Origin of the sequence: Tenacibaculum aestuarii (genome assembly GCF_964510395.1) — a bacterium.
GTDB classification, from domain to species: Bacteria; Bacteroidota; Bacteroidia; order Flavobacteriales; family Flavobacteriaceae; genus Polaribacter; species Polaribacter aestuarii.
This window is the reverse complement of the sequence record NZ_CAZEFY010000004.1, coordinates 1-57671: the sequence shown is the minus strand read 5'-3', so window position 1 is coordinate 57671 and position 57671 is coordinate 1. Positions and strand designations below refer to the sequence as shown.

Annotated in this window: 44 protein-coding genes and 1 pseudogene (1 of these 45 running past the window's edge); 23 read left to right on the top strand and 22 right to left on the bottom strand. The window is 32.8% G+C overall.

What is annotated here, in order from left to right:
* From sov to ACKTSU_RS13300, 6 genes are all read left to right on the top strand, one after another.
* Positions 1 to 6163 carry the 3' portion of a T9SS outer membrane translocon Sov/SprA gene (sov, locus tag ACKTSU_RS13325; protein ID WP_408036997.1) on the top strand. 959 nt of this gene lie to the left of the window's left edge, so 6163 of the gene's 7122 nt are visible here — the last part of the coding sequence; its start codon lies off the left edge, out of view; it ends in the stop codon at positions 6161 to 6163.
* A gap of 26 nt (positions 6164 to 6189) precedes the next feature.
* Complete coding sequence (gene gcvH / locus ACKTSU_RS13320) at positions 6190 to 6570, top strand: glycine cleavage system protein GcvH (protein ID WP_028891755.1); 381 nt, start codon at positions 6190 to 6192, stop codon at positions 6568 to 6570.
* Positions 6536 to 6913 carry a VanZ family protein gene (locus tag ACKTSU_RS13315; RefSeq protein ID WP_408036996.1) on the top strand — a complete coding sequence of 126 codons (378 nt, stop codon included), beginning with the start codon at positions 6536 to 6538 and terminating at the stop codon, positions 6911 to 6913. The genes gcvH and ACKTSU_RS13315 overlap by 35 nt, the downstream gene beginning before the upstream one ends.
* Positions 6914 to 6976: 63 nt before the next feature.
* Positions 6977 to 7699 carry an energy transducer TonB gene (locus tag ACKTSU_RS13310; RefSeq protein WP_408036995.1) on the top strand — a complete coding sequence of 241 codons (723 nt, stop codon included), beginning with the start codon at positions 6977 to 6979 and terminating at the stop codon, positions 7697 to 7699.
* A gap of 103 nt (positions 7700 to 7802) precedes the next feature.
* A complete protein-coding gene (locus ACKTSU_RS13305) occupies positions 7803 to 8546 on the top strand; it encodes an energy transducer TonB (protein ID WP_408036994.1) in 744 nt (247 codons plus the stop codon).
* A gap of 48 nt (positions 8547 to 8594) precedes the next feature.
* The gene (locus ACKTSU_RS13300) at positions 8595 to 9176 is read left to right on the top strand and encodes an acyltransferase (protein ID WP_408036992.1); all 582 of its coding nucleotides are present in this window, start codon (positions 8595 to 8597) and stop codon (positions 9174 to 9176) included.
* A gap of 135 nt (positions 9177 to 9311) precedes the next feature.
* Here the strand turns inward: ACKTSU_RS13300 and ACKTSU_RS13295 are convergent, their stop codons facing one another.
* The 5 genes from ACKTSU_RS13295 to ACKTSU_RS13275 are packed head-to-tail and all read right to left on the bottom strand — an operon-like array spanning position 9312 to position 15860.
* Positions 9312 to 10661: a mannosyltransferase gene (locus ACKTSU_RS13295; RefSeq protein WP_408036990.1), complete on the bottom strand. Its 1350-nt coding sequence runs from the start codon at positions 10659 to 10661 to the stop codon at positions 9312 to 9314.
* A complete protein-coding gene (locus tag ACKTSU_RS13290; RefSeq protein WP_408036989.1) occupies positions 10662 to 12152 on the bottom strand; it encodes a cellulose synthase family protein in 1491 nt (496 codons plus the stop codon). It abuts the gene before it with no gap.
* Entirely contained in the window at positions 12152 to 12844 is a 693-nt protein-coding gene (locus ACKTSU_RS13285) for a glycosyltransferase family 2 protein (RefSeq protein WP_408036987.1), read from the bottom strand. The genes ACKTSU_RS13290 and ACKTSU_RS13285 overlap by 1 nt, the downstream gene beginning before the upstream one ends.
* A 50-nt stretch (positions 12845 to 12894) precedes the next feature.
* The gene (locus ACKTSU_RS13280) at positions 12895 to 14475 is read right to left on the bottom strand and encodes a 4Fe-4S binding protein (RefSeq protein ID WP_408036985.1); all 1581 of its coding nucleotides are present in this window, start codon (positions 14473 to 14475) and stop codon (positions 12895 to 12897) included.
* Between the two features lie 44 nt (positions 14476 to 14519).
* Positions 14520 to 15860, bottom strand: coding sequence for an NAD(P)/FAD-dependent oxidoreductase (locus ACKTSU_RS13275; protein WP_408036984.1), 1341 nt, complete (start codon positions 15858 to 15860; stop codon positions 14520 to 14522).
* A gap of 253 nt (positions 15861 to 16113) precedes the next feature.
* On the opposite strand from ACKTSU_RS13275, the gene ACKTSU_RS13270 reads away from it, so the two are divergent.
* The gene (locus ACKTSU_RS13270) at positions 16114 to 16575 is read left to right on the top strand and encodes a VapA/VapB family virulence-associated protein (protein WP_408036983.1); all 462 of its coding nucleotides are present in this window, start codon (positions 16114 to 16116) and stop codon (positions 16573 to 16575) included.
* A gap of 103 nt (positions 16576 to 16678) precedes the next feature.
* Here ACKTSU_RS13270 and ACKTSU_RS13265 read toward each other — a convergent pair whose 3' ends face one another.
* From ACKTSU_RS13265 to ACKTSU_RS13250, 4 genes are all read right to left on the bottom strand, one after another.
* On the bottom strand, positions 16679 to 18772 hold the full coding sequence (locus ACKTSU_RS13265; protein ID WP_408036981.1) for a S46 family peptidase: 2094 nt from the start codon (positions 18770 to 18772) through the stop codon (positions 16679 to 16681).
* 140 nt (positions 18773 to 18912) lie between these two features.
* Positions 18913 to 19797, bottom strand: coding sequence for a sterol desaturase family protein (locus ACKTSU_RS13260; RefSeq protein ID WP_408036979.1), 885 nt, complete (start codon positions 19795 to 19797; stop codon positions 18913 to 18915).
* Between the two features lie 141 nt (positions 19798 to 19938).
* A complete protein-coding gene (locus ACKTSU_RS13255; RefSeq protein ID WP_028891767.1) occupies positions 19939 to 20685 on the bottom strand; it encodes a uroporphyrinogen-III synthase in 747 nt (248 codons plus the stop codon).
* A 14-nt stretch (positions 20686 to 20699) separates the two neighbouring features.
* Positions 20700 to 21338 (bottom strand): DUF4271 domain-containing protein, encoded by a 639-nt coding sequence (locus tag ACKTSU_RS13250; RefSeq protein WP_408036977.1) that lies wholly within the window; start codon positions 21336 to 21338, stop codon positions 20700 to 20702.
* 76 nt (positions 21339 to 21414) lie between these two features.
* On the opposite strand from ACKTSU_RS13250, the gene ACKTSU_RS13245 reads away from it, so the two are divergent.
* Genes ACKTSU_RS13245 through ACKTSU_RS13235 form a run of 3 tightly spaced genes read left to right on the top strand, consistent with a single transcriptional unit; the run spans position 21415 to position 23944 of the window.
* Positions 21415 to 22137: a polyprenol monophosphomannose synthase gene (locus ACKTSU_RS13245; protein WP_408036976.1), complete on the top strand. Its 723-nt coding sequence runs from the start codon at positions 21415 to 21417 to the stop codon at positions 22135 to 22137.
* A gap of 4 nt (positions 22138 to 22141) precedes the next feature.
* On the top strand, positions 22142 to 23479 hold the full coding sequence (locus ACKTSU_RS13240) for a dihydroorotase (protein ID WP_408036974.1): 1338 nt from the start codon (positions 22142 to 22144) through the stop codon (positions 23477 to 23479).
* A complete protein-coding gene (locus ACKTSU_RS13235) occupies positions 23480 to 23944 on the top strand; it encodes a DUF4296 domain-containing protein (RefSeq protein WP_408036972.1) in 465 nt (154 codons plus the stop codon).
* Between the two features lie 9 nt (positions 23945 to 23953).
* Here the strand turns inward: ACKTSU_RS13235 and ACKTSU_RS13230 are convergent, their stop codons facing one another.
* Positions 23954 to 24955 carry an NAD-dependent epimerase/dehydratase family protein gene (locus ACKTSU_RS13230; protein WP_408036970.1) on the bottom strand — a complete coding sequence of 334 codons (1002 nt, stop codon included), beginning with the start codon at positions 24953 to 24955 and terminating at the stop codon, positions 23954 to 23956.
* A gap of 62 nt (positions 24956 to 25017) precedes the next feature.
* Here ACKTSU_RS13230 and tyrS point away from each other — a divergent pair, with 62 nt between their 5' ends.
* The 5 genes from tyrS (at position 25018) to ACKTSU_RS13205 (ending at position 30605) form a co-directional block, all read left to right on the top strand.
* The gene (gene tyrS / locus ACKTSU_RS13225; RefSeq protein WP_408036968.1) at positions 25018 to 26322 is read left to right on the top strand and encodes a tyrosine--tRNA ligase; all 1305 of its coding nucleotides are present in this window, start codon (positions 25018 to 25020) and stop codon (positions 26320 to 26322) included.
* Between the two features lie 466 nt (positions 26323 to 26788).
* Positions 26789 to 27106, top strand: a complete 318-nt coding sequence (locus ACKTSU_RS13220; protein ID WP_408036967.1) for a hypothetical protein — start codon at positions 26789 to 26791, stop codon at positions 27104 to 27106.
* Positions 27107 to 27205: 99 nt separating this feature from the next.
* On the top strand, positions 27206 to 29293 hold the full coding sequence (locus tag ACKTSU_RS13215) for a TonB-dependent receptor domain-containing protein (RefSeq protein ID WP_408036966.1): 2088 nt from the start codon (positions 27206 to 27208) through the stop codon (positions 29291 to 29293).
* Positions 29294 to 29356: 63 nt separating this feature from the next.
* The gene (locus tag ACKTSU_RS13210; protein ID WP_408036964.1) at positions 29357 to 29899 is read left to right on the top strand and encodes a DUF2911 domain-containing protein; all 543 of its coding nucleotides are present in this window, start codon (positions 29357 to 29359) and stop codon (positions 29897 to 29899) included.
* A 163-nt stretch (positions 29900 to 30062) separates the two neighbouring features.
* Complete coding sequence (locus ACKTSU_RS13205) at positions 30063 to 30605, top strand: porin family protein (protein ID WP_408036963.1); 543 nt, start codon at positions 30063 to 30065, stop codon at positions 30603 to 30605.
* A gap of 47 nt (positions 30606 to 30652) precedes the next feature.
* Here the strand turns inward: ACKTSU_RS13205 and ACKTSU_RS13200 are convergent, their stop codons facing one another.
* Complete coding sequence (locus tag ACKTSU_RS13200; protein ID WP_408036962.1) at positions 30653 to 31654, bottom strand: phytanoyl-CoA dioxygenase; 1002 nt, start codon at positions 31652 to 31654, stop codon at positions 30653 to 30655.
* A 185-nt stretch (positions 31655 to 31839) separates the two neighbouring features.
* Here ACKTSU_RS13200 and ACKTSU_RS13195 point away from each other — a divergent pair, with 185 nt between their 5' ends.
* From ACKTSU_RS13195 to ACKTSU_RS13185, 3 genes are all read left to right on the top strand, one after another.
* Positions 31840 to 34950, top strand: coding sequence for a leucine--tRNA ligase (locus ACKTSU_RS13195; RefSeq protein ID WP_408036960.1), 3111 nt, complete (start codon positions 31840 to 31842; stop codon positions 34948 to 34950).
* A gap of 111 nt (positions 34951 to 35061) precedes the next feature.
* Positions 35062 to 36018: a hypothetical protein gene (locus ACKTSU_RS13190; RefSeq protein WP_408036958.1), complete on the top strand. Its 957-nt coding sequence runs from the start codon at positions 35062 to 35064 to the stop codon at positions 36016 to 36018.
* Between the two features lie 211 nt (positions 36019 to 36229).
* On the top strand, positions 36230 to 37099 hold the full coding sequence (locus ACKTSU_RS13185) for an acyl-CoA thioesterase (RefSeq protein WP_408036956.1): 870 nt from the start codon (positions 36230 to 36232) through the stop codon (positions 37097 to 37099).
* Between the two features lie 58 nt (positions 37100 to 37157).
* Here ACKTSU_RS13185 and ACKTSU_RS13180 read toward each other — a convergent pair whose 3' ends face one another.
* The 5 genes from ACKTSU_RS13180 to ACKTSU_RS13160 form a co-directional block, all read right to left on the bottom strand.
* Complete coding sequence (locus tag ACKTSU_RS13180) at positions 37158 to 39419, bottom strand: inorganic phosphate transporter (RefSeq protein ID WP_408036955.1); 2262 nt, start codon at positions 39417 to 39419, stop codon at positions 37158 to 37160.
* Between the two features lie 72 nt (positions 39420 to 39491).
* Positions 39492 to 40694, bottom strand: coding sequence for a porin (locus tag ACKTSU_RS13175; protein WP_408036953.1), 1203 nt, complete (start codon positions 40692 to 40694; stop codon positions 39492 to 39494).
* Positions 40695 to 40962: 268 nt separating this feature from the next.
* A complete protein-coding gene (locus tag ACKTSU_RS13170; RefSeq protein WP_408036951.1) occupies positions 40963 to 41850 on the bottom strand; it encodes a metallophosphoesterase in 888 nt (295 codons plus the stop codon).
* An 82-nt stretch (positions 41851 to 41932) separates the two neighbouring features.
* Positions 41933 to 43912 (bottom strand): DUF5689 domain-containing protein, encoded by a 1980-nt coding sequence (locus ACKTSU_RS13165; RefSeq protein WP_408036949.1) that lies wholly within the window; start codon positions 43910 to 43912, stop codon positions 41933 to 41935.
* A 12-nt stretch (positions 43913 to 43924) separates the two neighbouring features.
* Entirely contained in the window at positions 43925 to 46681 is a 2757-nt protein-coding gene (locus tag ACKTSU_RS13160; RefSeq protein ID WP_408036947.1) for a carboxypeptidase-like regulatory domain-containing protein, read from the bottom strand.
* Positions 46682 to 46867: 186 nt separating this feature from the next.
* On the opposite strand from ACKTSU_RS13160, the gene ACKTSU_RS13155 reads away from it, so the two are divergent.
* The gene (locus ACKTSU_RS13155) at positions 46868 to 47923 is read left to right on the top strand and encodes an endonuclease/exonuclease/phosphatase family protein (RefSeq protein ID WP_408036945.1); all 1056 of its coding nucleotides are present in this window, start codon (positions 46868 to 46870) and stop codon (positions 47921 to 47923) included.
* Positions 47924 to 47951: 28 nt separating this feature from the next.
* On the opposite strand, the gene ACKTSU_RS13150 is transcribed toward ACKTSU_RS13155, so the two are convergent.
* The 3 genes from ACKTSU_RS13150 to ACKTSU_RS13140 all read right to left on the bottom strand — a co-directional run bounded on the left by ACKTSU_RS13150 (position 47952) and on the right by ACKTSU_RS13140 (position 50502).
* Complete coding sequence (locus ACKTSU_RS13150; RefSeq protein WP_408036943.1) at positions 47952 to 48296, bottom strand: hypothetical protein; 345 nt, start codon at positions 48294 to 48296, stop codon at positions 47952 to 47954.
* 73 nt (positions 48297 to 48369) lie between these two features.
* Entirely contained in the window at positions 48370 to 50055 is a 1686-nt protein-coding gene (gene recJ / locus ACKTSU_RS13145; RefSeq protein ID WP_408036941.1) for a single-stranded-DNA-specific exonuclease RecJ, read from the bottom strand.
* Positions 50056 to 50076: 21 nt separating this feature from the next.
* Positions 50077 to 50502, bottom strand: a complete 426-nt coding sequence (locus ACKTSU_RS13140; RefSeq protein ID WP_120186037.1) for an OsmC family protein — start codon at positions 50500 to 50502, stop codon at positions 50077 to 50079.
* 119 nt (positions 50503 to 50621) lie between these two features.
* On the opposite strand from ACKTSU_RS13140, the gene ACKTSU_RS13135 reads away from it, so the two are divergent.
* Positions 50622 to 51212, top strand: a complete 591-nt coding sequence (locus tag ACKTSU_RS13135; RefSeq protein ID WP_408036939.1) for a carboxymuconolactone decarboxylase family protein — start codon at positions 50622 to 50624, stop codon at positions 51210 to 51212.
* 50 nt (positions 51213 to 51262) lie between these two features.
* Here the strand turns inward: ACKTSU_RS13135 and mscL are convergent, their stop codons facing one another.
* From mscL to ACKTSU_RS13120, 3 genes are read right to left on the bottom strand one after another with little or no spacing between them, the layout of a single operon-like run.
* A complete protein-coding gene (gene mscL, locus ACKTSU_RS13130) occupies positions 51263 to 51664 on the bottom strand; it encodes a large-conductance mechanosensitive channel protein MscL (RefSeq protein WP_408037162.1) in 402 nt (133 codons plus the stop codon).
* Positions 51665 to 51714: 50 nt separating this feature from the next.
* Positions 51715 to 52818, bottom strand: a complete 1104-nt coding sequence (gene alr, locus ACKTSU_RS13125) for an alanine racemase (protein ID WP_408036937.1) — start codon at positions 52816 to 52818, stop codon at positions 51715 to 51717.
* Positions 52811 to 53428, bottom strand: coding sequence for a thymidine kinase (locus tag ACKTSU_RS13120; protein WP_408036935.1), 618 nt, complete (start codon positions 53426 to 53428; stop codon positions 52811 to 52813). Before ACKTSU_RS13120 ends, alr begins: the two co-directional genes overlap by 8 nt.
* 101 nt (positions 53429 to 53529) lie before the next feature.
* On the opposite strand from ACKTSU_RS13120, the gene ACKTSU_RS13115 reads away from it, so the two are divergent.
* The 3 genes and pseudogenes from ACKTSU_RS13115 to ACKTSU_RS13105 all read left to right on the top strand — a co-directional run.
* Complete coding sequence (locus ACKTSU_RS13115) at positions 53530 to 54432, top strand: hypothetical protein (protein WP_408036933.1); 903 nt, start codon at positions 53530 to 53532, stop codon at positions 54430 to 54432.
* Between the two features lie 18 nt (positions 54433 to 54450).
* Positions 54451 to 55179 (top strand): glycosyltransferase, encoded by a 729-nt coding sequence (locus ACKTSU_RS13110; RefSeq protein ID WP_408036931.1) that lies wholly within the window; start codon positions 54451 to 54453, stop codon positions 55177 to 55179.
* A 598-nt stretch (positions 55180 to 55777) separates the two neighbouring features.
* A pseudogene (locus tag ACKTSU_RS13105) lies at positions 55778 to 57671 on the top strand (hypothetical protein); the annotation flags it as partial.

Genomic DNA, 57671 nt, shown 5'->3' with positions numbered 1-57671 from the left:
AATTAATAGCCCGATAAACATTACTCGTATAGAAGTTTGGGTAACGAACAGAAATCAAAATGTAAGCGATTATCGTAGCATTGTTGCTTTTGCCGATTTAGGAGAGTCAGATGATGACAATGAGGTGAATCCGTCAGAAATTATCACTACACCAGGAGCAGTATCTGCTAATTCTGCGATTTTACCTTATAACGGAGTAAACAATTTAAGTTCTTTATTAACTGTAACTAGTGGAGGAATTAGAGATGTTGCAACAGTAGATAATGCCATAAACGGTATTGGTATTCCTGCCCGACAAGGGTTTAACTATACGTATTTACAAAATGCTCGTAGGTTACAACCTAATGAGTTTAAATTACATCCACAATTAGGATTTATTTCCTTAAACAGACGATTAAACGACGGAGAAGTTTTAGCAGTAGCTTTTGAGTATACTGTTGTTGGTGCATCCAATAACGAAACAGTTTTTAGAGTAGGTGAATTTTCAAACGACGGAATTGTAGCGCCATCAAACATTGCCGTAAAATTATTACGTAGTGAAATTTTAAACACAGTACGTCCAGGAACATCAACACCAACGAATCCTGGTGAGCCTTTTCCTACATGGCGTTTAATGATGAAAAACGTGTACGCTTTAGGAGCATTTCCGTTACAACGTGATGGTTTCCGTTTCGAGTTATTGTATCGTGATGACGAAACAGGAACACTACAAAACACCTTACAAAACGCGACAACTACAGCGCTGAAGAATGAGCCTTTATTAAGGTTAATGAATTTAGATAAGCTAGATCAAAGTGAGTATGCAGTTACGAATGGAGATGGTTTTTTCGATTATGTAGAAGGGATTACGGTAAATTCTGAAAGAGGATACATTTTGTTTCCTGAACCAGAACCATTTGGAGAAGACTTATTGCTAAAGTTAACGAATCCGTTAGATCAAGAAAAATATGGTTTCGAAGAATTGTATTTAACTACTAAGATTCAAGCAAAAAACGAATATCAAAATCTAGATAAATTCTTTTTAAAAGGATATTTTAAATCAGAAACAAGTAGAGGAATTTCTTTAGGAGCATTCAATGTTCCAAGAGGTTCAGTACGTGTTACTGCAGGAGGAAGACAGCTAGTTGAAGGAGTTGATTACGTGGTAGATTATCAATTAGGTCGTGTACAGATTTTAGATCCAGGTTTAGAGGCATCCGGAATTCCAATCAATGCTTCCGTAGAAAACAATACCTTCTTTAACCAACAAAGAAAAACGTTTATTGGAGTAGATATAGAGCATCGTTTTTCAGAAGATTTTATTTTAGGAGGAACCTTTTTAAATGTTAGTGAAAAACCTATCACACCTAAAGTAAATTTTGGAGGAGAACCTATCGATAATATCATGTTAGGGCTAAATTTAGATTATTCTTCTGAAGTACCTTATTTAACTAAACTAGCAAATAAACTACCTTTTGTAGAAACTGAAGTACCTTCGAACGTTTCGGTTAGAGCAGATATGGCTTATTTATTGCCAGGTGCTCCAAGCGGAATCAATGTAGACGGTACAGCAACTTCATATTTAGATGATTTTGAAGCTTCTCAAATTCCTATTAATTTAAGTTCGCCACAACAATGGTTTTTAGCAAGTACACCAGAATCACAAGGATTTGATGGTGGTGCTTTTGGTTTAGAATACAATTATAAAAGAGGAAAATTAGCATGGTATAATGTTGATCAGTTATTCTACGGAAGCGGAAACAGACCAAGTAATATTGATGAAAATGAGTTGTCGAGAGATGAAGTTCGTCAAATACGTTACAATGAGTTATTTCCTGAAACAGATTTAGACATTACGCAGCAAAATTTAGTTCGTACATTAGATTTAGCCTATTATCCTGCAGAAAGAGGTCCGTATAACTATAATGAAAATGCTAACACTGTGTTGCCAGAAGAGCGTTGGGGAGGTATTATGCGAGCATTAACCACCAATAATTTTGAGCAAGCAAACGTAGAGTACATTCAGTTTTGGTTGATGGATCCGTATGATAATTATTCAATTACCGCGGAAGAAGGATTGCCAGCAGGAGTTAATCCAGATGACCCAACTAACAGAGTAGGAAAGCTGTTTATTAACTTAGGAAATGTTTCTGAAGATATTTTAAAAGACGGAAGAAAACAGTACGAAAATGGACTTCCTGAAGATGGACAAAAAGTAGATGGAGGAAATGTTGAAACGTCTATTTGGGGAACCACACCTATCAATCCATCAATCATATATGCTTTTGATTCTAGTAACGATGCAAGAACAAACCAAGATGTTGGTTTAGACGGATTGAGCGACGAAGAAGAAAGAGCGAAGTTTCCTGCGTTTGCAGGATTAGATGATCCGGCAGGAGATAATTTCCAATTTTTTAGAGGAGGAGCAATAGAAAGTACTGATCCTTCAGTTTTAGCACGTTATAAAAACTATAACGGTACAGAGGGGAATTCGCCAACAGCAAGTCAATCAGGAGAATCGTATCCAACATCATCAACTACATATCCAGACACAGAAGATATTAACAAGGATCAAACAATGAATCCTGTGAATAGTTATTTTGAATATGAAGTTTCATTAAATAAAACAGATTTACCTCAAGACAATAATGATTTAGCAGGAAGAACAAATAAAAATCACATTATAGATGTTAAAAATGAAAGAGTAACATTACTTAATGGAGCTGAGAGAGAGGTTAGATGGTATCAATTTAGAATTCCAGTAAGAAATGTAGAAGACTTTCAACGTATTAATGGTATTTCCGATTTTAACAGTATTCGTTTTATACGAATGTTTCTTGCAGGATTTAAAATGCCAGTAGTTTTACGTTTCGGAGAGTTCGAATTGGTTAGAGGAGATTGGCGTAGATATACCAAAACTTTACCAGAGTCAGGTACACCAGTTCCTTTACAAACAGTAGATTTAAATAAGTTTGAAGTAGGAGTTGTAAGTATTGAACAAAACCCAGAACGTTACGCGTTACCTCCAGGAATTGAACGAGAAGAATTACAAGGAACGAATAGAATTCAACGTCAGAATGAGCAATCTGTAACCTTAAGAGTTACCGATTTAGAAGCTGATCAGGCGCGAACGATTTATAAAAATATAAGCATTGATATGCGTAGGTATAAAAACTTACGTATGTTTTTACATGCCGAAAGTCCGAGTACCCCAGAAGGAGCAGGGAATGACGATATGGTTGCAATTATTCGTTTAGGTACTGACTTAAATGATAATTATTATCAAATAGAGAAACCATTAAAAATATCAGCATCAAATGCTTCTATCGATACAGATATTTGGCCAGCTGAAAACAACTTAGATATTTTGCTAGAAGAGCTAGCAAACCTTAAAATTCAACGACCAACAGGAGATCCTATTTCTAATATTTTTGCTGGTGTAAGTTCTAATGGATTGGATATTTCTGTTAAAGGAAATCCGACATTGGCGCAAATAAGAACCATAATGTTGGGAGTTAAAAACACAACTGCTTCTCCAAAATCAGTAGAAGTTTGGTTTAACGAATTGCGTGCTGTAGGTTTTGATAATAAAGGCGGTTGGGCAGCTGTGGTAAATGCTGATGCAAATATGGCTGATGTGTTAGATGTTTCTTTAGCAGGAAGAATGTCTACCGTTGGTTTTGGTAATGTTGAAGATAGAGTTCAGCAACGAAGTATTGAAGAGGTTAAACAATATAGTGTGGCAACCAATGTTCAGTTAGGTAAAATGATGCCTAAAAAATGGAACATGCAAGTACCTATGAGTTATACGTATGGTGAAGAATTTAGAGATCCAAAATACGATCCGCAGTTTCAAGATGTAAAATTAGAAGATGCGATTGATAAAAATCCAAACAGTAAAAATGCGCAAGATTATACCAGAAGAAAGAGTATTAGTTTTATCAATGTAAAGAAAAACAGAAATCCAGAGAGCAAGAAAAAGCCTAAGTTTTACGATGTAGAAAATTTCTCTGCTTCTTACGCACACAGCGAAGAGTTTCATAAAGATTACAATATTGAAAAGTTCGAGAATAAAAATGTAATGGCAGGAGCTAGCTACAACTTCAATTTTGTACCTTTTTCTATTGAACCATTTAAAAATTCAGAAGGATTTAAGAGTAGGTATTTACAATTTATAAAAGATTTAAACTTTAATCCAGTACCTAAAACTTTAGCGATAAACTCAAGAATTAATAGAAATTACAATAGCCAACAATCACGAAATTTAATTCAAGATATTGGGTTAACACCGCAACCAGAACTTATACAGCGAAGATTTTTATTTAATTGGGATTATACAATCGGTTTTGATTTAACAAAATCGTTACAGTTAAATTTCAACGCAACGAACAATTATATATATGATAGTTTTGGTGAAGATGAACAACTAGAAGTTTACGATCAATTTTTTAGTATTGGTAGACCAGATAATTATCATCAAAAACTAAACGCAACATATAAATTGCCATTAGATAAGTTTCCTTTTTTAAACTTCATAAATGCTGATTATGGTTATACAGCTGACTTTGATTGGAAAGCGGGATCACAAAGTTATATTGAAGAAGTTGGAAACATGATTCAAAATGCGAATACCCATAATTTAAATACCAATATAGATTTTGGACGTTTTTATAAAATTATAGGGGTAGATAAGCTATTGTTAAAAGGAGCAAAAAAACAACCAGCTCAACAAGGTACTGCAACTTTAGGAGAAAATCAAGTTGTGCAAAAAGCAAAGCTTAAAAAGAAAGCTACTTTTGGACAAAAACTAGGAAAAGGTGTTTATGATGTGTTAACATCAGTAAAAAGAGCTAAAATTAGCTATGCTCAAAATAACGGAACACTGTTACAAGGTTACAAACCTTCAGTAGGGTTCTTAGGAAGAAATAGTTATGATGGAGGTTTAGCACCAACTTTAGGGTTTGTTTTTGGTAGTCAAACAGATATTTTAAATAGGGCAATTGAAAACGGATGGTTAATTACCCGTAACACTGGTGAAGAATACTATAGTAAAAACTACGCTAAAACAAGATATAAAAAGCTAGATTATACTGTATCGGTAAAACCGTTTAGAGACTTAACAATTGATTTACGAGGAAATAGAATTGAAACAAGTAACTTAACACAGCAGTTAGATATTGTTTCTAATGGAAGTGGAGGTTTTGAGCAAGACCCTAACATCAAACCTTTTGAAACAGGTAATTATAGCATCAGTCACTTTATGTTAGGAACTGTTTTTACAGATAATGAAACCTTGTATCAAAACTTTTTAGATTACAGGCAAGAAATTTCAGGAAGACTAGCCAATGAGCAAGGTATAACTGCTAACGATTCCAATCCGGCTAACAGCGATCCAGGATTTAAAACAAACGGACAACAGGCAATGTTGCCAGCATTTATTGCAGCATATTCAGGTAACAGTCCTAATTCAATAAGTACAGGAATCTTTAAAAATATTCCGATTCCTAATTGGACTTTGCGTTATAACGGATTTATGAAGTACAAATGGTTTAAGAAAAACTTTAGCTCATTTACTTTATCTCACGGATATAATTCTCTTTATACTATAGGTAATTATACCAATAATTTACAGTATGATGCGAATAGTACAACAAATACAAATACTTCTGGTAATTATCAACCAGAACTCTTAATTTCGTCGGCAACTTTAATTGATGAATTTTCTCCATTAATAAAAGTAGATTTTAGAATGAAAAATTCTATTTCGTTTAAAGGAGAAGTAAGAAAAGATAGAACATTAACTTTAAACTTTAACAATAATACGTTAACAGATATTAAAGGAACAGAATATGTTTTAGGATTTGGATATAAGATTAGAGATGTTAAATTTGTCACCAGATTTACAGGAAAGAAAGAAACCTTAAAAGGAGACATAAATTTAAGAGCAGACGTTTCGTTAAGAGATAACTTAACGTTGATAAGAAGTGTAGATAAAGAGAATAGTCAGATAACAGGAGGAGAAAAATTATTCGGATTAAAATTTATCGCCGATTATAATTTAACAAGTAATTTAACAGCTTCTTTTTATTATAATCATCAAACGTTTGAGTATGCGGTTTCTACTACTTTTCCAAGACAATCAATTAATGCAGGAATTAATATAGTATATAATCTAGGAAATTAAAACAAACACAATAAAAAATAATTACAATGAACATTCCATCAGAATTAAAGTATACCAAAGATCACGAGTGGGTTAAGGTAGAAGGTGATGTAGCAACTATTGGTATTACTGATTTTGCACAAGGTGAGTTAGGAGACATCGTATATGTAGATGTTGATACTTTAGATGAAACATTAGATGCAGAAGAGGTTTTCGGATCGGTAGAGGCAGTAAAAACAGTTTCAGATCTATTCATGCCTTTATCAGGTGAGGTAGTAGAGTTTAATGAGGCTTTAGAAGACGAACCAGAGCTGGTAAACTCTGATCCTTACGGAGAAGGATGGATGATAAAAGTAAAATTATCAGACGATTCACAAGTAGCAGATTTATTAAGTGCTGAACAATATCAAGAGCTTATTAAAGGATAAACTAACAACAATAGCAATACTTATTACTTTAGGTATTGCTATTCTTAGTTTAATAAAGCTAGGAAAATCACCTGTACAAATAAATCATTTTGATAAAATTAAGCATGCTTTTGCTTATTTTGTCCTGAGCTTTGTATGGCTGATTGCTTTAAGAGCAACAAAAATTAATAAGTATTTAATAGGTTTTTGTTGTTTTTTTTACGGCATAATTATTGAGGTTCTACAAGTTACAATCACATCACATCGATCAGGGGAGATTTTAGATGTAATCGCAAATACGACGGGTATTTTAATAGCTTATATTGTTTATAATTCTTTTTTTAAGAAAAATGAAGCTATTTAAAGATTATGCTTGTATAAGTTGAAATAAATTAATTAAATTAGCGAACTATTAAAAACATTTAGGATGGAAATCAAGAAAAATCCAAAATCAAACTTAGAAAACTACAGTAAGCTATTTATGCAAATAGGTTTGGTTTTTGCTTTATTTGTAACGTATGTTGCTATTGAAAATAAAACATATGATAAAGAATATGCTGACTTAGGTATGGCTGATATGGCTTCTGAAATCGAAGAAGAAACTATCGAGCTTCAAGTTGAGCCACCAAAACCAAAGCCAAATACGCCTCCACCACCAGCTCCTGAAAAAATTGAAGTAGTAGAAGACGAGAAAGAAGTTGAAGAAACTGTTATTGAATCTACTGAGACAGATGAGTCTGAAGAAATTGTTGTTGAAGATATCGAAGAGGTAGAAGAAGTAGAAGAAGTAGTAGAAGATGTACCTTTCGCTATTATTGAAGAAGTTCCTGTATTTCCTGGATGTACTGGTACAAAACAACAAAAGAAAGACTGTTTAAATAAGCAGTTACAAAAACACGTTCAACGTAACTTTAATGCTGAATTAGCTAACGAGTTAGGTTTATCACCAGGTAAAAAGAGAATCTATGTTCAATTTAAGATTGACAAAGATGGTTCTATTACTAGCGTAACAGCAAGAGCTCCACACCCAAGGTTAAAGCAAGAGGCTGAAAGAGTAGCAAGAAAAATTCCTAAAATGCAACCAGGTAGACAAAGAGGTAGACCAGTAAGAGTTGGTTACACATTACCTATTACATTTAACGTAGAGTAGTAAAATTACTTAACAATAATAAAAAAAGCAATCCTAAAAGGATTGCTTTTTTTATTGGCATGTTTCTTGTTTTATATAGGTAGTAATTTAAAATAAATGCACTATGAAAACAACAAAAAAGAATGCTAGAAAGCAGTTAGAAAAATTCTCAACAATTTTTACTCAGTTAGGTTTAGTACTCACTTTATTTATAGTTTTTTTAGCTTTAGAGCACGAAACAGAAAAGGAAGTAGCAGTTTTAAAACCATCAAGTAGTGAGTTGTACGAACCTGTTTACACTTTTAAACGGCCTGTTATTTTAAAAAGAGTTGAACAGGTAACGGAAGAACCAAAGAAAAAAACGGTACTTAAAGAAATTCTAAAACCAAAAGTAGTAGATAACGATACAGATATTACTACAGTAATTGAAATGCCTGTTGAAGAACCCACTGTTGATATAGATAAGATAGAAGAAGTGAAAGAAATTGAAAATATAAATAAAGGTGACGACCCAATTTCAATTAATAACGTACAAAACACTCCAGTTTTTAAAGGGTGTGAAGGGTTGTCAGAAGTTGAAAATAGAAAGTGTTTTGAACGAAAAATTCAACAACATGTACAACGTAATTTTAATTCAGTACTTGCACAAGACGTAGGATTAAGTTCTGGGAAATATAAAATATTAACACAGTTTGTTATTGATAAATCAGGAAACGTTATGGATATTAAAATTAGAGCACCACATGCTAAATTAGAAAAGGAAACGGATAGAGTGGTGAATAAAATCCCGCAGTTTCAACCAGGAAAACAGAATAACAAAGAAGTAAAAGTAAAATATACCTTACCAATTATTTTTAAAGTTGAATAATAATTAAAAGCTCAACCATTTAGGTTGAGTTTTTTTATTTTTGTTTATATGGATACAAATAAAACGTTTTTTGCACACGAAACAGCTGTTATAGATGACGGATGTACTATTGGAGAAGGAACAAAAATTTGGCATTTTAGTCATATAATGCCTAATTGTACAATAGGGAATAATTGTAATATAGGTCAAAATGTAGTGGTATCATCACAAGTTGTTTTGGGTAGTAATGTAAAAGTTCAAAACAATGTTTCTATTTATACAGGGGTTATTTGTGAAGATGATGTTTTTTTAGGCCCGTCTATGGTGTTTACGAACGTTATTAATCCGCGTAGCGCTATTAAAAGACAAGATCAATACTTAGAAACCGTTGTAAAAAAAGGCGCGAGTATAGGTGCCAATGCAACGATTGTTTGCGGTAACAATATAGGAGAATATGCTTTTATTGGTGCTGGAGCAGTAGTTACAAAAGAAGTTGCTCCCTATGCATTAGTTGTAGGGAATCCTTCTAAGCAAATAGGTTGGATAAGTGAATATGGTCATCGCTTGGATTTTGATGAAAAAGGATATGCTGTTTGTTCAGAAAGTGGAGAAAAATACCAACTTAAAGATAACAAAGTTATTAAGTGTTAATCAAAGGTTTATAGAAAGTAAAAAAAAGATTAAAAAAAAAATAAAAAAATATTTGAGAAAAAGAAAAACTTATTTATCTTTGAGACGTGGTTGAAAAACCACTTTCTTTTTCTTTTTCATAGCAATTTTTCCCACTCAATTATGAGTGGGTTTTTTTATACCCAATTCCCAAATCAAGAAAGAGTATAAAACCACATATTCTAAGGTAATTAACCAAAAATTTTCCTTCCAAGGAGTGTTAGCGTAAGCCTGATAACTTAATATAATGACAAAGCTCCAAATTACAGGGAAACGATATTTGGTAAATACCGATAAAATTAAAAGAGAACCAATATACCAAGGGTGCATTGTTGTACTTACAAAATAATAGAACGATAAACTAAATAACATTGCTGTTATCAATTGCATCATAGAAGTATTTCTTCGGAAAAAAGTAAGAACTAACAAAAAGCTAACAGTAAGAAGAGGGATTATCTTACCTATAATAGCAATCTCATTATATCCTCTAAATAAATAACCTATTTCCCTTGCAATATAGTAGAAGCTCGCATTAAACTCGAAATTTCGAAACCAAAGCCCTACAGAATTCGAATAATTCGCTATGAATTCAAAAGAGAAAAATGGAAGGAAGGTTATGGTAATTGTTAATAGTACAACTGCATAAAAACTAATTAATCTTTTGATAACGACAGTATTAGGTGTTTCATTTTTTACAAACCATTGATAAAATAAGGGTAAGAAAATCAAAGGAATTAGTTTTACCGAAACCGCACAAGCTAACAAAACACTTGCCCAAATCCATTTTCGCTGTTGTAGCTTGTATAAACTCCAAACTACAAAAAATAGCATAATTGGCTCAAAATGTAAGTTTCCAGTAAATTCAATAATAACAAAAGGATTTAAAACATATAAAAAGATATTATGAACGGGTAACTGTAATTTTTCTAAGAGCTTTTTTCCGAAGTATAAAATTCCAATATCAGCCAAAGTAATGAGGAGGCGCATCACAATCACACTTCCTAAAATACTATGTTTAGAAAACAAAGCTGCTAATAAAAAACACAACTGATTAATGGGAGGATAATTAGTATAATGACTTCCGTTTAATTGCCCCATTCCCTTATACAATTCTGTTGCTTGTAAAATAGGTGCGTTGTTTTGCTCAATTAAAGTTTGAGGTAATGATAAATACGGATTAAATCCTTCTAAAATCATACGACCATCCCAAATAAATCGATAAAAATCTTGCGATAAATTAGGTATGGCAAATAAGAATATCAACCTAAAAAGAATTGCAATAGCAAGCCAATATTTAAAAGAAATCTGTTTGTTTTGTAGCAAAAAATAAAAAGAACCAAATAAGCCAATCCACAAAATTAGTAGTTTGTAAAACTCGGTACGTTCTAAAGAATAGGCAAAAAAGGTATAAAAGCATACACTAACAAATGTTAGTATAAGTACGTTGTATTTTTTTAGCAAAGACATTTACGCCTTAGAAAACAGAGATTTATAAAATACATAACCAAAACCAACAAACAACATTAAGTGAAAAGGGAACATTCCGAAATCACCGCCTTTATTTCCAACAATAAAAGCGCTATACATTCCAAATGCAAAATATAGCGTTAAAGCTCCTTCAATAATTACATGTAATGAAGGTTTTTTACGGATGTATTTGTTGTTTTTCCAACTATCTTTTAACGATTTAATATTGAATTTTGGCGTTCTAACAAATTCACTTTTCTTTCCTAAATGACCTTCTAAAACAGCAATGGTATTGTGTAGGGAAAAGCCCATGGCAACTGAGAAAAAGGCAAAAAAAGCTCCAATATATTTTATAAAGTTTAACATACCTCCTCCATAAGTTTTCTTGTACATAAACCAATAACAAATAAAGAAAATCAGTGTGCTTATGATGAAGAAACTCATCACTAAAAAGTAAATTTTTAAATGTGCATACTCATTTTTAATATACAACATGGGTATACTTAAAATAGCTACTAAAAAAATGCAAGTAAACATTGAACTATTTAGAAGGTGTAGAGTTCCGTGAATTTTAGTTTTCAAAGGAATATTCTTACTTGTAAGAATCCTTTTTAGCATTTTTTGAAAATTTTCGGCCCCACCTTTATTCCATCTAAATTGTTGTGAGCGAGCAGCACTAATAACCACAGGTAATTCAGCTGGAGTTACAACATTTTCTAAGTATTTGAATTTCCAGTTTTTTAATTGTGCGCGGTAACTTAGATCTAAATCTTCAGTCAAGGTATCTCCTTCCCAATTTCCTGCATCATAAATACATTCTTTACGCCAAATACCAGCGGTACCATTAAAATTGATGAAATGCCCTTGACTATTTCGCCCCACTTGTTCTAAAGTGAAATGAGCATCTAAGGCAAAAGCTTGAATTTTTGTTAAGGTCGAATAGTTTCTGTTGATGTGTCCCCAACGAGTTTGTACCACACCAATTCTAGGATTCTTGAAATAAGGAACCGTTTCTAACAACCAGTTTTCTTTAGGTAAAAAATCTGCGTCAAAAATGGCTATGAACTCTCCTTTAGCAGTTTTTAACCCTTCTTTTAAAGCTCCAGCTTTAAATCCTTGACGATTTTCTCGTGTAATATGTTGAATGTCTAATCCCGTTTTTTGAAGTTCTGCTATTTGTTTCGCAGTACTTTCAACCGATTCATCTGTAGAATCATCCAGTACTTGAATTTCTAATTTTTCACGGGGATACTCAAGTTTCGCTATATTATTTAGCAAGCGTTCCATGACATACAACTCATTAAAAACGGGTAATTGTATGGTTACATAAGGAATTTCGATCGGATTTGAAAAATCAAATTTAAGTGAGTTGTCTTGTTTTTTTCTTGCTTTTAAGTAATTTATCAGCAAGTTAAATTGCGCTAAAGCATATAGTAAAATAAGAACTAGCGATATGGTGTATAGCGTAATTATTATGTATTCTAAGACCATTATTTGAAGCTATATTTAAAGATCCAACCTAAAATTTTAACGCCAGCTAATATACTACCTTTTAGAGTTCCTGAAACTTTTGAAACGCCTATTCTGTTTCGGTATTTCATAGGGATTTCAGTATAGCTTAATTTTTGCTTTAAGGCTTTTAATTGCATTTCAACCGTCCATCCGTAGGTTTTATCCTCCATTTGTAAAGCTAATAGTTTGTCGTATTTAATAGCTCTAAACGGACCTAAATCGGTGAATTTAGCGCAAAAAAATAGTTTCATTAAAGTTGTAGCTAACCAGTTGCCGAAAATTTGTTGTGGAGTCATAGAGCCATGTTCACGCAAGTGTTTTACTCGAGCACCTATCACAAAATCTATATTGTTTTTAAGTATAGGTTCAACAAGTTCGTTGAGTTGTTCAGGGTAATCAGAATAATCTCCATCTAAGAAAACAATGATATCTGGTTTTTCTTTTTTTAAGGAAACATACTCCATTCCTTTTAAACAAGCATATCCGTACCCTTTTCTATTTTCAGAAAGTACTGTAGCACTTGCATTTTTTGCATTAACTTCGGTATTGTCAGTTGAATTATTGCTAATCACAATGACTTCATCTACTATGGAAGGAATGTCGTTTATAACAAGAGCAATAGAATCTTGTTCGTTATAGGCGGGGATGATTACTTTAATTAAAGGTTTCATTTGCTATTTTAAAGCTTGCAAGGTATTGTGTTTTTAGAATTGAATAAAATTTATTTTTTATTCACCAGTTTCATCAAATCTACATCGTTACCAAGTAAAATTTCTGTAGGATTGATACGTCCTTTTTCTGGTCCGTTTTCTAATTTTAATACACCACGAGGACAAACAGCCGAACAAATTCCGCAGCCAACGCAACTAGCACGTACTATGTTTTCTCCTTTTTGAGCATAAGCACGTACATCAATTCCTTGTTCACAATATGTAGAACAATTTCCGCAAGAAATACATTGCCCACCATTGGTAGTAATTCTAAATCGAGATTTAAAACGTTGTACAATTCCTAAATAAGCAGCTAACGGACATCCAAAACGACACCAAACACGGTTACCGAAAATTGGATAAAACCCTGTGCCAATAACACCTGCAAAGATAGATCCTATTAAGAAACCATAAATATCTTGAATGGTTTGCGTTTTAATTCCTAATACTTCTTGACTTCCAGAAAAATAAGAATATAATGTGAAGCCAGTCATTATTAAGGCAAATACAAGAACTCCATGGACTATCCAGCGTTCAAATTTCCATGCTTTTAAAGATTTGTCTGATAGCTGTCGGTAGGGATCTCCTAAAGTTTCTGCTAATCCACCACAACCACAAACCCAAGAACAGTACCAACGTTTTCCGAAGAAATATACCATAACCGGAACAATGACTAAGGTGAGTACAATTCCCCAAACTAAAATGAACAAACCGAAGCCACCGCTAGCAATTAGCTGATCTAAATTCCAACTAAAAAAGAAATCATAATCTAACGGAAAAGCATTTTTAAAATCGTACCAAGGTTTTTCAAAACGAACTAATATTTCTGGAATTAAGAAAGCAAAAACAATTTGAAAAAATAAAACAGATGTTGTTCTTAGGGTTTGATATTTATTATGACGGTATTTAATGTACATTCTTATTGCCATCACAATCATTACCACGCAATACAAAAATCCGTACAAAAACCATTGAGACGCTAAATTTCCACTCAAATATTGGCTGATTGGATCAACAATGTATGTCCAGTTTACTATATAATCTGGAAAGAAATAAAGAAGTATATAGAATGTAACCAAAAATAAAAAAACAAACCAACCAATCCAACCTCTATTAGTGGAAGAATTCAACCAAATGCCATTATTTTTAATACCTGGAGGTCCTTGGGTAATTACAGTTGGAATGATAAATAATAAAGAACCAATGATTCCTAAACCGAAGGTCAGTAGCCAAAAAAGACTTTTATTTTCTTTTACAATTCCTGTTCCAGCTTCTTTTGCTATTTCATAAGAAAAACTATGGGGTTTACTCCAAATAACTTTATCCCATTCACTATTTTCTTTGTGAGTAGTATTAGCTACTTCCAAGGCAGAAGTAATTTTAGAAGAAAATGAAAAAGGATTAGTGAATTCTTTTCCAACAACATTATTCTTTATATCATTAATAAAAAGCTCACTTTTTATGCCTTTATTAGAGATTACTTTTTCAAAAAGTACTGAACTAAGTTCATATTTCCCTAAGAAAATGAGAGAAACGAAAATACTTAATCCAAGTAAAAAGACGCTTAATCCTATGTTTTGTATTACTTTCATTACGGTTAATTTGATTTACCTAATTCCTTTAAGAGGGTTCATGTTTAAATGCTAAAAATGCGTTTCCAGCTTTTCTTTTTTAATTGAATAGTAGTATTATTTTCTTTGTTGAATTTTGCCACAATTTCTGGTTCATGAAGCTTATAAAATTCTGGATCGAAATTAGCATCTGCAAGATGTTCTAATACATAAGTTACAGAACGTTTTTCTGTCAGAACTTTATCAAAAAAGGCATGACGCATACGTATTCCTAAGGTGTTTATTCCGATAAATTCTTGTGTGTTTTTATCGTAATTTAATCGAATACATTTTTTGTCACTTTCATGCTCCCAATAAAAATGTGTCTCATTTTTTTTAGGTTGTGCCCATACCCAACCGTAGGTTTGGTATTCGATATCAATAAATTTAGCAGAGTTAAACCAGTGTCCAGGTTTATATTGAGTTTTGTTACCACAAATAGTTTGAGCTACTGTTTCCCCCATCATTCTACCAGTGTACCAAACAGCTTCAATAGGACGTCGCAACCCGATAGCTTCGTGTTGTTCAGCACAATCACCAATAGCATAAATATCTTTGATGTTTGTTTCTAAAAAAGGATTTACTTTAACTCCTTTACCAAGTTCAATTTCTGAACCTTTTAAAAAATCGATATTTGGAGAAACTCCTGCGGTTAATCCTACAACATCACAAGTGATTTCTTCACCAGTTTCTTCAATAATTACAGATTTTACATGTCCGTTTTCATCAGCTTTAATTTCTTTAAGATTCACTCCTAAACGCAAATCAATATGGTTTTCTAAAATTTCACGATTTATCATAGCTGATTCTTCTGTAGGTAAAACTTTATTCCAGAAACTATCCTCACGAACTAAAAAAGTAACAGGAATATTCCTACTATGAAGCATTTCGGCTAGTTCAATACCAATCAATCCACCACCAACAATAACCGCTCTTTTGCATATTTGATTATTTGGAGCATATTTTTCAAGTGACTCTAGATCTTGTTTGTGATACATGCCCATTACTCCCTCTAAATTTTGCCCTGGCCAACCAAACTTATTAGGTTTGGAGCCTGTAGCGATGATTAATGTATCATACGCTAATTTTTCACCATTACTAAATTCAATTTCTTTGGTTGATGAATGTACTTTAGTAACATAATCTTTTTTGAGTTCGATGTTGTTTTTCTTCCAAAACCATGATTCGTAAGGCTTTGTATGCTCAAATTTCATGTGCCCCATATACACATACATTAATGCTGTTCTTGAAAAGAACTCTTCAGTTTCAGCAGAAATAATGGTGATTTTTTTGTCTGATAATTTTCTAATGTGTCTTGCAGCAGTAACACCAGAAATTCCATTACCAATAATAACGACATGCTCCATAAAAATTGATTTTGCAGTTTAGGTCGTTGTTAAAGTTAAGAACTTAATATAGTATCTTAATTTAGAACAAGTATAAACAGTATAAAAAATAGAAAGAGGGTTGATTTCTTGTGTTCGTGATTGATTATCAATCGTTTATGGGTTTTTGTTGAAGGGTTGATCATTTAATTATGAATTTTGATACAAAGGTTAACCTAAAAATAAGCTCTGTTATTAACAGGGTTAAGAATAATTTAAATTAAAAGTTATTATTATGAAAACAGCAACAAAACAAAACCAATTAGTTGAAGATTTTGAAAACAATTTTAAAGATCTTTTAAGTTCAGAATCTATCTCAAAAGCGGTAGAAAATCTTGAAAATGTAGATAGTGCATCTCTAAAAGCTGCTTCAGCATATGGGGCACATGGAGCTTTAGCAAGTTTAGTTTTTTATGTAAAAGCACAGTGTAGTATAAATAATGGTAAAACATTTAATGGTAATGCTTGGGGAATAAGTTTTCCTGGTGGAGGAGCGTTGTTTGGAGACGTATATTTAAGTAATGCGGGTTCATTAGACCAGTTGTATAAAGAAACTACTAGTTTCACATTTACAGCAACTCCAGTATATACTGCATTTTACTTTTTTGATAAAAATTCAAAATTACTTGGACACTTTCAAGCGGGCTCTGTATCTACTGCTACTGGAACAGGAGGAGGCTCTGGTAGTTGGTCTTAAAATATGATTAAGACCTTTCAGGTTTTTAATGAAGTTTTAAAATAAAAAAGAGGTTGTCTTAGTAACTAAGACAACCTCTTTCATTATAAAAGTATTCTTTCTTTTATTTTTTCTTTGGATGTACTAATTTCATTTCATCAATTAAATGTTTTGCTCCGGCGTATTTATCAATGATAAATAAAATATAACGAGCATCCACCATGATGTTTCTACAAATTTCAGGATCGTAATTCATATCACTCATGGTACCTTCCCATACACGGTCAAAGTTTAATCCGATTAAATTTCCGTGAGCGTCGATAGCAGGACTACCAGAGTTACCACCTGTGGTATGGTTGGTTCCTAAGAAGCATACAGGGACTTTTCCGTTTTTATCGGTGTATTGCCCAAAATCTTTAGCATCGTATAAATCGCGTAATTTTTGAGGTACGTCAAACTCATAATCATCAGGAACGCATTTTTCAATAACACCGTCTAAATAACTTACAGGATTGTAGTATACCGCATCTCTTGGTGAATATCCACGAACTTGACCGTAAGTAACACGTAACGTACTGTTAGCATCTGGGAAATAACGAGCTGTTGGTAATGCTTCCATTAAGGCTTTCATATATGTTTTTTGTAAAGCAGTAATAGGTTGGTTTTTTTGTTGGAACTCAGGATCTATTTTCGTGAAAAACTCTTCAATCATAGGTTTTGCATATTTGTAAGCAGCATCTTTGTTTAAGTTTTTTACTACCTTTTCAGCATCTCCTTCAAATAACTTTAAAGCTTTATCTAAGTTAGTAAAGCTAGTTTTGTTGTAGATAGAAGCATCTACATTTTTAGAGTTGTATAAAGACATCACATTATTAAATACTCCTTTGTCTACATTCGCATCAAAGTCTTTGTGGATTCCTTTAAGTCTGTTGATGTATGAGTTTCTAGCCTCATCAAATCTTTCAGGTTTATTTAAAGCTACTTGTTCTAATTGGTAAGCTCTAAACGTCATTTGCATTAACTCGTTAGTAACTAAAAAAACTTCAATAAAGTTTCTTCTTTTAATGTTGATGTCAGCAAAGTCAGCATATAGTTTTTCAAACTCTGGTAGAATATTTCCGTAGCTAGCTTCTAATCCTTTTTCCTTTAAGGCCTTTTTGAAGGTAGCTTCGAAAGCTTGACGCTCAGCAATTGCATTACTCTTTTTTATACCTAAGTTTTCACCAATCCATTTTTTCCATGCATTTGCAATACGAGCTTGTTTTGATGCATATTTGATACGAACAGCATCACTTGCTTTCATTTGTGCATCAATTTCTTTTAAAGCAGCTTCTCTAATAGCAATATTACTTGGGTTAAATTCTTGCGTAATATGTTGAATAGCTACAGCAGGTAAGTACTCGTTAGTAGTACCAGGGAACCCGAAAACCATCGTAAAATCACCTTCTTCAATTCCATCTAAAGAAACTGGTAAAAAGTGCTTTGGTTTGTAAGGAACGTTGTCTTTGCTGTATTTAGCAGGACGATTATTTTTATCAGCATAGATTCTAAATAAAGAAAAATCTCCTGTATGACGAGGGAAAACCCAGTTATCAGTATCACTACCAAATTTACCAATACTACTTGGTGGAGCACCTACTAAACGAACGTCTTCAAATTTTTCAGTAACAAATAAGAAGTACTGGTTTCCTTTATAAAAAGGTTTTACTTTAACACCTTGCCATGCTTCTTTTTGTACTGTTTTTTGAATTTCGTTGATGTTTTTATCAATTGTTGATTGCTTTTCGCGTTCACTCATTGTAGTAGTAACCCCGTTTAACGCTTTTGCAGTTACGTCATCAATACGAACAATAAACTCAACATATAAATTTTCGTTAGGCAATTCTTCTTGCTTACTCATAGCCCAAAAACCATCTTTAAGGTAGTCGTTTTCTAAAGAAGAGTGTGATTGAATTTCTCCAAAACCACAGTGGTGATTGGTTAATATTAACCCTTCAGGAGAAATAACTTCACTAGTACAACCTCCGTTAAAATGCCCGATAGCATCTTTTAAGCTTGAGTTGTTTACATCGTAAATGTCTTTTGCAGTTAATTTACTTCCTAAAGAAGTCATTTCTTGCTCGTTCATTCCTTCTAAAAGGGAAGGAATCCACATACCACCTTGTTGTGCAGTAACTTGAACGACAATAAATAAGAATAGAATTTTTATGTACTTCATCTGTTAATTTTTAAAGCGATAAAGATACAAATTGAGAATAAACTACTCAGAAGAAGCTTGTATAGAAGTAAGTTAAAATACGTTAAAAATTACTCTTTTTGGAGGTGAGAGTATTGTGAATTTTTTAAATTATGAAAATTCTATTTTTTTCCTAACGGATACATTTCTTGGTGAATAAAGTCTTTAGGAAATTTTTCATCTCCATCAAATCCTAGTTCTATATCACGTCCGTTATACGGAATATAGTTTGTTTTAAAAATATAATCCCAAATGCTTAGTGTGATGCCAAAATTCACGCCCATTTTTCTGTCTTCAGGAAGCTCTTTTGCATGATGCCAAATATGCATTTTTGGATTGTTCAAAATATATTTTAACCAGCCATAATCCCAATTAATATTAGCATGATTAAGGTGACCAATAGTAATGTTAAAAAAGTGAACAATAGCAACATCTTGTGCTGTAAACCCGCCCATAATTGCCAGTGGAATATATTTCATGGAGTTGTAAACAACAGGCTCCATCCAGTGATAACGAAGGTGTGCTGCAAACCCCATTTGTTTTACTGAGTGATGTACTTTGTGGAAGTCCCATAAAAATTCATACCGATGCAGTAACGTATGCGTAAACCACTGAACAAAATCAATAATGATAAAAAATACGAAAAGTCTTGCCCAATAAGGAAATGTGTTGATGTCGAATAGTTGAAAATTCGCAACGGATAGTCCAACCAAACCTAAAATATCATTAAAAAACAGCTCTGCTGTATTTGACAAAGCAATAAGTACGATGAGGTTTAGTAAAAAGAAATTGAAGAACATGTAAAATGTATCTAACCAAAAATCTTTTCTAAATAAAGGCTGATTTTTACGCCAAGGAAACACAATTTCTAACCCCCATACCACTAGAGAAATAATAATTAATCCGTAAAAATAATTTTCCCAGTTCAACTCCATTAGCACTGATTGTTTAATGTAGTTCCAGTAACCAGTGTATGAGTTTTTTATAATGTCTAGGTACTTATTCATGTGTTTTTTGGGTAAAAATATTTCGTAAAATTAATGAAATAAATATGCTTGAAATGTTACCTAGGTTACAATGATTTGTTAAAAACAAAAGAGACTGCCTTTGTAGACAGTCTCTTGGTTGTATGTAAAAAATTAATTTACTTACTTTTTGTTCACTTCTTTAATGTACTTTTCTAAAGCCATCGTCATTGAAGGAGTTTCAGGTGTTGGTGCAGCGATATCTACACGTAAACCTCTATCTTCAACAGCTTGAATAGTTGAATTACCAAACACTGCGATTCTAGTATTGTTTTGTTTGAAATCAGGGAAGTTTTCAAATAAACTATCAATTCCTGATGGACTAAAGAATACTAAAATGTCATAAAAAACATCTTCTAAGTCAGATAAATCACTTACTACTGTGCGGTATAAATCAGCACGCTTCCAGTCGACTCCTAACTTATTTAATTCTTCTGGAATTAAATCTTTCAATTTGTCAGAAGAAGGCAATAAGAACTTTTCGTCTTTATGCTTTTTAATTAATTTAGTTAATTCAGGAAACGTTCTGTTTCCAACATAAATTTTACGTTTTCTGTAAACTACATACTTTTGTAAGTAGTAAGCCACTGCTTCAGATTGACAAAAATACTTCATGTCATCAGGCACTGTAAAACGCATTTCCTCTGCAATTCTAAAAAAGTGATCAACAGCATTTCTACTGGTTAAAATAATTGCAGTGTAGTTTTTTAAGTCTACCTTTTGAGCTCTTACCTCCTTTACAGGGATTCCTTCGACATGTATAAATGAGCGAAAGTCAACTTTTACTTTTTGTTTTTCGGCTAAGTCGAAATACGGTGAAGTTTCTGTCTTTGGTTTTGGTTGAGAGACTAAAATAGTTTTCACTTTCATAAACATTCTCTTTATTACGTAGTTGTTGTTTTATAAAGAATTAATAGCGGTGCTATTTCAAGGGTGCAAAAGTACAAAATAAAATAGAACAACTTACTAAGCACAAGCTTTTTATTATTGTTTAATATTAAAAAAGCCCTAATAATAAGCAATATACAGAAAGAGGAAATTAAGAATAGTTTATTTGGAAATGTATATTGATACACTATGATAAAAGGAAGTAACCATATACAAAGTACATATAAATAGCCTGATTTTGTGTATGAAAAATAGGTAATTATAGAAGTTAGTCCTAATATATTAGCAATTGCATGATCTAAAAATACTCGTATTGCAAGATATGTTGTAACAAAGAAAAATAGCCCAAGAAAAGCTAAAAATCCTTGAGGGTATAAATCTGCAAGTACAGCTTGGAACAGAAATAACGAAATTACAATCGTAGAAAAGAAAAATAAAAACAACCTAAAAGGCGTGAAAAAAGAATCTCCTTCTTCAATTCTTTTATGAAAAAAACCAGGAGAAATAAAAGCTACAACATAACCATATAATTGAGAAGGCTTGAGTAGTTTCATCAAGGCTAGCAGTATAATTGCTGTAACAATAACCAAGGTTATCCAACTACTATCATTAATAATTCGCTCTATTGCTTGCAATTGCTTTTATACTTTTAATTAACACAAAATTAGTAATAAATTAGTGTATCTTTGCCTTGATTTATATGAAAATTACATGAAGTCAGACGCCTTAGTCATAATCCCTACTTATAACGAAAAAGAAAACATCGAAGCTATTATTCGAGCAACTTTTAGTCAAGAAAAGGCATTTCATGTATTAGTGGTCGATGATAACTCACCTGATGGAACTGCTGAAATCGTAGAAAATCTACAAAAAGAGTTCCCTAGTCAGCTTTTTATTGAAAAAAGAAAAGGAAAAAACGGTTTAGGTACTGCCTACATCCATGGATTCAAATGGGCCATTGCCCAAAAGTATGATTACATTATTGAAATGGATGCCGATTTTTCACATAACCCCAACGATTTAATTCGATTGTATAACGAATGTGCTATTGAAGGAGCCGATGTAGCAATAGGATCAAGATATTCAGTAGGGGTAAATGTAGTAAATTGGCCAATGAGCAGGGTTTTGTTGTCATATTTTGCATCAAAGTATGTGAGATTGATTACACGAATGCCAATTCATGATACCACCGCTGGTTTTGTATGCTATAAAAGAAAGGTGTTAGAAACGATTAAGTTAGATAAAGTAAAGTTTGTAGGCTACGCATTTCAGATTGAAATGAAATACAAAGCTTGGAAACACCAATTTAATATAAAAGAAGTTTCGGTTATTTTCACAGACAGAGTATTAGGAAAATCGAAACTTAGCAAAGGAATTATCAAAGAAGCTGTTTTTGGCGTGATAAAAATGAGAATTAACGGATTACCAAAATAACAACATGCAATCAATTTTAATTAAAAATGCACAAATCGTTAATGAAAACAAGGTTTTTAAAGGCGATGTTTTATTAGAAGGAGAATTTATTAAAAAGATAGATGAAACCATTGTACCTGCTGATAATATGCAGGTAATTGATGCTGCTGGTAAATACTTAATTCCAGGAATGATTGATGATCAGGTACATTTTCGTGAGCCTGGATTAACACATAAAGCAAACATTGCAACAGAAAGTAAGGCAGCTATTGCTGGAGGTATCACTTCTTTTATTGAAATGCCAAACACGGTACCGCAAGCAACGACTCAAGAATTGTTAGCAGACAAGTTTGACATTGCTAGCAAAACATCCTATGCTAATTACTCTTTTATGTTCGGAGGAACGAATGATAATTTAGAAGAGTTGTTAAAAACGAATCCGAAAGATGTTGCTGGAATCAAACTATTCTTAGGTTCGTCAACAGGAAATATGCTAGTTGATAATGAAGAAGTATTAGAGAAAATATTTTCTTCAACTGATATGTTAATTTCAGTTCATTGTGAAGATGAAGCAACTATTAGAAAAAACACAGAAGAGTATCAAGCAAAATATGGAGATGATATTCCGGTAAAATATCATCCGTTAATTCGTAGTGAAGAGGCATGTTATTTATCATCATCAAAAGCAATTGAATTAGCTAAGAAAACAGGAGCTCGCCTACATATTTTTCATTTATCTACGGAAAAAGAAACGCATTTATTCAGAAATGATATTCCGTTAGAAGAAAAGCAAATAACTGCTGAAGTTTGTGTGCACCATTTGTGGTTTACCGATGCTGATTACGATAAAAAAGGAACACTTATTAAGTGGAATCCTGCCGTGAAAACTCAAAAAGATAAAGATGGACTGTGGAAAGCATTGTTAGATGATAGAATTGATATTATCGCAACCGACCATGCACCTCATACGATAGAGGAAAAAGACAACGTATATACCAAAGCGCCAAGTGGAGGTCCGTTAGTACAACATGCGGTTATTGCTGTTTTAGAGAAGGTGAAAGAAGGAGTGCTGCCAATTGAAAAAGCAGTAGAAAAAATGAGCCATAATCCAGCAAAAATCTTCAAAATTGAAAAAAGAGGGTTTATCAAAGAAGGTTTTTATGCCGATTTGGTGTTGGTTGATGCTGATAAAAAGTGGACAGTTACCAAAGACAATGTTTTATACAAGTGTGGATGGTCTCCTTTTGAAGGTGTTGAATTTTCAAACCAAATAACCCATACTTTTGTAAACGGAAACCTAATGTATAACGAAGGAACGTTTAACGAAGAAATTAAAGGAAAACGATTACTATTTAACAGATAGATGAGAAAAGCAGCTTATATACTTATCGGTTTACTTTTAGTTTCGTGTACCAGTAATACGATTTATGAAAAGCCAGAAAATCTTATTCCAAAAGATTCGATGATAGCTTTATTAACTGATATGTATATAGCTTCTTCTGCTAAAAATCAAAAAAATAAATTTCTAGAACGAGAGAATAATTATATGACTTTAGTGTATGAGAAGTATAAGATTGATACAACTCGTTTTGATATTAGTAATATTTATTACATCTCACAAGTTGATGAATATACAGAAATCTTAAAAAAAGTAAAGTTTAATATAGATTCTTTATATAGCATGTATAGAGGAAACCCTAATGTTGAAGAAGGTATAAAAAAATCAAAAGAAATAAAAAATACTATTGAAAAAGATTCTGTTTTAAATAAAAAGCAATTACTTAAAGAAATACCCAAAGAACTTAAAGAAAGAGATTATAAAGAGTAAATTAAGAACCTATTTTCTAAAGTCTTTACAAGTTTCTGAAATCACTTCATTAATTGGCTCAAATTTAAAATCAAGTTGTTCTATAATCTTTTTTGAAGTATAAAACGATGTGTTATGGGCAGATCTAGCAGAGTTTTTATTTAATAAAGGCTCTTTTCCTGTTAGTTTTGTTAAAAGCCAGTCAATTCTCCAAGAAATAGCAGTTGCTAATTTTCCTACTTTTTTAGAAGGTCTTTTTTTCTGTAAACCATCAGCAATAGCATTGAATACTTCTTGAAACGATTTATTTTCTGAAACTAGAATATAACGTTCGTTTTTTATGTCAGAATTCATTAAGTTAATCATTGCTTTTACCACATCTTTAACTCCAACAAATCCAGTTTTACCTTCGGTATAAAAGTTAAATCCATTATTTACTTTGGTAAACATTTTTCCAGAACCGTCGTTCCAAAAACCACTACCTAAAATAACACCAGGATTTACAATTACAACATTCAATCCTTCTTGGCTACCTCTCCACACTTCCATTTCGGCACCGTACTTGGTTATTGCATATCCGTGATTTTCATCAGTATCAGACCATTCGTTTTCTTCATTAATTGGTTTTCCGTTAATAGAATTCCCCACAGCAGCGACAGAACTTACAAAACAGAATTTTTTAACGCCAGCATCAATAGCAAAATTGATAAGGTTTGCGGTTCCTTCAATATTCACTTGGCGCATTTTTCTGTAATCCTTTGGATTGAAAGAAACTAAGGCAGCACAGTGATAAACTTCGGTTATATTATTAAAAACAGTTTCTAAAGAAGGAGTTTCGGTAATATCAGCTTTAACCCATTCAATTTTTGAAAAGCACTGCTGCACATCATCCGTGTAAAAAGAAAAGATTTTTTTAACGTGATCACGCTTTTCTTCTGTTCTAAAAATAGCTCGAATTGTATCGTTTTTTTGGCTTAAATAATATAATAAATGTGAGCCTACTAAACCTGTTCCTCCTGTAACTAAAATCATACAGCGAATTTAGTTTATTTTGGTTGATAAACTTATCTTTGCTTCTTTAAAAATAGAATAAAATGACCAAGAATTTAGTAGAAGAATTACAATGGCGTGGAATGATTCACGACATTATGCCAGGAACCGAAGAACAACTTCAAAAGGAAATGACATCGGTTTATATTGGTTTTGATCCAACTGCAGATTCGTTACACATTGGTAGTTTAGTTCCAATTATTTTATTAGTTCACATTGAAAAAGCAGGGCATCAGCCAGTAGCTTTAGTAGGAGGTGCAACTGGTATGATCGGTGATCCAACAGGAAAATCTGATGAGCGTAATTTATTAAATGAAGAAGCTTTAGCGAAAAACGTTGAAGGTTTAAAAAGAACCTTAGGTCGCTTTTTAAATTTTGATAACGGAGCTAAAAACACTCCTTTATTGGTAAATAATTACGATTGGATGAAAGATTTTTCATTTATCGAATTTGTACGTGATGTTGGAAAGAGAATCACTGTAAACTACATGATGGCAAAAGATTCTGTAAAAAAACGTATTACAGGAGAAGCAGGTAACGGAATGAGTTTTACAGAGTTTACTTATCAACTAATTCAAGGGTATGATTTCTATCATTTATATAAAACCTTAAATTGTAAATTACAAATGGGAGGTTCTGACCAATGGGGTAATATTACCACAGGTACAGAATTAGTTCGTAGAATGACTCCAGGTGAAGAAGCAAAAGTATTTGCTGCTACATGTCCGCTAATTACTAAAGCAGACGGTTCTAAATTCGGAAAATCTGAAGGAGGAAATGTTTGGTTAGATGCTGATAAAACATCAGTATACAAGTTTTACCAGTTTTGGTTAAATACTTCGGATGAAGATGCTGAGAAGTATATAAAGATATTCACCTTTTTAGATAAAGATACTATTGATGCTGTAATTGCTGAACATAAAGAAGCACCACACCAAAGAGCTTTACAAAAGAAGTTAGCTGAAGAAGTAACAACGTTTGTACATTCAAAAGAAGAATTAGATAAGGCTATTGCAGCTTCTAATATTTTATTTGGAAATTCAACAGCTGACGATTTAAAAAACTTAGATGAGCAAACCTTTTTAGATGTGTTTGATGGTGTACCACAAGCTGAGGTAACATCTGATGATGTTTCTGAAGGGTTAGATATGGTTTCAGCTTTAGCAGCTAAAACAGGCTTCTTAAAGTCTAATGGAGATGCTAGAAGAGCTTTAAAAGAAAATTCAATATCGGTAAATAAAGAAAAGGTAAGTGAAGATTTCGTAATCACTTCAAAAGATTTAATTGCTGATAAGTATGTATTGCTACAAAGAGGTAAAAAGAATTACTTTTTATTAAAAGTAGCGTAAGTAATACCTAATATAATTTAAAAAGCCCTTGATAGAAATTCTATCAAGGGCTTTTTGCATTTATAAACAAAGGGAAAATTTTTAAGAAACAGCTTTAAAATCGAATGTTAAAGGGCATCTTTTACAATTAATGCCTTTCTTTTGGTACTTATTACAGCATTTACTTTTAGGTTTAATGCAGTTACTTGAGCAAACTGAATTACAAATTGTAACTTCCTGCAGTTTTTTTACAGGGGTAATAGAGGTAACTTTCTTGGTTTCAGTATAAAAAACAATCATTATCTTTTCGTAAAATCCGTGCAAATATAAGTTTTTTATTTAGAATAAATTAAAATAAAGAAAAAAATCGTATTTTTTATCATTGGTAATCAGTGGGGATAGTCGTATCTTTGCGTAAGTAAAAAAAGCCCCTTTCTTGTTAAAAAAACTTAGCATATATTTTTTTGTTGCATTGTACATGATAGCCATGTTACGCCCCATAGCTCCTTTTGTAGAGTATGCAATAAATTATGATTATATCTCAAAAGTTTTGTGTATCAACAAAGATAAACCAGAGTTAAACTGTAATGGTAAATGTCAGTTAATGATGGAGCTTGAACAACAACAAGATGATGATTTTAAATTGTTGCGAATTTCAATGGAAGAATATCCTATCGGGTTTGTTTCGGTTTTAAATTTAGACTTAGAAGAAAAACAGTTTATAAAAGAAAAAGAATTATTCTCTTACAAGAAAAATTACTACTACTTATTCAATCAAGAAGTATTTCATCCTCCTACAGTTTAATTTTTTCATACAGTTTTTTACATCGTAAACAATTCAAAAGTTTTTTGAATTGATAGGTGTTGCTATACAATTATGTAAAAATTAAATTCAATTTTAATAATGAAAAATTTAGGATGGATGCTTCTTAGCATCTGCACAATAGCTATGTCTGCTCAAGAACAAAAAAAAGACACAGTTAAACAAAAAACTATACAGTTAAACGAAGTAATCGTTGAAGGAAAAATAAAAACAAATCCTGTTCATGCTACTGTTAAAAATGATTATCAAAAAAAGGTAATTCAACCTAAAAATGTAGCAGATTTATTTTCTGAAATCAACGGATTTTCAGTCATAAAAAGAGGAAACTATGCAATGGATCCAACATTTAGAGGAGCTGCCTACGAGCAGTTAAATGTGATGTACGATGGAGGTACAAAAGCAGTAAATGCTTGTCCGAACAGAATGGATCCTATCACCACACATATTATTCCAGAAGAAATTTCAAAAATTGAAATCATCAAAGGACCTTTTACGGTACGATATGGAGCAACTTTTGGAGGTATCGTAAATATGGTGACAGAAAATCATAACATGTTAGAAAACGGATTCCACGGAAAATTTTCAGCAGGATATGAAACCAATGGAAATTCATTTGTAAACATGTTACAATTACAACATGTTACCAATAAGTTTGATGTGGTAGGAAATGTAGGTTACCGAAACTTTGGAGATTATAAAGACGGAAGTGGTACTGAGATTCCATCATCATTTACAAGTACCGATTATGGAGTAAAGTTAGGATATAATTTTACAGAAAATCAGCGTTTACAAGCGCACTGGCGTCAATCGTTTGGTAGAGACATAAAACATGCTGCTTTACCAATGGATACCGATTATGACAACAGTACAATTGTATCGTTAGATTACAAAGCAATAAACATTGGTAGCACATTAAAAACAATTACAACAAAAGGTTTTTACAGCTATGTAGATCATTTAATGACGAATGAAAACCGACCAAATTTTAACATGGTTTTTGCTTCGTCACCAGTAGAGTCAACTACTATAGGAGGTAAAGTAGAGTTTGAGTTTAATATGCATAAAGATTTTAATTTGTTTGTAGGAAGTGATATCAATCACATAAAACGAGAAGGAAATCGTACACGTACCATAAAAATGATGAATGGTACGATGCTACCAATGCCAATGGTTAAAGTAGATAAGATTTGGCAAGATGCTTATATAAATGATTTCGGAGTGTTTTCTGAAGCAAAATTCAATCTAGCCCCTAAAACTGTATTAACTACAGGTGTTCGAGTAGATTTAGTAAGTGCTAACGCCAAAAATTTAGAAGCTGATTTTGCTGCAATGTATCCTGTTGTAAAAACAAACGAAACTAATGTGAGCGGTAACATTTCGGTAAAGCACGCATTTTCTAAAAAAGCAATTTTAGAAGCTGCATTTGGTAGAGGAGTACGTACTGCAAATATGGCTGAGCGTTATATCAATCATTTTACGATTGGTTCAGATTCATATGAATATTTAGGAAACCCGATGTTGCGACCAGAAGTAAATAACCAATTTGAGTTAGGATTAAAAGGAAAACTAGGATTGAATAACAACTTGCAATTACATTATCAAACATCAGCGTTTTACTCAATTTTTGAAGATTATATTTCAGCAGTGGTTGACCCAACCATTCCAAGGAAGTTCATGCCAAATCAAAAACCAGAGTTTACAAAAGTGTTTACTAATATTGAAGATGCTAGCAAAACTGGATTTGAAGTAGCTACAAAATTGCAAATGTTTAATGATTACTATTTTCAAACAGAAGTAGCCTATGTAAAAACAGAAAACAAGGATTTTGGTGAATCGTTGCCATTGAATCCGCCTTTCACTTCAAAAATTTCTATGGGCGTAGACAAAGAAAAATATTGGGCAAAAGCACAGTATAATGTAGTGTCAACTCAAAAAGATATAGCTCCTTCTTTTGGTGAAACAGAAACAGAAGGCTATCAAACTTTCGATATAAAATTAGGGGTAAAGCCGTTTAAAAATTTTACGTTAGGGGTAGCTTGTTTAAATGTGTTTGATGAGAATTATATCAACCACTTAAATTTTTCATATAAAAACCAAGCAGATTTACCAATGACTAGAATTTATGAACCAGGAAGAAACTTTACAGCATTCTTACAGTATAAATTTTAATTTTCGAGTAAGGTTACTTAAATTTGGTGACTAATCTCCCAAATATTAACTAAAAAATTAAAAATGAAAAAATCTATTTTATCAATTATTGTATTTGCTGTAGCCCTTGTGTTTTCTAACGAAGTTATGGCTCAAGATTTCCCTAATCTAGATAAAAGTCCAATGGATGCAGCAACATATCCAAGTAGTTATAGAAATTCAGATAAAAAAGTAAAGGTTATTTATAGTCGTCCTCAGTTAAAAAGAAGACCAGTATCTCGTTTAGCAGTTGCAGGTAAAGTATGGAGAACAGGAGCAAATGAAGCTGCTGAAATTACTTTTTACAAAGATGTAAACTTTGGAGGAGAAGAAGTAAAAGCAGGAACATACTCGTTATTTACCATTCCAGGAGACAAAGAATGGACGGTTATTTTAAATACTGCTAAAAATGTTTGGGGAGCTTATTCTTACAACGAATCAGATGATGTAGTACGTGTTACAGGAAAAGTTTCTAGAGCAAATGAAAATATTGAAGCTTTCTCAATCGCTTTTGATGGTGAAGAGGATACTTTTAATATGTATTTAGGTTGGGGTAACGTTGTAGTTACAGTACCTGTTAAAGGATAATTTTAATTAAATATATAAAAACAGCAGGCATTCTATAATGCCTGTTTTTTTGTGGGTTATATTGAAGCTTAAAAAGAAAGATAATCAAATCTTTAACAGAACTTTAAGAAGGTTGGCATGATGATTGTTTCAAAGCCTCTCTATATAAATTAAAATTATTATTATGAAAAAAACAGTACTTGTGATTTTATGTATAATCGCATTTTCAGGAGTTAAAGCACAACAAGTTAAATTTGGAGTTAAAGCAGGATTGAATGTTGCTACAATCCATGGAGATAATTTAAATACAGATTCGAGATTAGGGCTTCACGCGGGGGGATTAGTGGAATTGAAGTTATCAGATTCATTTTCTATTCAACCAGAAGTTTTGTACTCACAAATGGGGACAGAAAACGATGCTAATGAATTGAAAATAGATTACATTTCGTTACCAGTCATGGCTAAATATTATATTATTGATGGTTTTTCCCTTGAGGTAGGTCCTCAAATATCATTTTTAGTAGATGATGTTTTAAAAACAAATGATGGTGGAAGCTTAGATCCAGATTTAGAAAACTATGATTTAAGCGCAAATCTTGGTTTAGGTTACCAATTTAAACAAGGTTTATTTGTGCAAACACGATATAATTTAGGATTAACGGCAATTCAAGAAAATCCAGATATTAAAAACGGTTCCTTTCAAATTTCTGTTGGATATCAGTTTTAACAATACAAAAAACCTCTCAAAAGAGAGGTTTTTTATTAAATAGCATCTCACTTTTCCAAAGAGTATTTTAACTCAATATCTGGATTCATTTGGTAAGTGTAAACAATTGAATTAAATAGAAATGGATGTTCAATGCCCATTTCAAGAGGAATTGTCAAAGAAGATTCATTTCTTGTTAACCATATATCATTATAAATATGCACCAAAGTGTCTAAAGTCATGTAATTATATTGCTCAATATTCAATGAGCTTACTGCGATTTTTTTATCAGGAAGTTGGCTAGGAGTTGACGTGCTTATGGTGTTTAAAGAAACGGCTTCTCGTACATCTATAATGGTGTCGATTTCTTTAGGAGAATGCTTAGAGTCAGCGATAGGGTCAACCGATAAACTCATCTTTACCAACACATTCTTCGGAACTACAGTAATATCTTGAGGTAGCTGAGGTAGTAAGTTGAATAAAATAGGAACATAACATTCTCTATATAACAAAGCATCCAACGTTTCACTAAATAATATATGATACTTTTCAGCTTCAGGGATTTTGAAAGTAACAGCATCAGCAGCATAGTAGTTTGTTATATAATTGGTAATCTCCAATTTTTGGATAAGGTTTTTGGCATATTCTAAAGACTTATCATTAATTTCCAGTAAAGAAAATTGAACTTCTTCAGAGCTAAAAAGTGGAGCAATTAAAGTAACAAACGGAGCATAGGGCCCACAACCAGCATAAAAAACACGAATAGTTTCATCAGGGTGATGTTGCTGCTTGTCTTTAATGGCTGTTACCATAGCTTTTAAAAACTTTACAGTTCGTTTATAATCTAGTAAACATTGAGCTGCGTGGTTAAGTCCAAGCGCTTTTCCTTTTGCTGTCGTTACAGCTGCAAGATGTTCAATATTATTATCAAATCCAGTTAACTGAGTTAGCTCTCGAAAATAAGTGTGTATTTCATTAATCAGGTTCTCAACTTCTGCTTGTTGAGTATTACTTTTAAGTAAAGTTGACACTTTTTCTTTAATATCTATAGCAGTTGCGTTTTTGTTCATAGTTGGTTAGTAAATAACTTGTTAGTTGTAATCTGAACTAAAAATAGAATATTTATCTGGTTAAAAACGGGTGGTAACCTTCTTATTTTTAAAATCATATTTTTCAGAAGTATAAAAATTTACGGATGCTTTCTACTTCCAATCAATAACTGTAAATTTGCATCCTTTAAAACAAGCGATTACAAATGCAATACAATCACCAAGAGATAGAAAAAAAGTGGCAAAAGTACTGGGCAGATCAAGGTACATTTAAAGCTGAAAATAATTCTGATAAGCCAAAATATTATGTGTTAGACATGTTTCCTTATCCTTCAGGAGCAGGATTACACGTTGGGCATCCGTTAGGATATATCGCATCTGATATTTATGCTCGTTACAAACGTCATAAAGGGTTTAATGTATTGCATCCACAAGGATATGATTCTTTCGGATTACCTGCTGAACAATATGCAATTCAAACAGGACAGCATCCTAAAAACACAACTGAGATAAATATTGATGGATGTTTAGATGAAAATGGAAACATTTTAAAAAAATATGTTGATGGAGATGGGTACATTAAAGACTCAGCACTAATTGAAAAAAACAAGAAAGTCTCTATAAAAGATGACAATTACAGAGATTTTGTAATTAAAGGTTATAGAAGACAGTTAGATAAAATCGGATTTTCATTCGATTGGTCTCGTGAAGTTCGTACTTCGAATCCTGAGTACTACAAATGGACACAGTGGATTTTTATTCAACTATTCAACTCTTGGTATAATAAAGATACTGATAAAGCAGAAGATATTGCAATTTTAGTAGCTACCTTTGAAGCAGAAGGAAATGCAAATGTAAACGCAGTTTCTGATGAAGATATTAGGGTGTTTTCTGCCGAAGAATGGAAAAATTTCTCTGAGAAAGAACAACAAGAAATACTATTACAATACCGTTTAACATTTTTATCTGATACCGAAGTAAACTGGTGTCCAGCTTTAGGGACGGTATTAGCAAACGATGAAATTGTAAATGGAGTTTCAGAACGTGGTGGGCATCCGGTAGTTCGTAAAAAAATGACCCAATGGTCTATGCGAATTTCTGCGTATGCACAACGTTTGCTAGACGGATTACAAAATATCGATTGGCCACAACCATTAAAAGATTCTCAAACCAACTGGATTGGTCGATCGCAAGGAGCTATGGTTTCTTTCGATGTTGATGGACATGATGCTAAAATTGATGTGTTTACGACACGTCCTGATACCATTTTCGGAGTGTCTTTTATGACCTTGGCTCCAGAGCATGACTTAGTGAAGCGAATCGCTTCTGATGAGCAAAGAAAGGCTGTTGAAGAATACATTGAGGCAACAGCAAAACGTTCAGAACGCGATCGTATGGCTGATGTAAAAACTATCTCGGGAGTGTTTACTGGTGCGTATGCGTTACATCCTTTTACAGGAAAACAAGTACCAATTTGGATTGGTGATTACGTATTAGCAAGTTACGGTACGGGAGCTGTTATGGCGGTACCATGTGGTGACCAACGTGATTACGATTTTGCAAAATACTTCGGATTAGAGATTCCAAATATTTTTGCTGATGTTGATATTTCTGAAAAAGCAAATGATGCTAAAGACGGAATTAAATTAGCGAACTCTGATTTCTTAGACGGTTTAAACTATAAGAAAGGAATGAAAACCGTAATCTACGAATTGGAAAAACGTGGATTTGGTTACGGAAAGATAAATTATCGTTTACGCGATGCTGTATTTAGTCGTCAACGTTATTGGGGAGAGCCGTTCCCAGTATATTACAAAGACGGAATGCCTCAAATGATTGATGCAAAGCATTTACCAATTGTATTACCTGAAGTTGAAAAATACTTACCTACTGAAGATGGAAAACCACCATTAGGAAACGCTGAGGTTTGGGCGTGGAATAGTATTGAGAATAGAGTAGCGAGTAATGAGTTAATAGATAATGAAACTGTATTTCCTTTGGAGTTAAACACCATGCCAGGGTGGGCAGGAAGTTCTTGGTACTTTAACCGTTATATGGATTCGAATAACGAAGGAGAATTTGTAAGCAAAGAAGCGGTTGACTATTGGAAGCAAATAGATTTATATATTGGAGGTTCTGAACATGCTACAGGACATTTATTATATGCACGTTTTTGGCAAAAATTCTTATTTGATAGAGGTTTCTTACCTGTTGATGAATTTGCTAAAAAGTTAATTAACCAAGGAATGATCTTAGGAACTTCTGCTTTTGTGTATAGATATACTTTGGAATGTACAGTAAAAATTGATGGTATAGAAGATATTTCTAATTTTTACACATACAAAAAGAGTTTTATGCTTTCCAAAGGATACATGGTAAATAATAAAGCAAATGAAAATGTTTTTAATATTTGTTGTGAAATAATAAGAGAGCAATTAAGAAAGGACTCACCTGATATTAATAACATTGAAATTAATTTTTTAGAAGAGTATATCGCACCTATACATGCTGATGTTTCGTTGGTAAACTCTTCTGATGAATTAGATATTGAAGGGTTTAAAAACTGGAGAGAAGAATTTAAAAATGCTAAGTTTATTTTAGAAGATGGTAAATACATTGTAGGACGTGAGGTTGAAAAAATGTCGAAGTCGAAATACAACGTTGTAAATCCAGATTTAATTTGTGAAGAGTACGGAGCGGATAGTTTACGTTTATTCGAGATGTTCTTAGGTCCGTTAGAGCAAACCAAGCCTTGGAAGACTTCAGGGATTTCAGGAGTGTATTCTTTCCTAAAGAAATTATGGAAATTATTTGCTGATGAAAATGGTATTAATGTTTCAGACGAGGAACCAACTAAAGAAGAATTAAAAACATTACATAAAACAATAAAGAAAGTAGAAGAAGATATTGAGAACTTCTCGTTCAATACGTCAGTTTCTACCTTTATGATTGCGGTGAATGAGTTATCAGCATTAAAATGTAACAAACGTGTTATTTTAGAGCCGTTGTTAGTGTTAATTTCTCCTTATGCACCACATATTGCAGAAGAATTATGGAGTCAGTTAGGACACAGTGAGTCTATTTCAACTGTAGCTTTCCCAAAATTTGAAGAAAAGCATTTGGTTGAGAGTTCTAAGAACTATCCAGTTTCTTTCAATGGAAAAATGCGATTTACGTTAGAGTTACCGTTAGATATGAGCAAAGACGAAATTGAAAAAACGGTAATGGCTCATGAGAAAACACAAGCACAATTACAAGGAAGAGAACCGAAGAAAGTAATTATCGTTCCTGGTAAAATTATCAATATTGTAGGATAACAATACTACAAAATACGATTAATAAAAAGGCTTTTACATTTTAATGTAAAAGCCTTTTTTGTATTGTGAAATTAAAAACTTTTCTCAAATTTGTTTTTCTAAAAAAATAATATGAAAAAAGTATCTCTTAGTAATTCTTGGCTTTTTGCAATTATTCCAATCGGAATTTTCATTTTTGTAGCACTTCCACAATTACAAAACACCTATGATGTATTTCATAAAAAAGAACTAGAGGTACGACAAAATGAACGAGAATTAGATTCATTATTACAACTTACAAGTCCTACAAGAAAAGATTTAAATAATATAAAACGTCTTGAAATTGTGGTGCCAGTTCATAAGTTAAGTATCGAAAAGCAGCGATATACTTACTATAAAACAGGAGGTATGTTAGCGGTATTGGCTTTTATGTTCATAGGTATGTTTGGGGCTAGTTATTGGGTTAAAAGAAAGAAAAATTCACCTAGTAATAAGCAAATAGATTTTTCTTTTGGTGACTTTACAACCGATGCTATAGGACAACATATTTCTTGGAATTCCGTTAAAGGTTCAGGAAGTAATTTTTTGAGTGAACGTTTACGAAAAACAGCTTTTGGATATAAAATAACCTCTAGCTCTTATTTAAAGTTTGTAGCGTGGAGTTTCTTTTTAATGGGGTTAAACTATGTAGTTTGGTCTTATGTTGAGTTTTTCGAGTTCTCTAAAGAGTCTTTAACATTTATGCATGGTGGAAAAATCTTTTTTACCTCTGGAGGTCCTTTTTTATTAGTGGGTATGTTCTTATTATTTTCATTTGGATCTAAAGTACAACTATACTCACATAAAAGAAAAGTGTTGATAGATGGTGAAATAATTCCTTTTCAACAAGTATATGCATTACAAGTATTATCAAAGTTTGTAGAAGGAAATAAGTCAGGAGGCTATTATTGTTACGAAGTAAACTTAGTAACTCAAAACGGCAATCGCTATAATTTATTGAATCATGGAGATAAGGAATATTTGTTGAGCGATATGGTAAAAATAAGTAGGTTTTTAAGAGTGCCAGTTTGGAATATGAATGTTGTTTAATTAGAGTATAAACTCTTTTGTCAGTCAAAATTTGTAAAACATTTTAAAGAGACTAATTCATATTCTTAATTAACACATTTAGAGCTTTTGAAAGTCATAAAGAGAATTTAAGTTTATTTTTGAAGTACATTCAATCGATAAACTTTAGCTTTATAAACCTTTAAAAGTTTAGAAACATAAATAAACTAAACTCTCCTAGAGAGAAGATAAGATGAAAAATACTCAAGAATTATTAAGCATACTTACTTTAGATGATATAGGAAATGGTAATTTTAATGGAGTAAGTAGAGATATAGGAAGTCCTAATGTTTTTGGAGGTCAAGTGTTAGCTCAGGCTTTAAATGCAGCGTATAGAACAGCACCAGAAGAACGAATATTACACTCATTACACTCCTATTTTTTAGAAGCAGGAAATTTAGAATTACCAATAACTTATAACGTACAACCAATTCGTGATGGTGGAAGTTTTTCTACACGAAGAGTAACAGCTCATCAAGAAGATAAAACTATCTTTATTTTGTCTTGTTCATTTCATAAAGAAGAAGAAGGATATGAACATCAAAAACCAATAAAAAAAGACATAAAACAACCGGAAGAGTTGTTAAGTTGGACAGATATGTTAGATCAATTTGGAGCTTTTCTACCTCAAAAAATGAAAGATTTTTTAAGTATAGAAAGACCTATAGATTTTAAACCTGTGCAAATAGTAAATCCTTTAGATCGTAAAGATTTACCACCTGTGGTTGATGTTTGGTTTAAGTTGAAAGGAGATGCGAAAGATTTACCATTAGGAATAAAGCAGCAAATACTTACTTATATTTCTGACTACAATATTTTAACCTCGTGTTTAAATCCAAATGCTAGTATTGCTAATTTTGGAAATACTCAATTGGCTAGTTTAGATCACTCAATGTGGTTTTACCGTGATTTTAATTTTGATGATTGGATGTTATTTTCAATAGAAAGCCCAAACGCTTTTGGAGCTAGAGGTTTTGCTATGGGTAATATTTATACTAGAGAAGGAAGGTTAATAGCTTCAGTTGCTCAAGAAGGATTAATGAGACCAATGAAAAGAAGCTAGTAAGACTATATAACAAATAAAAAAACCGAGTTACTTAGTAACTCGGTTTTTTTATTTGTTAAGCGTCTATTTCAGCAGATTTTGTACTGACGTGAAACTCTTCGTATGTTTCTAGTAAACTCATTAAACCAGAAACTAAATCTTGTGTCTCGATTAAAATACTAAAGTATAATGTAGTGTTTTTCGGGCTCGTTTCATCAGTTCTAATACGGTCTACTTGTTTTTCAATAGATTGAGAAACATCTTTTAATAATTCTTTCTTCTCATTAATGATATGCTCTAAGTTGTCAAAACTTCTGTTTTCAAAAGTTTCGCTAATATCTTCTAACAATTTAGAAAGTGTATGATCGATGCTCTTTAAATCTTTAATTTGACCTTTTTTAAGGTTTTTATGGTTGTTGTTTACGTGTTTGTACGTAGCTCTAGAAATATAGCTAATAGACTGTGCAACGTCTTGTAAATACCCTAAAATTAAAATGTAGAATCTACTTGCTTGTACCGAAGTATCATCTAACGACTTGATAAAATAGAATACACCATCTTTTAAATTATCTATTTCGTCGTTTAATTTTGTTACGTGTTTATCTGTTTTACGCAACTTTACTAAATCGTGAGTAGCTAAATCGTTTACTACGCTAGAGTATAATTTGTTAATACGTTGCGCAACTTCAGCAATGTGATCAGAACTCTCTTCAATTACTCCATTAATAGTAATTAATTCTGCTCTTTCCATGTGTACTTGTTTCTTCTCTTGCTTAGATTTCTTTCTGTGTTGTAACGTATTTCTTCCAATTAAAAGAGCAACAACTAATAACAATACAGGAATCATTACTTTATCCCAGCTAATTAAGTAAGCAACTAAGGCAGCTGTAGCAAAAGCAGTAAGGGCTGTTAAGAACCATCCTCCAATTACGTTGATAACACCAGCAACTCTATATACAGCACTTTCACGTCCCCAAGCTCTATCAGCTAAAGAGGTACCCATTGCTACCATAAAAGTTACATAAGTAGTTGATAAAGGTAATTTCATAGAAGTAGCAATAGAAATTAAGATACCCGCAACAATTAAGTTAACAGCAGCTCTAACTAAGTCGAAAGCTGGCATTTCATAGGTTTTGTCTTTAGGTAATTCTATTACTGGTTTTTGAAATTTAGTATCAATATAAGCTAATGTTTTTTGAGGAACAATGTAGCTGATAGCAGCATTGATACCCATAGCACTTCTTACTACGATTCTTGATAAAGGGTTTGGTTGAAATTTTTCATGCCCATCACCTTGACGAGATAAATCGATACCGGTTTTAATTACTTCCTTTGCTTTGCTTGAAGTCCATAAGGTAATAACCATAATTGCTCCAGCTAATAATAATAACCAAACATTAGAAGGTACTTTTTTAGCTAAAATCCCCATAGAGAAAGCATCAGGAGCAACTCCAGATATTTCCCAAGCTTGGTAAGAGTTCCATGCAGCGATTGGTACACCAATAAAGTTTACTAAGTCGTTACCAGAGAACGCCATTGCTAAAGAGAAAGTACCAATACCAATGATTAATTTTAAAATATTAACCTTAAAGAATTGAATTAAAACATGCGAAATAGCACTCCAAAAAACAAAACTTCCAGCAATAATAAGTATAGTATTCCCTTCAATTAAATGTTTTACATCACTGTAAAAAGGAGTTCCTTTCATACCTTTAATAATGATGAAATAAGTAATTGCTGTTATAGCAAAACCACCAAATAATGAATTTATATAGGTAGGTCTTTTCTCAAAATTAAATGAATAAATTAAACGAGAAAAGAACTGAACAATAGCTCCGACAGAGAAAGCAACTACTACGGAGAGTAGAATTCCGTTTATAATTTCAACCGCTTTTTTATGGTTGATGTAGTTCCAAATATCTGAAATAGATTGAGAGTCGTTAGCTGCAATTTTGATTAACGAAATACAAACTGCCGCTCCTAATAGTTCAAATACGATAGAAACCGTTGTTGAGGTTGGCATTCCTAATGAGTTAAAGATGTCTAGTAATAAAATATCGGTAATCATTACTGCCATGAAAATAAACATGATGTCTTGGAACATAAACATGCTAGGATTGAAAATTCCTTTACGAGCAACCTCCATCATACCACTTGATGTTACGGCTCCCATAAAAACCCCAATACTCGCAATTATCATAATATTTCTTACTTTAATTGCTTTAGAACCGATAGCTGAATTTAAAAAGTTAACAGCATCATTACTTACTCCCACAACTAAGTCGACGATAGCTAAAACAGCTAGTGCGACTAGCATCAAAATATATGGATCTCCCATTTTTTAGTTTTTAATTAAGTTTTGCAAATTTAGTTACACAAGAATGCTCTTATGTTATGTTTATGTTATCATTTAAAAATGAATATCTACTTGTAATCGGTACATTAACGGGTTGGTAGCCGTTGGTATATCTAGGTAACTAACATCAGTTTGTACTTTTAATTTATGACCAACAATGTATTTTGATAATCCTAATGTATATTGGTTTTCTACTCCTTTTCCTACAATGTTTTTATCTAATGAAACATTGGTGTAACGTGCAGATATTTCCCAGTTTTTATCGAATAAATATCCTGATTGAAGGTTTAATGCACTACCCACCTGTACCACATCATTGGTTGGAGTTCCGTCAGAGTTTTTTGCAATTGGGTCTTCAGCATCTCTATAAGCATATTCTCCCATAAAAGAGAAGCCTTTGTATTTAAACATTGCATCTACGAAAAAGGTTGAAATGTTTGTTTCGTAGTAACCTTCATCATTTACCATATAGCTCCCTTGGTTACTTCTTGTTTTAACCGCATTATTGTTAAAATCATAACTCATACCGATTGCTAACTTTGGCGTCTTTTCTCTTTTTAAATCCCCTCCTTTATAATCTCCATTTCCTTCAAATAATCCGAAAGGTAAAAACTCAAGGTGCGCAGTATATTGGTGACCTCCTAGATTTCCAACAGTAATATTTCTTCCTTCACCTTGTGAAATTGCTAGGGCTTCTCTAACCACAAATTTGCCTGATAGATTAAAATGGTGGCGTAATTGCATCCCCATATCTCGGTCAATATTAAAACGTTTGTTTAATAAAGAACGATCTACTAGCTGCATATCTGCCGAAGAGATAACACGTTCTCTGTTTCCTGGTAATTTAGTTTGCCCAAACCAAAGCTCGAAATTTTGGTGAAAGTTCCACTTTAGCACCGCATCTAAAATATATCTTGGTGCATTACCTGTGTGTTCAGAAGCTCCGCTAATATCGTTATTAGACATTCCTATTTCTAGTTTGTATTTTAATTTTGGTGAAAAAGCAAATCCTTTAAATTTTAAACGAGCTCTTCTAACTAACATTGAAGATGATGGATTGTATAATCCTTCTTTATTCGAATCCCATTCAGCAGTTGCTAAAAATTGCATTCTAGCACTCATGTTCATAGACCAAGTACTGTCTTTCCCTATTAAGTTAAATAAGCCTTTGCCAAATTTAGGAGCGTTTGTTTGTTGAGCATGTGTATAAGATAACACAAACATACTTACAATTGTAAGTGCTGTTTTACAGTTCATTAGATTTAGTTTATTAGTTTTTGTCGCGGCAAATAACTAGCTCTAATGTTAAGTAAGTGTTAACTGAATATTAAAAAAACTGCCTTTATGAAAGGCAGTATATAGTAAGTCAAATAAATAGTCGACAAAAACTAATAATTTATAATGACTGTACACCTCAAGATTGAGGTAGGTCAAAACTACTGGCTTTTTCTGATATTAATATTAAGTACAATTTAATAAAATGTTATGAAGGTAAATTTTAGGTTAATTTGATATAGAAAAGTGTTTATAAGTATTCTGCTATTTTTTCAGGTCCTTCTAAAACGGTTCGTGTAATTTGCATGGTTCCGTTATCGTTGGTTACTAAATGCCATTTAATGAGTGTAATTTCGTTGTTTTCAATTTCTAAGCCAGTAATGCATCTAGGGTGAACACAGCTGCCATCATTAAAATGAGGCAATTCTTCGCAAGAAGGAAATCTAGGTCGGTGTGTATGCCCAGTAACAATCATTTGATTGTTATTGGCTTTTACCCAGTTTTCTAATCGGCGTTCTACTTTTATAAGTTCTTTAAAATTTTGAGCTGGACTTGTAGGATCTTTAATTCCGTGTATTTGTAATGGTCGCCATAAAATTTTTACTAAAAATCGACTGAATTTCCAAAAGGTATAATTAAACCAATCTGCTTGATGACCATGAAGTAAGAAAATTGATTTCCCGTCATCTTGAGTTAATCGAATGGCTTCAGAAAAGGAAGCGTTAGGAAGTAACTCTTTTTCTTTTCCATCAATGGTATCGTAATAATAACTTAGATTTTTTCTAACATTTTTGGGTTTTCGGTAATTCATGTCATGGTTTCCCCAAATAAAATGTAACTTATTTTTTAGATGAAATTTTTGAAGTAATAAGTACACATCTTTATTTGCATTAAAAATATTCACAAATTTGTTTTCCCATAGTTCATCGCCATCACCTAATTCTATATAGGTGAAATCTTTTTGTAAATATTGAGATAAGGCAAAATGATATATTTTTCGATTACGAGCAAAATCATCAGCAAAACTATTATCGCCTCTATGACAATCGGAAAATAAAACATACTTAGATGCTTCGTTTAAGGGTAGTTTTTTTGCTTTTTTAAAAGCTCGGTTAATTCTATCGTTAGAAGAAAACATAAGTATTATTTTACTAGATAAAGATGCATAAAAAAACCCAAGTTTTAAAACTTGGGTTTTTGAATTTTTATTGAAAGATTAATTATCTTACTTTAGGAGTAAAAGCTCCTGGAGCATCTTGAGGTGCATTTGTTGTACCAGCAGCACCAGTATCATTCCAAATATCCCATTCAGCAAATGTATATGTTGGATTTCCTTGTGTTACTGAAGCTTTACGATTAGCTCTACCATCTTCAAATTCGTGATTTGTATCTGAACCATCTTCACCAGGTATTCCAAAAGCATCAACTACATTACCACTTGGATCAACTAGTTCTATGTTATCGTCACCATTTGAATCAGCAGGTCCTCCAGTTTCAGCAGCTAAATCAGGAGCAAAACCGAAAGCAGCTTCAAAAGCAGTTGTTTGCGCAGCAATTACAAATGCCTGACCAGCGTTAATTGTACTACCAGTTAAATCTATTGATGAAGTAGACTCTGGATTACCATTAGTGTATCTTCTAATTACCCATCCTGTTAAATCAACACTTTCTGCACCTGCATTGTATATTTCTATGAATCTTGCAGCTGGATTGTTATTTGGATCAGCTAATTCAGAGAAGAAAATAGCGTTTGTGGTACCACCACCTCCGCCACCACAAGTAGTTGCGTCTTCAGTAAAGTTTACATCAGTTTCGTTTCTTAAATAGATTTGAGGTTTATTATCAAAAACTGTCATAACTCCTGTAATTGTTCCTTTTTTATCGCTTACGTTATTGCTTGCAAAAGAAGCATCATTTCTAACATACGCTATTAATGGAGTACCATCACATTCAGCAATTAACTCATTATTACCACTATAGGTTTTAGTATTGTCTTTGAATTGTAATCCGTCGATTTGAACTAATTTACTTTCGTAATCACCAGTTAAAGCTTGAGCAAACGTAATAACCTCAGGAGTTGGTAATGTACCTGCTGTTTGGCTTATGATACTAGATGGAGCTATGTTTAATTGTAATAAATCGTTGTATTCGCTTAATCTGGCTCCTCCAACAGCGATTTCTACTTCGTCACCTAAATTTAAGTTGTGGTCACCACTAAAACGTAAAGCAATACCTGCTGATGCATCTTGTGCGAAAGCACTTAATCCATGAATGTTCCCAGCAGCTAAATCAGAAGTAATAACTACTTTTATTTTTAAGTTTTCTTTAATAGTAGTTTCAGTTCCGTTGTATAAGGCTTTAACATCAGCTAACGTCTTTTCTACAGCATCACCGTCACAACCATACTCTTCAGTAAAGTTAACATCGTTAGTATCTCTAATAAATAATTGGTAATCGCTACTGAATTTTCCTAAAATAGCAGTAACACTTCCTTTTTTATCAGGAATAGGGTATGATTTAAAAGTAGCAAACCCACTTGTTCTCATAATAATAGACTCAAAAGTTTCACAACTTGTAAAGTATCTGTTTACAGAAGAAGTATTATTTGGATCTGGGTCAGCATAGGTTAATCCTTTTTCTTGAGATTGTAAACCTTCAATTTTAACTAAGGTATTGATATGGTTATCAGTTAAGTCACCAATAGTTAAAGTAGTTGGTACGATATCTACGATTTCAGTAGATCTTTCAATATGGTTAAGGTATTCATTGGTATCAATTCTATCAGTACTGTTTCCGTTTAAACTACCTATTTGAAAAGATGCAAAGTATTTACTTAAAGCAAGACCTTTTAAGTTGATGTAAACTTTTCTACCTACATTGTAACGAGCAGTTAAATTGGTGTCATCTATTCTTACCTCTAAACCTACAGTTGGGTTTTCTGGTTTATCTTGAATGGTTAATACTTTGAAGAAGTTACCTTCTCTATCATCAGAAATTACATAACCGTATACAGTTGTGTCATCAGTAAATTCTACTGGAGAACCATTGTACAAAGCAATGATTTCATCTAACGATTTTAAATTAGCGTACTCTTTGTCTGCTCCCATTGTTGGTAACTCAAAGTCGTTGTTATCAACACATGAAACAGAAATTGCAATAAATAAAATTGCAAAAATCTTATATAAGTTTATTTTTTTCATTTTGAATATTTTTTAGAATCTATAGTTTACGTTTAAGAAATAAGTAGTACCTCTACCGTACCAGTATTTGTTTCCGAAAGAAGGTGTACCGTTAGCGTTATCGTCGCGTAATTCACGATAGTTAGCATTTCTTCCTTGTTCGAAACCTCCTGTTTTATATTCTTGGTTGAAGATATTATTTATACTAGCAAATAACCCGATGTATTTATTATCACCTACTTTCCAAGATTTTCCACCGATAGCGTTTACAACGAAATAATCATCAAATTGCTCTTGTTGTAATAATTTTCTAGCTAGCACGGGATCGTAGTCTAAGAAAAGGTCACCATCTTCATTAATGAAGTTACTGGTTCTTCTAATAGGAGAAACATCCACAAAAGCTTCGTCTAAATAGTTAACTGTAGCTCCAAACCACCAGTAATCAGGGTCACGATATTCAAAACCAAAAGAGTATGCTTTTTGTGGTCCAGCTGCAATTCTGTAATCTTTTAATGAAGCAGCCCCCATATCTCTTTTACCGTTAATGAACCCTTGAGCGGAAGCATTTTCAGTAGTAATAACAAGGTTTGGATTGTTGTTATAAGTGTATTGACCAATATTAGCAGCTCCTTTTAATTTAATTGTTGAAGTAACTTGTGCTTCAATACCTAATTCTACTCCAAAATGTCTTTTATCGATACCTGTTAAAATTTCTTGAATAAACGCAGAGTTATCACCTCCAATACCATCAGCAAAGAAGAAAGAAATTTCAGTAGCATCTTTAATATCAGTAAAATACCCTGTTACTTTTGAAGTGATTAATGGACTTCTAAAAATATAACTTACATCTCCTGATAAAATCTTTTCACTATTTAATTCGGCTACATCAGCAACAGTTACATTGCTTGCTCTTGAGTTAGCAAAAGAGTTTCGTAATGATGGTGCTTTTGTAATGTAACCTCCATTTACATCAATCAAATGACGACCAGAAATTTTATAAGTAGCTCCAGCTTTCGCTCCGTAGTTAAAGAAATCTAACTTATCTGATTTTCCGTAAGAGTTTGTAGGGAAGTATCCGTTTTGGAATAAACCTTCTCTTTGATGTGTAGTGTTGTTTGCTTGTCCAGCTACGTAAAAGTCAACATTACTGTATTTAAACTGTAATTGAGCAAACCCTCCATATACTTCTGAATCGAAGTTGTAGTTGTACTTAAAGCGATCACCTAATCCTATAGTTCTGCTTGGAGTTAATAGGTTGCTTTGTTGTTGGTCAAAAGTACTACCAAACGTATTTACATCTAAATACCCTGTTGCTCCTAACATATCTATAGGTGTAGCAAAATTTTCAGATCTTAATGTTCTATATTCAGCACTAGCTGTTAACGTAATGTTTTCATTTAATTCAGAAGATAAAATCATGTTAGCTGTTAATTGCTTATCATCATTTCTGTCTTCATATAAAATAGCACGTGCATTTTCAGGACTTCCTTCGTTTCCAAAATATAATTCGTTCCAGTCAATTTGTCCGTCATTTTGGAAACCAGTTAAGGCTTTGTATGCATTTTCATAATCAGGTCCATCAGGGTCTGATAAATACCAACTTGGTAATTTTCTGTAGTATGTAGGATCTGGATTGTTGGTTCCATTATAATCTAAACGACTGTTTCCTATTTCACCAAATTGATAACCAATATTTGTATTTAAGGTTGTGTTGTCAGAAAGGTTCCAATAGTGATTTAACATTATAATTGGCTCGTATAATCTTTTCACTCTTGAGTTTCTCATTTTTCCATTTTGATACCCCCAGTAAGAGTTATAACGAATTCCTCTAATATCAAAAACTTCTTGAGTGTTTGGAGATGATTTTCCTCTCTCGTTTTCAGCAGCGATAACAGTTAAATTTAAACTGTGCGCATCGTTGATTTGTTTTTCAATAGATAAAAAGATTGAGTTAGCATCATAAAAAGTACCATCAACATACCCTTCGTTACCAGCTCTTCTACTACCAGAAGCAGCTATAGCCCATCCGTTAGCTAATAAACCAGAAGTATAAGTAGCCATTAAACGGTGACTGTAACTTCTATTAGAAGAAGCGTATGAAATACGTCCACCCTCACTGTACTCAGAAGCTCTTGTGTTGATGTTGGTAGAACCTAAAACTCCCCCAAAAGCATAGTTAGATGGTGTTAAACCATTACTAAATTCTTGGTTACGAAATACATCGTTTAAACCTCCCCAGTTACTCCATTGAGGTCTTCCGTTGTATAACTTGTTCATTTCAATACCATTAATCAAAACTTTACCGTTTTCAGAATCTAAACCGCGAACTCTGTAAAAAGAACCACTCCACTCGAAAGCAGCTGTACGTAAATAAACGTCTCTAGAAGCTTGTAGTAATCCAGAAATGTTATCTGCAGCACTAGTGTCGTCATTTAACTCATCATCCGTAATGGTGATAGTACTTAAATCTTGATCTTCAGATATATCTTCGTACATGAAGATGATACCTAAGTCTACTGTTTTTCCAGATAATTCTACTGGAAAGTTTTGGGTTTCATACCCGTTTAATGATACCGTTACAATTTGTCTTCCGTCTGGTAAACCAGTTAATGTAAAAGCTCCGCTAGCATCAGTAACACTAGAAACATTAGCAATTTTTACACTTACAGAAACACCTTGCATGGGATTTTCAGAATCGCTGTTTATTACGATCCCCTTTACAACATTCTGCGCATTCAAGCTTGTAAAGCCTAAAAACAACAAAAACATTGTCATCGTAAAATTTCTCATAAATGATTGTTTATAAAATATTTAAATTTGTTAACTCCTCTGATTCTATTAAAAATCAAAGGGTAACAAAATTAAGAAAATTCTGATTATGTTTAGGTTAAGGGAGTATTATTAAGAAATTAATTATAAAACTATAAAAAATAGACATGAAAAATTGTTTTATTTTTGCAGGGTAAAATTTATTAAATGAGAAATATAGCTACACTTTTAGTTTTAATTTTTGTTGGTTTTTCTACTTATGCACAACAAGAGGGAAAGAAATATAAAATTAGAACTGTAGGGTTTTATAATTTAGAAAACCTTTTTGATACTGAAAATGATCCTGATAAAAACGATGAAGCAAGTCCTATTATGGAAATGAAGGGGGATAAAGAAGAAGTTTATTGGGATAAGATAGATAAGCTTGGAGAGGTAATTTCACAATTAGGAGAAGAAAAAGCGAACACAAGTCCTGCAATTCTTGGGGTTGCTGAAGTTGAAAATAAAAAAGTTTTAGAAGACTTAGTTGCTTCTGAAAGATTAAAAAAGAAGCGCTACAGTATTATCCATTTTGATTCACCAGATAAAAGAGGAATTGATGTAGCACTTTTATATCAACCGCGTTATTTTAAACCAGTACACTTTGAGGCTTTCAATCCAAATATTTATGATCAAAACTATAAAGTTCATACACGTGATATTTTATTAGTATCTGGTTATTTAGATGATGAGTTAGTTCATGTTATTGTAAACCACTGGCCATCTCGTAGAGGAGGTGAGGCTAAAAGTAGACCGTTACGTGAAAAAGCGGCTTACAAAGTGAAACAAATCATTGAAAAGATTAAAGAGAATGACCCAAATCCGAAGGTGTTAATTATGGGGGATTTTAACGATGATCCTATCAACTCTAGTTTTAAATCGGTTTTACAAACCAAGAGCAAAAAGAAAAATGTAAAAGAAGGAGATATATACAATCCGTATGAAGATATGTTCCGTCGTGGGTTTAATACGTTAGGATATAGAGATAATATTAATTTATTTGATCAAATAATGTTTACTTCTCCTTTGCTTGATAAAGAGGATAAGAAGGACTTTAGTACTTATAAAATGTTTAAGTCAGGAATTTTTAACAAGCGTTTTCTAACTGAAAAGAAAGGTCGATATAAAGGATATCCTTTTAGAAGTTTTTCTTACGGAAGATATACAGGAGGCTACAGTGATCACTACCCAGTATACATGCACTTAATTAAAGAAGATAAATAATATGAAAGGCTTGCAATTGCAAGCCTTTTTAATTTTTACATATATCATTTAAATAGTTATTCATTCTTAATTGAAATAAAGTGCCTTTTAAAAGGTCATCAATTTGCCACAATTCAATTGCAGAAACAGCCATACTAACTTTGTTAGAGGGTGTTTGAAGTAGAATAGACCTACAGTCTTTACCTCTCTCGCAAGTGCCACAATTTCTTTGAAGTTTTGAGTCGGTAACTTTATCTAAGAATAACTCTATTTCTGGTTCTGTTAAGTGAAAACCAACATCTCTAAATATTAATTGAACCAAGTTTGACTTGTTCTCTTCCCAGTAAAAAGAAACACCTATGCTGTTGTCGTATATTTTAGTAATTCCGTCCATAACCATATTTATTTGATAACAAATATAAAAGTTTATTTGGAATTATTCTAAATAATAAAAAATAAGGATTTTACTATTTCAAATCTTTTAACATGAGTTGAATAGATGTATATCCATTCCAAGTGTTCTCGTCTAAAGTGTAGGCAATATCAAAATCGTTTTGTGTTGACGTTATTTTATCTCCCAAACCAAACCCAATTGCATTGTATGTTTTTTGGTCAGTGCCGTAAATAATATTTAACTTTAAATGACTACTATCAGCTCCAACTTGCTTTCCGTAACCATTATCTCTCACAGCAGTTGTGGTAAAAACAGGTTTCATGTTTTGCGGACCAAACGGAGCCATTTGTTGGATGATGCGGAAAAACTTCGGAGTAATTTCTGATAAGTCAATCTCAGCATCAATAGTGATTTCTGGAGTTAACAAGTCTTTATCGATGGTGGCTTTAACTACTTCTTCAAACTTATTTTTAAAGTTTTGATATTGCTCAGGTAACAAGGTTAAACCCGCTGCATATTTATGTCCACCAAATTGTTCGATAAACTCAGAGCATTCTTCCAAAGCATTATATACATCAAATCCTTTTACGGAACGAGCTGAGGCAGCTAATTTTTCACCACTCTTAGTAAAAACCAACGTAGGTCTATAGTAAGTTTCTGTTAAACGTGAGGCTACAATACCGATGACTCCTTTGTGCCAACTTTCATCAAAAACAACTGTGGTGTAATTTTCTTGTTCGTTATTGTTTTCAATTTGTAATAAAGCTTCATGGGTAATTTCTCTATCCAGCTCTTTTCTGTCTGAATTAAATTTTTCAATAGCAGAAGCAAACTCAACGGCTGAATCAAAATCCATTTCGGTTAACAATTCAACTGCATAGTTTCCGTGTTTCATACGGCCAGCAGCATTTATCCGCGGAGCGATGATAAAAACTACATCGGTAATGGTGAGTTCTTTTTTTTGTAATTGATGAATAATAGCCTTGATACCGTTTCTAGGTTGTGAATTGATGACTTGTAGTCCGTGATAGGCTAATACTCTATTTTCACCAGTCATCGGAACAATATCTGCAGCAATTGCTGTGGCAACTAAATCTAAATATGGAAGTAAGTCTTCAATCGTTTGATTTCTTTGTGAAGCCAAGGCTTGAATTAATTTAAAACCAACACCACAACCACAAAGCTCATCGTAAGGGTAATTACAGTCTATTTGTTTAGGGTTTAAAACAGCAATAGCTTTTGGAACTTCACTTCCAGGTTTATGGTGGTCGCAAATAATAAAATCAATTCCTTTTTTAGTAGCGTAATCAACTTTATCGATGGCTTTGATACCACAGTCTAACGCAATAATAAGTGAAAAGCCATTGTCTTCAGCAAAATCAATCCCTTGAAAAGAAACGCCATAGCCTTCTTCATACCGATCAGGAATATAGGTTGCAATATTAGGGTGAATTGTTTTTAGATAAGAAGATAATAAAGAAACGGCTGTAGTTCCGTCAACATCATAATCACCAAAAACCAAGATATTTTCGTTGTTAGTAATAGCGGTTTCTATGCGTTGTACTGCAAGTTTCATATCCTTCATTAAAAAAGGATTGTGTAAATCGTTTAGTGATGGACGAAAAAACAGCTTTGCTTCATCAAAGGTTTCAATACCGCGTTGCACCAAGATTTTAGCCAAGGTAGTATCTACAGCTAAATCTTTGGCTAATTGTTTTACTTTAGTGGTATCTGGTTGCGGTTTTAGTGTCCAGCGCATAGCAATTTTATCAAAAATAAATTAGTTGTTATGTAAATGAATAGCGGTAGTTACATCAGCAAATTTTCTAAACATTTCCATAACGCCACAGTATTTTTCTATTGATAAATCTACTGCCTTGTTAATTTTTTTCTCGTCTAAATCACTTCCGTAAAAATGATAATCTACTAAAACCTTATGATAATATTTTGGGTGCTCTTCGGTTAATTCACCAGTAACAACAATTTTAAAGTCATCAATTTTTACACGCATTTTTTCTAACATAGGAACAATGTCTAAACCGGAACAACCTGCTAATGAAGAAAGCATCATGGCTTTAGGTCGTAATCCAGTATTATTTCCTCCATGTTCTTCAGAAGTGTCAATTACGATTGAATGCCCACTTGGGTTATCGCTTTCAAATTGCATGTTTTCTTTCCAAACGGTTGTAACTGTGTTTGTTGCCATATCTTGATAATTTTTTGTTTATTGCATCAATAAGTCAATGTGTATTTCGACTTACGTGTTTAAATAGTAACACAAACTTACAGTAAAAAGTTAGTATTAAAAACTTAAAAAATAAAACTATGCCTTTAGTAACTCCTTTAGATCCGAATCATGATGCAGAAACAAAACAGTTGTCTGATTTTTATAATGAAACCTTAGGTTTTTGCCCTAACTCGGTTTTGACGATGCAACGTCGACCAGAAATTTCCAAAGCATTTATCAATTTGAATAAAGCAGTAATGGCTAATCACGGTCGTGTAACATCAGCTTTAAAACGGATGATTGCTTGGGTAAGTAGCAATGCTACAGGTTGTCGTTACTGTCAAGCACATGCAATTCGTGCAGCTGAACGTTATGGTGCAGAACAAGAACAATTGGATAATATTTGGGAATATAAAACGCACCCGGCATTTTCTGATGCTGAATGTGCTGCCTTAGATTTTTCATTGGCAGCTTCAATGGTTCCAAATATGGTGGATGAAAAAATAAAAGAAGAATTGTATAAGTATTGGGATGAAGGTGAAATAGTTGAAATGTTAGGGGTAATTTCTCTCTTCGGATATTTGAATAGATGGAATGACTCTATGGGAACAAGTATTGAAGATGGAGCTGTTGAAAGTGGAGAGCAGTATTTAGGAAAACGTGGCTGGACTCAAGGAAAGCATGTATAAAAAATAAAAGCTCGCATTTGCGAGCTTTTTTTATTAAGTGTTTAACAGAATTATTTTTTTAATAAATCTCTAATTTCAGCTAATAATTCTTCTTGACTAGGTCCTTTTGGAGCTTCTGGTGCTGGTTCTTCTTTTTTCTTCATTGCATTTACAGCTTTCACGATCATAAACATAACAAAGGCAACAATAATAAAGTCGATAACATTGGTTAAAAATTCACCGTACATTACAGCAACTTCTCCAGTTACTTTTCCAGCTTCATCAGCAACACCTTCTGTAATTACATATTTTAAGTCTTTAAAGTCAGCATTAAACAATAAGCCAATTAATGGAGAAACGATTCCTCCTGTAAACGAAGCAACTACTTTGTTAAAAGCAGCCCCCATTACAAAACCTACTGCAATGTCAACTAAATTACCTTTCATTGCAAAGTCTTTAAACTCTTTAAGCATTCCCATATATTTGATTTTAATAGTTAATTGAATTGAAAAATATAAAAAAATTAGCGTTTTACCAATCTTTTTATACGTTGCGATAAAGCGGTAAGTATTTCATACGGAATAGTTTCGCTCTTGTGAGCCATGTATTCCACATGTTGTTGATGGTTGAAAATTATAACTTCATCTCCTTCGTTACAATCAATTTTTGTAACATCCACCATAATCATGTCCATACATACATTTCCGATAATTGGAGCCGGTTGATTGTTGATGAAAACAAATCCATTCTTATTACCTAATCTTCTCGAAATACCATCCGCATGACCAATAGGAATTGTGGCACTTCTAGTAGTTTGATTTGCAACAAAAGCTCTATTGTAACCAACAGTTTCACCAGGTTGAATTAGGTGAATTTGAGAAATAATAGATTTTAATGTATGAGTGTTTTTTAATTGAGCAGTTTCTTGCTCGTCATTTCCAAAACCGTACAATCCTATTCCTAAACGAACCATATCAAATTGAGCTTGTGGATAATTGATAATTCCAGAAGTGTTTAAAATATGAATCATAGGTTCGTAACCTAAATGCTTGTAAACTTGTTTTACTATGTAGGCAAAGTTGTTAATTTGTCCAACCGTAAAATCTCGTTCATAAGGATCTTCACTAGCCGCTAAATGAGAGAAAATAGATTCTACTTTAACATTGTTTGATTTTTTCAGTTCTGCAATTAAAGCAGGAACATCTGTGTGCCAAAACCCTAATCTGTTTAATCCAGTATTAAATTTTATGTGAATAGGGTAATTCATTAAAGGAGTTTCATCGGCTAATTTCATAAAAGCATCAAAAATTTTGAAACTATATAAACTAGGCTCAAGTCGATATTTTACAATTTCCTCTAAATTTTGAATTTGTGGCTGCAACACTAAAATAGGAGTTTTGATTCCTGCTTCACGTAAAGCAATTCCTTCGTTGGAATATGCTACGGCAAAATAATCAACTTGATCTTGTACGATTTTGGCAATCTCTACAGATTCACTTCCATACCCATATGCTTTAACAACCGCCAAAATTTTGGTTTGAGGTTGTAGTTTTTGTTTAAAATAAGCAAGATTGTGTAGTACAGCTTGCGAATCAATTTCTAAAACGGTAACGTGATTATTATTCATTGTTGGTTTCTTCTTCTTTATTACGAGCTTGTTGCTCTTTCATGGCTTTGTAATAAGCGGCTCTACTTAATGGTTCGTATTCTTGGGTTTCACCTAAAAATACTAAGTCATCACTTTGTGCTTTTCTATAACTATAGTGGGCTAAATTACCCGTACGAGTACAAACAGCATGTACTTTGGTAACATATTCAGCAGTAGCCATTAATGAAGGCATAGGACCGAATGGTTTTCCTTTGAAATCCATATCTAAACCAGCAACAATAACACGAACTCCTCTATTAGCTAAGTCGTTACATACGGCAACTATTTCATCGTCAAAAAATTGCGCTTCATCTATACCTACTACATCAACATCGTTAGCTAATAATCGAATATTTGAAGATGCAGGGACTGGTGTAGAACGAATTCTGTTTTCATTGTGCGATACTACTTCTTCGTCATCATAACGAGTATCAACTGCAGGTTTAAAAATTTCAACTCGCTGTTTAGCAAATTGAGCACGTTTAAGTCTACGAATTAATTCTTCGGTTTTACCCGAAAACATTGAGCCACAAATTACCTCAATCCAACCAAATTGTTCTGTGTGATTTACTGTATTTTCAAGAAACATTTTGTAATTTTAAGCTCTAATTATTGATTTTTGTATTACTTTCGAACGAGGAACAAATTTATTAAATTTTAATAGCAAAAAATCAAATCAAACGACAACTTATGCACAAAAAACTAGCATCAGATTTAACCAGTTTAGCACACAGTATCTTACAAATGAAAAATAAAGAAGATGTGTTTGAGTTAAAGCAAAAGGCATATGAAGTTTACGAAAAACTTTCGGTTTTAGCGTATGTAGAAGAGTATATAAATAATACTCCTAATCCATTAAAATCTAAAGAAGAGTTGTTGCAAGATATAGTGTTGGCTGAAGAAAAGCAACAAGAAGAAGTTTTGGCTAATAATTTATCAGTTCAAGAAACAATTGTTCCTGATACAAAAGAAGAAATCACACAGGTTGTTGAAGAGGAAGTAAAAGAAGCTGTTGAAGAATTGAATGTGGAAAAATCTGTAGAAGAACCTATAGAAAAGGAAAGAGTTGTTCATCATTTAGAAGAAGATCTAAAAGAAGAGTTAGAGCAGGAAGCAGATGAAATAGCCGATAAAATTATTGAAGCGATAGAAGAAGAAACGATTATAGAAGAAATCATAGAACAACCTTTTGATGAACTAGAAGAATTATTGCATGGTGATAGCGATGTGAAAAATGACGTAAAGGATGTTGGAGAACGAAAAACACCAACTCTAGAAGATGAATTGCAAGACACTATTTCGGTAGATGTAATGACAGATTTGTTTACGAAAGTAGAGCCTAAAAGAACAGTAAACGACTATTTTCAAAAAACAATACAAATTGATTTAAATGATAGAATTGCTTTTGTAAAACATTTATTTGATGGTAATCAAAACGATTTTAATAGAGTTATTTCTCAGTTAAACACATTTAAAACAGAAAAAGAAGCGAAAAAGTTTATCACTAAAATGATAAAACCAGACTATGATTGGTCAGCTAAAGAAGAATATGAAAACAGATTGTTAGAAATCATAGAAAGAAGATTTGCATAAAACAAAATAAAACAAAATATGGAGCAGAAGTATATTTTTTGCATGAAGTGGGGTACGTTGTATGGTCCAGAGTACGTTAATAGATTGTATTCGATGGTAAAACGAAATTTAACATACGATTTCAAAATGGTGTGTTTTACGGACGATGAAAAAGGGATAATAGATGAAGTAGATTGTTATGAAATTCCAGAAATGAACATTCGTACAAATATTCCTGAAAGAATGTGGAAAAAGCTAACAACACTCAAGGAAGATTTATACGGTTTAAAAGGAACAGCACTTTTTTTAGATTTAGATATTGTTATTGTTGATAACATAGATTGTTTTTTTGAAATAGACGGAACCTTTAGGATAATTAAAGATCATAGTTGGAGAAGTTGGAGAATTACAGGAAATTCGTCAGTATACAGGTTTGAAATAGGGAAGCATGGGTATGTGTTTGATGATTTTTTAAAGAATTTTGAAGAAGTAAGAAAAATACATAGAAATGAGCAGGAGTATTTAACTCATAGTATTAACGATAATTCACATCTTCAATATTGGCCAAAAGAATGGTGTCCTAGTTTTAAATATGATTGCGTATCTAGATTTCCTCTAGCTTTTTGGAAAACACCAGTTATTCCCGAAGGGGCAAAAATTATTATTTTCCATGGTGAAATTAACCCACATAAAGCAATTAAAGGAGGAAGAGGTAAATGGTATAGGTATGTTAAAGCAGCTCCTTGGGTTGAAGATTATTGGAAATAGGATTATACTTATTTAATCATAATATGATGGTATAAAAAAGGGAGTAAATTCATTCCCTTTTTTTTAATTAAAACCTAAAAACTGGTCATCTATATAATAGATACAATAAGGTTGCAATATCTTTTTGAAAAGGGCTTTTCCCTGAAAAAATATTTTTACTCTAAAAATAAGTTCAAAGCTCCGCAAGATTTAAACCACTTACAGGACGATAATTCTATTATAGGGGAAAACCCCTTTTTTCTTACAAGAGGTAATGGGTTAAGTTGTTAAATATGTGTTAATTGCTTAATTTTACACTCGCTCAAACTCCTTATTGAGCGTTTACCTCTTAAAATTGGACGGCCCTCGTACCTCTCTTAATTACTACCTCTCATAAATTAAAATAGTTATTTATTAACCTTTCAAAAAGATGTTTTACAGCTAACTTAACTTTTGTTGGCTAGATGAGTAACCCCTTTAATTATACATAATTAAAGAATAATACTATGTAAAATATTACAATATGTTGCTTAACGACACAAAACCTGCCTGTAAAGGGGAGAGGTTAAAAATGTTTAAAAACTGCATTAGTGAAAATTTAAAAAGATACCGAAATAGTATGACGGGTTTTTTTGTCGTGCTTTTTTTGTTTTCAGTAAATGTAGTGAATGCACAAATAGTAAACACCGAATCAACAGTTCAAGCTAATTTTGGTGTTGATGCAGATGTGTATTCAGGAATAGTATCCTTTCCAAATGGAGCAGTCTTCCCATTTGGAACAGATGATTGGTTTTTAGGAGACTCAGGAAAAGGAGTTATAGATGAAACTCCCACGGCAGTTACAGCTAATTTGTTGGTAGATGATAATGCTTCTGCAGAAATTAGGATGAGTGTTCCTATCTACACAGTTGTAGACGGAAGGCTTTGGATTGATGCTGTATTTATTAGAGATCAAAATGCTCAAGGAAATAATACAGATTCGAATGTGTTTACTGGAGGTTCAGATAAAAATAATGATAACCCAAATACATGGACAATTACAGATGCCTCTGTGCCACAAAAGAACGATATTATAGATGTTTTTGGACATTTGCGAAGAGAAGGAGCCACAGTGGGGACAGACGAATGGGCTTTTCTAGGGGCGTCAACAAGAAATGATAGTGGAGATAGTTATTTAGATTTTGAATACTTTAGGAAGAAAGTAAATTTAGTAGGAGGAACAATTGTATCAGTTGAAGATTTATCGGCAACTGGGGGTAGAACTCCTTATTTATTTAACCCAGATGGTTCTGTATTGCAACATGGAGATATAATTCTTTCCATCAATTATGCAAATGGAGGAGCTAATGCAATTATCAAACTATACGTTTGGGTAGAATTAGTAGGTGTTCCAGATTCTTATTTTGATACGCACAACACATTACCTTTTAGACCTTTTGAGTTTAAACAAGATAATAACGGTTATGTGCAATATGATGGAGGGAATGGAGCAGGAAATTACGGATATGCAGAAATACAATTGAGACAAGGTGCTCCTGATGCAGTATTTTCTCAAGTAAATGATGGTGGTTCAGTACCAGCAGGTCCTTGGGGAACGATAAATAAAGGAGGGAATATAGTGTCAGATTATCAGCAAACTACGTTTGCAGAAATCGCAATTAATGCTTCTGCTTTAGGGTTTGATTCTAGTAGCTCACCTGGTATAGATTGTATTAGCCCATTAGGAAGTGTAATTGTAAAAACAAGATCTTCTGATTCATTTACTGCAGAGTTAAAAGACTTAGCAGGGCCTTTCGATTTAGCAAATACCCCAGAAGTTACTGTTGAAATAGAAGGGGAAGATATAGCTTGTACTGAAGAGAGTATAACGTTAACGGCAACAGCCACTCCTTTAGGAAATACATTTGCCTATGTTTGGTATAAAAACGATGTAGAACTTGTTGGAGAAACAGGGAGTACTTTAGAAGTTACTGAAGCGGGTACTTATAGGGTAGCAGCAACCTTAACGTTTGCACCAGGTATTGTAGGGTGTACGGCAGAAGCAGAGTATATAGTTAGTGGAGAACCTTTAATACCTTTAAATCAAGTATGTCCTGATGATAAAACAATTCCTGAATGTACCTCGCAAGAAAGTATTAATAGTGAATTTACTACTTGGTTATCTGGGTTCTCTTATTCTGGAGGAAATGGAACTGTTGTTGAAAAATATTATGTTAACGATCAAGAGGTAGATATTAATACTCTTGAGGCACCAGATGATTGTGGTGGAAGTATTACAGTTAAATACGAAGTTTCTGATGAATGTGAGCAGGTGAAAACTTGTGAAAAGACTTTTACAGTAACACCAGATGAAACAGATCCAGAGATTGTAGATGTACCAGATTATAAACTAGAAGGTTGTAACACACCATGGCCAGCAAACCTAACGACAGATTGGACAGACAACTGTGCAGCAGGTGGAGTAGGTATCCAGTCTGATGGCGGAGTAGATCAACCAGATAGTGCCGATGGAT

Coding starts and splice junctions, on each gene's coding strand:
- gcvH (WP_028891755.1), top strand. CDS start 6,190: ATGAACATTCCATCAGAATTAAAGTATACCAAAGATCACGAGTGGGTT.
- ACKTSU_RS13310 (WP_408036995.1), top strand. CDS start 6,977: ATGGAAATCAAGAAAAATCCAAAATCAAACTTAGAAAACTACAGTAAG.
- ACKTSU_RS13305 (WP_408036994.1), top strand. CDS start 7,803: ATGAAAACAACAAAAAAGAATGCTAGAAAGCAGTTAGAAAAATTCTCA.
- ACKTSU_RS13300 (WP_408036992.1), top strand. CDS start 8,595: ATGGATACAAATAAAACGTTTTTTGCACACGAAACAGCTGTTATAGAT.
- ACKTSU_RS13295 (WP_408036990.1), bottom strand. CDS start 10,661: ATGTCTTTGCTAAAAAAATACAACGTACTTATACTAACATTTGTTAGT.
- ACKTSU_RS13290 (WP_408036989.1), bottom strand. CDS start 12,152: ATGGTCTTAGAATACATAATAATTACGCTATACACCATATCGCTAGTT.
- ACKTSU_RS13285 (WP_408036987.1), bottom strand. CDS start 12,844: ATGAAACCTTTAATTAAAGTAATCATCCCCGCCTATAACGAACAAGAT.
- ACKTSU_RS13280 (WP_408036985.1), bottom strand. CDS start 14,475: ATGAAAGTAATACAAAACATAGGATTAAGCGTCTTTTTACTTGGATTA.
- ACKTSU_RS13275 (WP_408036984.1), bottom strand. CDS start 15,860: ATGGAGCATGTCGTTATTATTGGTAATGGAATTTCTGGTGTTACTGCT.
- ACKTSU_RS13270 (WP_408036983.1), top strand. CDS start 16,114: ATGAAAACAGCAACAAAACAAAACCAATTAGTTGAAGATTTTGAAAAC.
- ACKTSU_RS13265 (WP_408036981.1), bottom strand. CDS start 18,772: ATGAAGTACATAAAAATTCTATTCTTATTTATTGTCGTTCAAGTTACT.
- ACKTSU_RS13260 (WP_408036979.1), bottom strand. CDS start 19,797: ATGAATAAGTACCTAGACATTATAAAAAACTCATACACTGGTTACTGG.
- ACKTSU_RS13255 (WP_028891767.1), bottom strand. CDS start 20,685: ATGAAAGTGAAAACTATTTTAGTCTCTCAACCAAAACCAAAGACAGAA.
- ACKTSU_RS13245 (WP_408036976.1), top strand. CDS start 21,415: ATGAAGTCAGACGCCTTAGTCATAATCCCTACTTATAACGAAAAAGAA.
- ACKTSU_RS13240 (WP_408036974.1), top strand. CDS start 22,142: ATGCAATCAATTTTAATTAAAAATGCACAAATCGTTAATGAAAACAAG.
- ACKTSU_RS13235 (WP_408036972.1), top strand. CDS start 23,480: ATGAGAAAAGCAGCTTATATACTTATCGGTTTACTTTTAGTTTCGTGT.
- ACKTSU_RS13230 (WP_408036970.1), bottom strand. CDS start 24,955: ATGATTTTAGTTACAGGAGGAACAGGTTTAGTAGGCTCACATTTATTA.
- tyrS (WP_408036968.1), top strand. CDS start 25,018: ATGACCAAGAATTTAGTAGAAGAATTACAATGGCGTGGAATGATTCAC.
- ACKTSU_RS13220 (WP_408036967.1), top strand. CDS start 26,789: ATGTTACGCCCCATAGCTCCTTTTGTAGAGTATGCAATAAATTATGAT.
- ACKTSU_RS13215 (WP_408036966.1), top strand. CDS start 27,206: ATGAAAAATTTAGGATGGATGCTTCTTAGCATCTGCACAATAGCTATG.
- ACKTSU_RS13210 (WP_408036964.1), top strand. CDS start 29,357: ATGAAAAAATCTATTTTATCAATTATTGTATTTGCTGTAGCCCTTGTG.
- ACKTSU_RS13205 (WP_408036963.1), top strand. CDS start 30,063: ATGAAAAAAACAGTACTTGTGATTTTATGTATAATCGCATTTTCAGGA.
- ACKTSU_RS13200 (WP_408036962.1), bottom strand. CDS start 31,654: ATGAACAAAAACGCAACTGCTATAGATATTAAAGAAAAAGTGTCAACT.
- ACKTSU_RS13195 (WP_408036960.1), top strand. CDS start 31,840: ATGCAATACAATCACCAAGAGATAGAAAAAAAGTGGCAAAAGTACTGG.
- ACKTSU_RS13190 (WP_408036958.1), top strand. CDS start 35,062: ATGAAAAAAGTATCTCTTAGTAATTCTTGGCTTTTTGCAATTATTCCA.
- ACKTSU_RS13185 (WP_408036956.1), top strand. CDS start 36,230: ATGAAAAATACTCAAGAATTATTAAGCATACTTACTTTAGATGATATA.
- ACKTSU_RS13180 (WP_408036955.1), bottom strand. CDS start 39,419: ATGGGAGATCCATATATTTTGATGCTAGTCGCACTAGCTGTTTTAGCT.
- ACKTSU_RS13175 (WP_408036953.1), bottom strand. CDS start 40,694: ATGAACTGTAAAACAGCACTTACAATTGTAAGTATGTTTGTGTTATCT.
- ACKTSU_RS13170 (WP_408036951.1), bottom strand. CDS start 41,850: ATGTTTTCTTCTAACGATAGAATTAACCGAGCTTTTAAAAAAGCAAAA.
- ACKTSU_RS13165 (WP_408036949.1), bottom strand. CDS start 43,912: ATGAAAAAAATAAACTTATATAAGATTTTTGCAATTTTATTTATTGCA.
- ACKTSU_RS13160 (WP_408036947.1), bottom strand. CDS start 46,681: ATGAGAAATTTTACGATGACAATGTTTTTGTTGTTTTTAGGCTTTACA.
- ACKTSU_RS13155 (WP_408036945.1), top strand. CDS start 46,868: ATGAGAAATATAGCTACACTTTTAGTTTTAATTTTTGTTGGTTTTTCT.
- ACKTSU_RS13150 (WP_408036943.1), bottom strand. CDS start 48,296: ATGGACGGAATTACTAAAATATACGACAACAGCATAGGTGTTTCTTTT.
- recJ (WP_408036941.1), bottom strand. CDS start 50,055: ATGCGCTGGACACTAAAACCGCAACCAGATACCACTAAAGTAAAACAA.
- ACKTSU_RS13140 (WP_120186037.1), bottom strand. CDS start 50,502: ATGGCAACAAACACAGTTACAACCGTTTGGAAAGAAAACATGCAATTT.
- ACKTSU_RS13135 (WP_408036939.1), top strand. CDS start 50,622: ATGCCTTTAGTAACTCCTTTAGATCCGAATCATGATGCAGAAACAAAA.
- mscL (WP_408037162.1), bottom strand. CDS start 51,664: ATGCTTAAAGAGTTTAAAGACTTTGCAATGAAAGGTAATTTAGTTGAC.
- alr (WP_408036937.1), bottom strand. CDS start 52,818: ATGAATAATAATCACGTTACCGTTTTAGAAATTGATTCGCAAGCTGTA.
- ACKTSU_RS13120 (WP_408036935.1), bottom strand. CDS start 53,428: ATGTTTCTTGAAAATACAGTAAATCACACAGAACAATTTGGTTGGATT.
- ACKTSU_RS13115 (WP_408036933.1), top strand. CDS start 53,530: ATGCACAAAAAACTAGCATCAGATTTAACCAGTTTAGCACACAGTATC.
- ACKTSU_RS13110 (WP_408036931.1), top strand. CDS start 54,451: ATGGAGCAGAAGTATATTTTTTGCATGAAGTGGGGTACGTTGTATGGT.